This is a genomic window from Clostridium ragsdalei P11, assembly GCF_001675165.1.
Taxonomy (GTDB): domain Bacteria; phylum Bacillota; class Clostridia; order Clostridiales; family Clostridiaceae; genus Clostridium_B; species Clostridium_B ragsdalei.
The window spans coordinates 1-57,565 of the sequence record NZ_LROS01000020.1; the positions used below are offsets into that span (position 1 = coordinate 1).

The 57,565-nt window shown below is 32.4% G+C and carries 56 protein-coding genes, 7 tRNA genes, 3 rRNA genes, 1 other RNA gene and 3 other annotated features; of the genes, 16 read left to right on the plus strand and 51 right to left on the minus strand.

Annotated features, from left to right (window positions below; translation table 11 throughout):
- From CLRAG_RS09650 to CLRAG_RS09735, 18 genes are all read right to left on the minus strand, one after another.
- A 16S ribosomal RNA gene (locus CLRAG_RS09650) occupies positions 1 to 120 on the minus strand; the annotation flags it as partial.
- A 438-nt stretch (positions 121 to 558) separates the two neighbouring features.
- Positions 559 to 1,503 (minus strand): GNAT family N-acetyltransferase, encoded by a 945-nt coding sequence (locus CLRAG_RS09655; protein ID WP_065078254.1) that lies wholly within the window; start codon positions 1,501 to 1,503, stop codon positions 559 to 561.
- A 509-nt stretch (positions 1,504 to 2,012) separates the two neighbouring features.
- The gene (locus CLRAG_RS09660) at positions 2,013 to 3,263 is read right to left on the minus strand and encodes a DUF1015 domain-containing protein (RefSeq protein WP_065078255.1); all 1,251 of its coding nucleotides are present in this window, start codon (positions 3,261 to 3,263) and stop codon (positions 2,013 to 2,015) included.
- A gap of 11 nt (positions 3,264 to 3,274) precedes the next feature.
- Entirely contained in the window at positions 3,275 to 4,201 is a 927-nt protein-coding gene (locus CLRAG_RS09665; RefSeq protein ID WP_065078256.1) for a D-2-hydroxyacid dehydrogenase, read from the minus strand.
- Positions 4,202 to 4,221: 20 nt separating this feature from the next.
- Positions 4,222 to 5,292, minus strand: a complete 1,071-nt coding sequence (locus tag CLRAG_RS09670) for a pyridoxal-phosphate-dependent aminotransferase family protein (RefSeq protein ID WP_065078257.1) — start codon at positions 5,290 to 5,292, stop codon at positions 4,222 to 4,224.
- Between the two features lie 111 nt (positions 5,293 to 5,403).
- Positions 5,404 to 5,599, minus strand: a binding site (T-box leader).
- Positions 5,600 to 5,677: 78 nt separating this feature from the next.
- Positions 5,678 to 5,876: a binding site (T-box leader), on the minus strand.
- A 100-nt stretch (positions 5,877 to 5,976) separates the two neighbouring features.
- A complete protein-coding gene (locus CLRAG_RS09675) occupies positions 5,977 to 6,165 on the minus strand; it encodes a hypothetical protein (RefSeq protein WP_065078258.1) in 189 nt (62 codons plus the stop codon).
- 27 nt (positions 6,166 to 6,192) lie between these two features.
- Positions 6,193 to 6,378, minus strand: a complete 186-nt coding sequence (locus tag CLRAG_RS09680) for a hypothetical protein (RefSeq protein ID WP_013236796.1) — start codon at positions 6,376 to 6,378, stop codon at positions 6,193 to 6,195.
- Between the two features lie 119 nt (positions 6,379 to 6,497).
- A complete protein-coding gene (locus CLRAG_RS09685) occupies positions 6,498 to 7,280 on the minus strand; it encodes an EFR1 family ferrodoxin (protein WP_065078259.1) in 783 nt (260 codons plus the stop codon).
- A gap of 75 nt (positions 7,281 to 7,355) precedes the next feature.
- The gene (locus CLRAG_RS09690; RefSeq protein ID WP_065078260.1) at positions 7,356 to 8,039 is read right to left on the minus strand and encodes a beta/alpha barrel domain-containing protein; all 684 of its coding nucleotides are present in this window, start codon (positions 8,037 to 8,039) and stop codon (positions 7,356 to 7,358) included.
- A gap of 19 nt (positions 8,040 to 8,058) precedes the next feature.
- Entirely contained in the window at positions 8,059 to 8,607 is a 549-nt protein-coding gene (locus tag CLRAG_RS09695) for an NAD(+) diphosphatase (RefSeq protein ID WP_065078261.1), read from the minus strand.
- Positions 8,608 to 8,740: 133 nt separating this feature from the next.
- Entirely contained in the window at positions 8,741 to 9,433 is a 693-nt protein-coding gene (gene sfsA / locus CLRAG_RS09700; RefSeq protein WP_065078262.1) for a DNA/RNA nuclease SfsA, read from the minus strand.
- Between the two features lie 87 nt (positions 9,434 to 9,520).
- Complete coding sequence (locus tag CLRAG_RS09705; RefSeq protein WP_065078303.1) at positions 9,521 to 9,778, minus strand: pro-sigmaK processing inhibitor BofA family protein; 258 nt, start codon at positions 9,776 to 9,778, stop codon at positions 9,521 to 9,523.
- A 142-nt stretch (positions 9,779 to 9,920) separates the two neighbouring features.
- Positions 9,921 to 10,208 (minus strand): DUF2508 family protein, encoded by a 288-nt coding sequence (locus tag CLRAG_RS09710; RefSeq protein WP_065078263.1) that lies wholly within the window; start codon positions 10,206 to 10,208, stop codon positions 9,921 to 9,923.
- Between the two features lie 104 nt (positions 10,209 to 10,312).
- Positions 10,313 to 10,909: a recombination mediator RecR gene (gene recR, locus CLRAG_RS09715; RefSeq protein ID WP_013236789.1), complete on the minus strand. Its 597-nt coding sequence runs from the start codon at positions 10,907 to 10,909 to the stop codon at positions 10,313 to 10,315.
- 48 nt (positions 10,910 to 10,957) lie between these two features.
- Entirely contained in the window at positions 10,958 to 11,302 is a 345-nt protein-coding gene (locus CLRAG_RS09720; protein ID WP_013236788.1) for a YbaB/EbfC family nucleoid-associated protein, read from the minus strand.
- Positions 11,303 to 11,383: 81 nt separating this feature from the next.
- Positions 11,384 to 13,045, minus strand: coding sequence for a DNA polymerase III subunit gamma/tau (dnaX, locus tag CLRAG_RS09725; RefSeq protein WP_065078264.1), 1,662 nt, complete (start codon positions 13,043 to 13,045; stop codon positions 11,384 to 11,386).
- A gap of 94 nt (positions 13,046 to 13,139) precedes the next feature.
- Positions 13,140 to 13,405: signal recognition particle sRNA large type (ffs, locus tag CLRAG_RS09730), an RNA gene on the minus strand.
- A gap of 11 nt (positions 13,406 to 13,416) precedes the next feature.
- Positions 13,417 to 13,506: transfer RNA gene (locus tag CLRAG_RS09735), tRNA-Ser, on the minus strand.
- 281 nt (positions 13,507 to 13,787) lie between these two features.
- Here CLRAG_RS09735 and CLRAG_RS09740 point away from each other — a divergent pair.
- The 6 genes from CLRAG_RS09740 to CLRAG_RS09765 all read left to right on the plus strand — a co-directional run bounded on the left by CLRAG_RS09740 (position 13,788) and on the right by CLRAG_RS09765 (position 18,147).
- Positions 13,788 to 13,976, plus strand: coding sequence for a helix-turn-helix domain-containing protein (locus CLRAG_RS09740; protein WP_065078265.1), 189 nt, complete (start codon positions 13,788 to 13,790; stop codon positions 13,974 to 13,976).
- Positions 13,969 to 14,670, plus strand: a complete 702-nt coding sequence (locus CLRAG_RS09745; RefSeq protein WP_065078266.1) for a response regulator transcription factor — start codon at positions 13,969 to 13,971, stop codon at positions 14,668 to 14,670. The genes CLRAG_RS09740 and CLRAG_RS09745 overlap by 8 nt, the downstream gene beginning before the upstream one ends.
- Before the next feature lies 1 nt (position 14,671).
- A complete protein-coding gene (locus tag CLRAG_RS09750) occupies positions 14,672 to 15,595 on the plus strand; it encodes a sensor histidine kinase (RefSeq protein ID WP_065078267.1) in 924 nt (307 codons plus the stop codon).
- A 147-nt stretch (positions 15,596 to 15,742) separates the two neighbouring features.
- Entirely contained in the window at positions 15,743 to 16,666 is a 924-nt protein-coding gene (locus tag CLRAG_RS09755) for an ABC transporter ATP-binding protein (RefSeq protein ID WP_065078268.1), read from the plus strand.
- Positions 16,653 to 17,396 carry an ABC transporter permease gene (locus CLRAG_RS09760; protein WP_476695875.1) on the plus strand — a complete coding sequence of 248 codons (744 nt, stop codon included), beginning with the start codon at positions 16,653 to 16,655 and terminating at the stop codon, positions 17,394 to 17,396. The genes CLRAG_RS09755 and CLRAG_RS09760 overlap by 14 nt, the downstream gene beginning before the upstream one ends.
- 10 nt (positions 17,397 to 17,406) lie before the next feature.
- Positions 17,407 to 18,147 (plus strand): ABC transporter permease, encoded by a 741-nt coding sequence (locus CLRAG_RS09765; protein ID WP_065078270.1) that lies wholly within the window; start codon positions 17,407 to 17,409, stop codon positions 18,145 to 18,147.
- Positions 18,148 to 18,268: 121 nt separating this feature from the next.
- Here the strand turns inward: CLRAG_RS09765 and CLRAG_RS09770 are convergent.
- The 3 genes from CLRAG_RS09770 to CLRAG_RS09780 form a co-directional block, all read right to left on the minus strand.
- Positions 18,269 to 18,361, minus strand: a tRNA-Ser gene (locus tag CLRAG_RS09770).
- A gap of 3 nt (positions 18,362 to 18,364) precedes the next feature.
- The gene (locus CLRAG_RS09775; RefSeq protein WP_065078271.1) at positions 18,365 to 18,802 is read right to left on the minus strand and encodes a nucleoside deaminase; all 438 of its coding nucleotides are present in this window, start codon (positions 18,800 to 18,802) and stop codon (positions 18,365 to 18,367) included.
- A gap of 150 nt (positions 18,803 to 18,952) precedes the next feature.
- Positions 18,953 to 19,029, minus strand: a tRNA-Arg gene (locus tag CLRAG_RS09780).
- A gap of 120 nt (positions 19,030 to 19,149) precedes the next feature.
- Here CLRAG_RS09780 and CLRAG_RS09785 point away from each other — a divergent pair.
- Both CLRAG_RS09785 and CLRAG_RS09790 read left to right on the plus strand, forming a co-directional pair.
- Complete coding sequence (locus tag CLRAG_RS09785) at positions 19,150 to 19,452, plus strand: phasin family protein (protein ID WP_063601844.1); 303 nt, start codon at positions 19,150 to 19,152, stop codon at positions 19,450 to 19,452.
- A 34-nt stretch (positions 19,453 to 19,486) separates the two neighbouring features.
- A complete protein-coding gene (locus CLRAG_RS09790) occupies positions 19,487 to 21,088 on the plus strand; it encodes an ABC1 kinase family protein (RefSeq protein WP_065078272.1) in 1,602 nt (533 codons plus the stop codon).
- 8 nt (positions 21,089 to 21,096) lie between these two features.
- On the opposite strand, the gene CLRAG_RS09795 is transcribed toward CLRAG_RS09790, so the two are convergent.
- On the minus strand, positions 21,097 to 21,675 hold the full coding sequence (locus tag CLRAG_RS09795; protein ID WP_065078273.1) for a TetR/AcrR family transcriptional regulator: 579 nt from the start codon (positions 21,673 to 21,675) through the stop codon (positions 21,097 to 21,099).
- A gap of 187 nt (positions 21,676 to 21,862) precedes the next feature.
- Between CLRAG_RS09795 and CLRAG_RS09800 the strand changes: the two genes are divergently transcribed.
- From CLRAG_RS09800 to CLRAG_RS09830, 7 genes are all read left to right on the plus strand, one after another.
- Positions 21,863 to 22,756 (plus strand): phosphatidylserine decarboxylase, encoded by an 894-nt coding sequence (locus CLRAG_RS09800; protein ID WP_065078274.1) that lies wholly within the window; start codon positions 21,863 to 21,865, stop codon positions 22,754 to 22,756.
- A 143-nt stretch (positions 22,757 to 22,899) separates the two neighbouring features.
- On the plus strand, positions 22,900 to 23,757 hold the full coding sequence (locus tag CLRAG_RS09805; protein ID WP_023162512.1) for a MurR/RpiR family transcriptional regulator: 858 nt from the start codon (positions 22,900 to 22,902) through the stop codon (positions 23,755 to 23,757).
- 311 nt (positions 23,758 to 24,068) lie between these two features.
- Complete coding sequence (gene garR / locus CLRAG_RS09810; protein WP_065078275.1) at positions 24,069 to 24,962, plus strand: 2-hydroxy-3-oxopropionate reductase; 894 nt, start codon at positions 24,069 to 24,071, stop codon at positions 24,960 to 24,962.
- A gap of 4 nt (positions 24,963 to 24,966) precedes the next feature.
- A complete protein-coding gene (locus tag CLRAG_RS09815) occupies positions 24,967 to 26,400 on the plus strand; it encodes a four-carbon acid sugar kinase family protein (RefSeq protein ID WP_065078276.1) in 1,434 nt (477 codons plus the stop codon).
- Positions 26,401 to 26,425: 25 nt separating this feature from the next.
- Positions 26,426 to 27,262 carry a class II fructose-bisphosphate aldolase gene (locus CLRAG_RS09820; protein ID WP_065078277.1) on the plus strand — a complete coding sequence of 279 codons (837 nt, stop codon included), beginning with the start codon at positions 26,426 to 26,428 and terminating at the stop codon, positions 27,260 to 27,262.
- A 123-nt stretch (positions 27,263 to 27,385) separates the two neighbouring features.
- Positions 27,386 to 28,705 (plus strand): gluconate:H+ symporter, encoded by a 1,320-nt coding sequence (locus CLRAG_RS09825; protein WP_065078278.1) that lies wholly within the window; start codon positions 27,386 to 27,388, stop codon positions 28,703 to 28,705.
- 148 nt (positions 28,706 to 28,853) lie between these two features.
- Positions 28,854 to 29,678 carry a Cof-type HAD-IIB family hydrolase gene (locus CLRAG_RS09830; RefSeq protein WP_065078279.1) on the plus strand — a complete coding sequence of 275 codons (825 nt, stop codon included), beginning with the start codon at positions 28,854 to 28,856 and terminating at the stop codon, positions 29,676 to 29,678.
- Between the two features lie 106 nt (positions 29,679 to 29,784).
- On the opposite strand, the gene CLRAG_RS09835 is transcribed toward CLRAG_RS09830, so the two are convergent.
- The 5 genes from CLRAG_RS09835 to CLRAG_RS09855 all read right to left on the minus strand — a co-directional run bounded on the left by CLRAG_RS09835 (position 29,785) and on the right by CLRAG_RS09855 (position 36,037).
- Positions 29,785 to 30,669, minus strand: a complete 885-nt coding sequence (locus CLRAG_RS09835) for an AraC family transcriptional regulator (RefSeq protein ID WP_065078280.1) — start codon at positions 30,667 to 30,669, stop codon at positions 29,785 to 29,787.
- A gap of 219 nt (positions 30,670 to 30,888) precedes the next feature.
- Entirely contained in the window at positions 30,889 to 31,491 is a 603-nt protein-coding gene (locus CLRAG_RS09840) for a cupin domain-containing protein (protein ID WP_065078281.1), read from the minus strand.
- Positions 31,492 to 31,691: 200 nt separating this feature from the next.
- Complete coding sequence (locus CLRAG_RS09845; RefSeq protein ID WP_065078282.1) at positions 31,692 to 33,041, minus strand: GntP family permease; 1,350 nt, start codon at positions 33,039 to 33,041, stop codon at positions 31,692 to 31,694.
- 46 nt (positions 33,042 to 33,087) lie between these two features.
- The gene (locus CLRAG_RS09850) at positions 33,088 to 35,061 is read right to left on the minus strand and encodes a YjhG/YagF family D-xylonate dehydratase (protein ID WP_065078283.1); all 1,974 of its coding nucleotides are present in this window, start codon (positions 35,059 to 35,061) and stop codon (positions 33,088 to 33,090) included.
- 70 nt (positions 35,062 to 35,131) lie between these two features.
- Positions 35,132 to 36,037, minus strand: a complete 906-nt coding sequence (locus tag CLRAG_RS09855) for a dihydrodipicolinate synthase family protein (protein WP_065078284.1) — start codon at positions 36,035 to 36,037, stop codon at positions 35,132 to 35,134.
- Between the two features lie 455 nt (positions 36,038 to 36,492).
- Here CLRAG_RS09855 and CLRAG_RS09860 point away from each other — a divergent pair, with 455 nt between their 5' ends.
- Positions 36,493 to 37,242, plus strand: coding sequence for an IclR family transcriptional regulator (locus tag CLRAG_RS09860; protein WP_065078285.1), 750 nt, complete (start codon positions 36,493 to 36,495; stop codon positions 37,240 to 37,242).
- On the opposite strand, the gene CLRAG_RS20170 is transcribed toward CLRAG_RS09860, so the two are convergent.
- The 24 genes from CLRAG_RS20170 to CLRAG_RS09980 all read right to left on the minus strand — a co-directional run.
- Complete coding sequence (locus CLRAG_RS20170; RefSeq protein WP_083985658.1) at positions 37,239 to 37,604, minus strand: methyltransferase family protein; 366 nt, start codon at positions 37,602 to 37,604, stop codon at positions 37,239 to 37,241. The two genes, CLRAG_RS09860 and CLRAG_RS20170, sit on opposite strands and share 4 nt — an antisense overlap.
- Positions 37,605 to 37,660: 56 nt before the next feature.
- Positions 37,661 to 37,954, minus strand: coding sequence for a spore coat protein (locus tag CLRAG_RS09870; RefSeq protein WP_065078286.1), 294 nt, complete (start codon positions 37,952 to 37,954; stop codon positions 37,661 to 37,663).
- A gap of 15 nt (positions 37,955 to 37,969) precedes the next feature.
- Positions 37,970 to 38,176 (minus strand): YvdQ family spore coat protein, encoded by a 207-nt coding sequence (locus tag CLRAG_RS09875; RefSeq protein WP_065078287.1) that lies wholly within the window; start codon positions 38,174 to 38,176, stop codon positions 37,970 to 37,972.
- A 119-nt stretch (positions 38,177 to 38,295) separates the two neighbouring features.
- Complete coding sequence (locus CLRAG_RS09880) at positions 38,296 to 40,884, minus strand: ABC transporter permease (RefSeq protein ID WP_065078288.1); 2,589 nt, start codon at positions 40,882 to 40,884, stop codon at positions 38,296 to 38,298.
- Positions 40,881 to 41,564: an ABC transporter ATP-binding protein gene (locus CLRAG_RS09885; protein ID WP_065078289.1), complete on the minus strand. Its 684-nt coding sequence runs from the start codon at positions 41,562 to 41,564 to the stop codon at positions 40,881 to 40,883. The genes CLRAG_RS09880 and CLRAG_RS09885 overlap by 4 nt, the downstream gene beginning before the upstream one ends.
- A gap of 82 nt (positions 41,565 to 41,646) precedes the next feature.
- Positions 41,647 to 42,636, minus strand: a complete 990-nt coding sequence (locus CLRAG_RS09890) for a sensor histidine kinase (protein ID WP_065078290.1) — start codon at positions 42,634 to 42,636, stop codon at positions 41,647 to 41,649.
- Positions 42,623 to 43,309, minus strand: coding sequence for a response regulator transcription factor (locus CLRAG_RS09895; RefSeq protein WP_065078291.1), 687 nt, complete (start codon positions 43,307 to 43,309; stop codon positions 42,623 to 42,625). Before CLRAG_RS09895 ends, CLRAG_RS09890 begins: the two co-directional genes overlap by 14 nt.
- On the minus strand, positions 43,306 to 43,500 hold the full coding sequence (locus CLRAG_RS09900; protein WP_065078292.1) for a helix-turn-helix domain-containing protein: 195 nt from the start codon (positions 43,498 to 43,500) through the stop codon (positions 43,306 to 43,308). Before CLRAG_RS09900 ends, CLRAG_RS09895 begins: the two co-directional genes overlap by 4 nt.
- A gap of 101 nt (positions 43,501 to 43,601) precedes the next feature.
- Complete coding sequence (locus CLRAG_RS09905; RefSeq protein WP_065078293.1) at positions 43,602 to 44,336, minus strand: hypothetical protein; 735 nt, start codon at positions 44,334 to 44,336, stop codon at positions 43,602 to 43,604.
- Complete coding sequence (locus CLRAG_RS09910; RefSeq protein WP_065078294.1) at positions 44,327 to 46,579, minus strand: gluzincin family metallopeptidase; 2,253 nt, start codon at positions 46,577 to 46,579, stop codon at positions 44,327 to 44,329. The genes CLRAG_RS09905 and CLRAG_RS09910 overlap by 10 nt, the downstream gene beginning before the upstream one ends.
- Positions 46,580 to 47,458: an ATP-binding cassette domain-containing protein gene (locus CLRAG_RS09915; protein ID WP_065078295.1), complete on the minus strand. Its 879-nt coding sequence runs from the start codon at positions 47,456 to 47,458 to the stop codon at positions 46,580 to 46,582.
- Positions 47,459 to 47,634: 176 nt separating this feature from the next.
- On the minus strand, positions 47,635 to 48,618 hold the full coding sequence (locus CLRAG_RS09920) for a YdcF family protein (protein WP_065078296.1): 984 nt from the start codon (positions 48,616 to 48,618) through the stop codon (positions 47,635 to 47,637).
- A gap of 382 nt (positions 48,619 to 49,000) precedes the next feature.
- Positions 49,001 to 49,077: transfer RNA gene (locus CLRAG_RS09925), tRNA-Arg, on the minus strand.
- A 163-nt stretch (positions 49,078 to 49,240) separates the two neighbouring features.
- Positions 49,241 to 49,331 (minus strand) — tRNA-Ser (locus CLRAG_RS09930).
- Positions 49,332 to 49,360: 29 nt separating this feature from the next.
- Positions 49,361 to 49,451: transfer RNA gene (locus CLRAG_RS09935), tRNA-Ser, on the minus strand.
- A 257-nt stretch (positions 49,452 to 49,708) separates the two neighbouring features.
- The gene (gene serS / locus CLRAG_RS09940; protein ID WP_065078297.1) at positions 49,709 to 50,989 is read right to left on the minus strand and encodes a serine--tRNA ligase; all 1,281 of its coding nucleotides are present in this window, start codon (positions 50,987 to 50,989) and stop codon (positions 49,709 to 49,711) included.
- Between the two features lie 66 nt (positions 50,990 to 51,055).
- Positions 51,056 to 51,253 (minus strand) — a binding site (T-box leader).
- A 68-nt stretch (positions 51,254 to 51,321) separates the two neighbouring features.
- Positions 51,322 to 51,672, minus strand: a complete 351-nt coding sequence (locus CLRAG_RS09945; RefSeq protein ID WP_065078298.1) for a DUF1667 domain-containing protein — start codon at positions 51,670 to 51,672, stop codon at positions 51,322 to 51,324.
- Positions 51,673 to 51,687: 15 nt separating this feature from the next.
- A complete protein-coding gene (locus tag CLRAG_RS09950) occupies positions 51,688 to 53,079 on the minus strand; it encodes an NAD(P)/FAD-dependent oxidoreductase (protein WP_065078299.1) in 1,392 nt (463 codons plus the stop codon).
- Positions 53,080 to 53,155: 76 nt separating this feature from the next.
- Entirely contained in the window at positions 53,156 to 55,873 is a 2,718-nt protein-coding gene (locus CLRAG_RS09955; protein ID WP_065078300.1) for a UPF0182 family protein, read from the minus strand.
- Positions 55,874 to 55,918: 45 nt separating this feature from the next.
- Positions 55,919 to 56,434 carry a transcription repressor NadR gene (locus CLRAG_RS09960; RefSeq protein WP_065078301.1) on the minus strand — a complete coding sequence of 172 codons (516 nt, stop codon included), beginning with the start codon at positions 56,432 to 56,434 and terminating at the stop codon, positions 55,919 to 55,921.
- Positions 56,435 to 56,545: 111 nt separating this feature from the next.
- Positions 56,546 to 57,049, minus strand: coding sequence for an HDIG domain-containing metalloprotein (locus CLRAG_RS09965; protein ID WP_065078302.1), 504 nt, complete (start codon positions 57,047 to 57,049; stop codon positions 56,546 to 56,548).
- 92 nt (positions 57,050 to 57,141) lie between these two features.
- A tRNA-Ile gene (locus tag CLRAG_RS09970) sits at positions 57,142 to 57,218 on the minus strand.
- Between the two features lie 5 nt (positions 57,219 to 57,223).
- Positions 57,224 to 57,340: ribosomal RNA gene (rrf, locus tag CLRAG_RS09975) — 5S ribosomal RNA — on the minus strand.
- Between the two features lie 112 nt (positions 57,341 to 57,452).
- A 23S ribosomal RNA gene (locus tag CLRAG_RS09980) occupies positions 57,453 to 57,565 on the minus strand; the annotation flags it as partial.

The window sequence follows — 57,565 nt, forward strand, 5'->3', positions numbered from 1 at the left end:
CCCACGTGTTACTCACCCGTCCGCCGCTAATCCACTCCCGAAGGAGCTTCATCGCTCGACTTGCATGTGTTAAGCACGCCGCCAGCGTTCGTCCTGAGCCAGGATCAAACTCTTAATTTAAAAGTTTGTATTGACTCTTCTTATTACGAAATTACTTTTTTAGCTGCTCTCGCAGCTCAAAAGAATTGCTGGTTTATTCTAAATAAGTTGTACTTATATCTTCCTCTGTTTAATTTTCAAGGATCATTTTGCCGCCTCACTTCGACAGCTTTTATAGTATATCATCTGAGTTTTAATCTGTCAACATATTTTTTTATTTCTTATAAAATATATAAAACATATTGGCTTAAATCTTTTTTCTCAAGACAACGAAGATTATTATACCACAGGTTAAAGTTCTATAATCCATAATAACTTAAAAATTTTAAGTTTATGTCACTAATACTTCTATATTCTATTTATTTCTACATTTTTTATATAAAGATACACATGGATATGTTTATGTAATTTATACTTACAAACTCCTGCTTTTAAAGACCAAACCTTACTTTTTTATTATTATCCTCTTGGATTAATCTTATTAAAAGTTAAATGATCTTGCCACTTTCCATTTATAAATATGTACTTTTCATTCAATCCAATTTCCTTAAACCCACAACTTAAAAGAACTTTCTGAGATCTTATATTATCTACTAATGTAGAAGCTTCTATTCTATGAAGGTCCATTTCATTAAAGGCATACTCAAGAGTTAATTTTAACGCCTCCTTCATATATCCCTTCCCCTGCTCATCTTCATCTATAGAATATCCTACAAATGCGCTTTTAAACACTCCCATAACTATATTAGATATCTGTATCTTTCCTATAAACGTTTTATCTTTATATATTCCAAGATTCACACTTTTGCCACTCAAAAATTCCCTGTAACTTTCAATTAAAATCCTCTTTTGAATATCTAAAGTATAAAAATTTTTTTCACGGTCAGGCTCAAATTTACTCAGATAATCTTTATTCTTTATATAATAATTTAGTACACTTTCTGCATTTTCTGGCGTTAGTACTGAAATATTTATCTTACTACCTTTTATATGTAATCCCCTATTAATGCTTATGTTTTTAAATTTATCTAGTTGTAATCCAAATAATATTTCATTCTTATATCCAGAATCAGACTTAATACTATTTGCTATTATACCTTCAAGTTCAAATCCTAGATCTGTAAATGCAGCTATATTTATATCTTCATCTGCTAATATATTTATTTTATTTAAATTAGCATTTTTAAAAAGTATTTCTATAAATATACTAAGTGAATTTTTAAGCAACCTGTAACTAGACTCCCCCCACTTATAAAATTTTATTCTAAGTATACAGCATTTATTTTTAGAGGAAATTTCAATTATGAATACCCGTCCTAAAGTTATGCCACAGTTATCCCTTATTATATATTCACTATTACTCCCACTAACTAAACTAATAGTTACAAGTTGTTCTTTAAGCATTTCTATCTCTCCCAATTAAATCAATACTATAGAAATTCCAATTTAAAAATTAATTCTTATATTTTTGTATATACTAATTTAAAATTAAACTTTCTTAATTAATTATAACATAAAAAATGGCTATTATTTTATCAGCAAAAATGCTTTTTCTTCCTTAATACTAGTTGTAATAATCTTTCCATTAAATAAAAGCTCCAACCTAACAGGCTGAAGCTTTATTTAATATTATCCTAATATTATAAAGTTAACTGGTCTATAGTGATTCTAATTGAAATTTTAACTTATACATAAAATATACTAACAAAATTCAAATGACACTTAAAAACCTTTTTTATAAATCTTAGTAAGGTATTTTAGAAAATCTTAGAAGCTTATATATGTCTGAGGTACGAGCTTATATAAACTTCTTTAGATTTTCTAAATATCGAACTTTAGATTTATAAAAAGTTTTTAGTGTGGTGAAATTTGTTAGTATAAGTAAATTTTCTACTTAAAACCATATATGATATTTACTTTAATTCATGAATGAATAAACCACTTCTAAGTTTAGGTTCAAACCAGGTGGACTTAGGAGGCATTACTTTTCCCGCATCAGCAATTCCCATTAAGTCATCTAATGTAGTTGGATACATGGAAAAAGCAACTCCTTCTCTCTCCTTGTCTACCCTTTTTTCCAATTCATTAAGTCCCCTTATCCCTCCTACAAAATCAATTCTAGGATTTGTACGCGGATCATCTATTCCAAGAATTGGGTTCAGCAAGTTATTTTGAAGGACAGAAGCATCTAGTTTTTCAACAACATCACAAGCATCATAAGTACCCTCTTTTGCTTCAATCTCATACCACTTTCCATTTAAATACATACCATACGTATGTTTCTTAGAAGGTCTATAAGGATCTTTACCTTCATATTCTTCCACATTAAACTTTTCTGAGATCTTATTCATATATTCATCACGGGTAAGGCCATTTAAATCTTTTACAACTCTGTTATAATCCATGATACTTAACTCTGAATCTGGGAAAAGTACAGACAGGAAGAAATTAAATTCTTCATCTCCCTTGTAATCTGGATTTTCCTTTCTTCTTTTAATACCAACTTTAACTGCAGAAGCTGTCCTGTGATGACCATCTGCTATATAAAGACTGTCTATATTATTAAACAACTGACAAATAGTATCTATTACCTTGTCATCATCTATAACCCATACAGTATTTGTAACGCCGTCCTCAGCTACAAAATCATAAACTGGTTTTTTTTCATTAGTCCACTTATCTACTATATTATTAATTTTTTCATTATATCTATATGTTAAAAAAATTGGTCCTGTATTTGCATCACAAGTATCAACATGATTTATTCTATCCTGTTCCTTGTCTTTTCTTGTAAATTCATGCTTTTTTATTTTATTATCAATATAATCATCTATGGAAGTACATCCTACTATACCTGTCTGCGCCTTCCCATTTCTAATCAGTCTATATATATATAGATTTTTCTTATTATCTTTTATAAGCAAGTTATTATTTATCATATTTTGCAAATTTTCATTTGCCTTTTCATATACTTTTTTATCATAAGGATCTATATTTGTATCTAAATCAATTTCAGCTTTATCTATATGCAAAAAAGAATATGCATTGTCTTTTGCCATTTCTCTTGCCTCTTCACTATTCATAACATCATAGGGAAGTGCAGCTATTTTACAAGCTACATCTTTCCTTGGTCTTATGGCTTTGAAGGCTTTTAAAGTTGCCATTTTAGTCCTCCTTATGCATTAACCAAATTTTTATCTAAACATTTTTCAACTATATCTACAATTTCCATTCCAATTCTCTTTTGAGCCTCACCTGTTGAACCACCTATATGAGGTGTTACTGATACTCTATCATTATTTAAGAGTTCTTCACATGGTTTAGGCTCATTTTCAAATACATCTAGTGCAGCTCCTGCTACCTTTCCTGTATTTAATGCCTTTGCTAGAACTTTTTCATCTATAACTCCGCCTCTTGCACAGTTTATTACGAAAACTCCATCTTTCATAATGTTGAATTCTTTTTCTCCTATTACAGCTCCCTGCTCTTTATTGAAAGGTATATGAACCGATATATAATCTGCCTTCTTTAACAAATCGTTGAGTTCACAGAATTCATAATTATTATATCCCTTTGCCATACCAAGAATGTCTGTATATATTATCCTCATTCCCATAGCAGCTGCTCTCTTTGCAACCTCTTTTGCAATTCTTCCAAATCCTATAAGCCCCAATGTTTTTCCATACAATTCTACGCCTTTATATTTCTTTTTCTCCCATTTTCCATCTCTCATAGTTACATTGGCTATATTAATATATCTTGATACTGCAAATATGTGGCCCATAGTAAGCTCTGCTACTGACACAGTACTAGCATTTGGAGTATTTCTAACTGTTATTCCGTTTTGAGTAGCATATTTTACATCTATATTATCTACTCCAACCCCACCTCTTATTATAAGTCTTAAATTACCTTTTTTAGCTTCATCTATAAGTGGTTTTCTTATTTTAGTAGCAGATCTAACTACTATTACATCAAATTCTTTTATTTTTTCTTTTAATTCATCTTCTTCAAAATGTTTGTCTACAACTTCATACCCATCTTCTATTAATTTATTTAAAGCTTCTTTTTCCATTCCATCACTAACTAATACTTTTATCATTTCCCTAGCCCCCTTAAAACTTATAATCCTAATATGTCATTAATATTTTCCAAAAGTTCTTTTATATCATCAAGAGTGCAATCAGCCATATGAGCTATTCTAAATGCTTTCCCTTTTAACTTTCCGTATCCATTTGATATCTGGAATCCTCTTTCACCCAACTTTTTATTAAGTTCTGCTACATCTATATCTCTAGTATTCTTTATATTAGTAAGAGTATTTGAAAGATATCTTTCATCTGCAAATAATTCAAAATATTTTTTAGCCCATTCTCTCACATATTTAGCCATTTCCAAATGTCTATTATATCTATTTTCAAGCCCCTCTTCTAAGATTCTATCCAATTGATAATCCATTGCAAACATATGTGAAAGGGATGGAGTAGATGGATATTGATAATCTTTCTTTTGTATATAATTATATATTGAAAGTAAATCCAAATAATATCCTCTAAACTTTACATTTTTTGCTCTTTCTACTGCTTTTTTTGAAAAAGAGCATATAGCCATTCCTGGAGGAAGTCCTAAAGCTTTCTGGCTCGATGTCAAACATATATCAATGCCAAGCTTATCTACTTCTATTTTAGTACCTCCCATGGAGCTAACTGTATCTACACACCATACTATATCTGGATATTTTTTTACTACTTCTGCTATTTCTTCTATTGGATTCATAACTCCTGTAGAAGTTTCATTATGAGTTATGCAAAGTGAATCATATTTACCTGTAGCTAAAGCTTTGTCTATTTCATTGACATCTGCTGCATTACCCCATTCTACTTCGTATAAATCTGCTGGTACGTTATTACATTCTGCGATTTGATGCCATCTTTTTCCGAAAGCTCCTATTGAAAAAACTGCTGCCCTCTTAGCTGTACTACATCTTATAGCACCTTCCAAAAGTCCTGTTCCAGATGATGTTGAAAGTAAAATTTCTTCCTTTGTATGAAATACTTTTCTCATTTTGTCACTAATGTCTCTTTGAAGCTTGGAAGCTTCTTTACTCCTATGTCCTATCATAGGTGTAGCCATTTTCTCTAATACATCTTCTCTAACTTCTACTGGTCCAGGAATAAATAATTTCTTATGCATGTTTTTACCTCCAAATAATTTTATTTAATTAATAATCTAATGTTATTTAACAGTTTAAAGTTCTACACTGATAAAGCGCGTGTTGTAAAAAATAAAAGCCAACCAGATCCCTTTAGGGACGATTGCCTCGCGTTGCCACCCTTGTTGGTTATAATAATATAACCCTCTCATTAAAATAACGGTTTTTCCGTATTATTCATCATAATAATTCTCCAAGGTGGATTCACAAAAGCATCGGTATCAGTTTACACCTTCCACTGACTCTCTACTACCTAACTTACGCTACTATTCTCTTCATAGAATAATATTAAATTTGAAATACTATTAGCAAAATATTTAACATATGAGAATTTATTATAAATAAAAAAGAACCAATCAAATCCCACATAGGGACGATTGGTTCGCGTTGCCACCCTTATTAGTTATATATATAATACAACTCTCTCATTAAAGTAACGGTTTTTCCGTATTATTCATCATAATAATTCTCCAAGGTGGATTCACAAAAGCATCGGTATCAGTTTACACCTTCCACTGACTCTCTATTACCTAACTTATGTTACTATTCTCTTCATAGAACAATATCAAATTTGCTAACGTTTGTCTTTCATTGGTATTATTATATAGTTTATATTTTTATATGTCAATACATATTTTTAAAATTAAAAAATAATTTTTTAATAACTATGTTTGATCTAAACTGGTTAAGACTTTGTCATAAAGATCTTTAATACATATACCATTTTGCAGGTTTCTGCAATTAGTACAGCTTTTGGTGTCAGAATTTCCTATGCCAGAATTAAATGAAATATCTTTTCTTTCATATCCCGGACAAGAATTAGCAATACCTACCATTTGCCCTATACTTCCCATTTTAGCTGCCCCCTTTCACTGTTAAATTTAATTCATACTTATCACTTGTTCAATTTTGTAAAGCAAATCTTTACTGCATTTGTTATTTACAAAATTCACACAATTACTGCAACTTCCTGAGATATAGCTTACCTGTAATCCCAGAATACTATTTTTAGATTCATATTCTTTACAATTTTCTGCAACAATTCTTTTATCTTGGGCTGAAATCATAAAACTCACTCCTGAAAAATATTGTATCTTTATTATTCCCAAGCTAAAAAATTTAATTCTAAAATAGCCTCCAACATTAGAATTGTTAGAAGCTATTTGTGTAATTCAGGATCAAAAGTTTATTTATTCAGATCTAATACCTGTATAATATCTTTTTGAGTTTGATCTATTTTCTTACCTCTATATCTTATTGCATTTATTGGACATATATGTATACATCTCAAACATAAAATACATTTGCTATGAAAAACTGCATGTCCATTTTCAAATGTTATATTACCTTGAGGACAATTTCTAAGGCATAATCCACATTTAACACAATCTTTAGTTGATGATATATTTCTAGATAATTTAGGTACCCTACCTTTGAACACGTTATTCAGTACTTTACTAAATTGAAGCCTTATTAAAGAATTAGATTCTTTTACAATCCTCCCCTTTATAAAACTTTCTACTATATTTGTAATCTTTTTATCAACAGAAACAAGCAAATTTTCTATTTCACTTTCATTATATTTTTTACCTATAAAGAAGTAAAAATTATTAGGCATTTTTATGCTAATCTGTATAGATGGTACATATCCTTTCTTCTTTAAACATCCTGCAACAAAACAAGAAGCTGAAGATGATGAAGCACCTTGTGTAGAATATACTATAACCCTTGTATTTTCTTTTGTATTATTCAGTCTATTTAAAAAATTTGTTACAATTTTAGGTGGTAATTTCCAATGGACAGGAAAGCCAATGATTATGAAATCATATTTTTTTATTTTCCTCTCTTCTAGAGATTGAATATATGCTAAGTCTATATCTACATTATAAAGCTGAAATTTTTCCTTAAACCTATCCGCCACCCACTTGGTATTTCCAGTACCGCTAAAATAATATAAAATACCTTTCATACTAATCTAATCCTTTATTTTTAAATAATTAAAATAAAAGTAGTTACTCCTCTCCCTATAATATACTGTAAATATTTATTCTGGTCTTCTATTTTTATATTTTTTCCTATGTTCATTCATAATTTGTCTTAAAATTTCAGCCGAAGTAGGAGGCGTAAAAGCTATAGCATTAGCTCCTGCAAGTATAGTTTCTCTTATATTTTCCTCTGTAGGTCCTCCTGTAGCTATTATTGGGAAATTAGGATATTGACTTCTAACTTTTTTAACTATTTTAGCAGTTTCCTCAGCTCCAGATACATTTATTATAGTAGCTCCTGCTTCTATTCTCTTTTGCACATCCTCGTATTCAGATACTATGGTTACTATTATTGGTATATCTATGCTATCTCTCATTTGTTCTATAACTTCATTAGATGTAGGACTATTTACAACAACTCCCATGGCACCTTTAAATTCTGCATCTAATGCTAAATTTAAAATTCTTTTGGCTGTTGAAATTCCGCTTCCAACCCCGCAAAAAACAGGTATATCTGCGGACAAAATAATTGCGTGTGTTATAAGAGGCTGCGGTGTAAACGGATATACAGCAATAACTGCATCTGCATCAGTATTTTTTATAATAGCTACATCCGTAGTAAATAAAAAAGACTTTAGCCTTTTTCCAAATATTCTTATTCCACTTGCTTCTCTAATAACTTCAGGTACTCTAATCATATGCTTTCTTTCAATTCCATCTACTTGTGGTATATATTTAGCCATGTTTTCCCCCTCCTTGTATTTAACTATCTGTTTGACAATTATTATCACATCTATAAGCTTTTTCTCCAATATAACCTAATTCCTTTAAAACCTTTCTAACTATTCTCTTTCCAATTTCATCCTCTTTCATTTCACATAGTGCATCTTCTATGTATCCCCAATTTACCCATTCCACTTCTGCAGATTTTTTTATATTTCCACCATCATACTTGGCCATAAAAGTAAGCATTATTATTTCCTTATTGTTATTTTTTACATATTCGCTTCCTAAATATTTCAAATCCTTTACCTTAAGTCCTGCTTCTTCAAATACTTCTCTATGCACAGTTTCTTCTACTGTTTCTCCATTTGTAACATATCCGGACAATAAAACCTTAGAATCTTTAAATATATAACTTTGTTTTAATAACAATATTTTATTTTCCTTTATTACAGCCACTATTACACAAGGTCTTGGAGTATCAAAATACATTATATCATCTTTAGGACAATAAGGTACTCCACCTTCATCCCAGCTGTATTTTTCTTCTAACTCTCCTCCACACATGGGACAATATTTAAATTTCATATACACACTGCTTCATAAAGCAGCTACACCTCCTTAACCTGAACAAATAAAATTTTCCAAAATTTATATATTAATTATACTATAAAATTAGCAAGTACATTATAAAATATATATTAAAATAATATTTTTTTATTTATAGGCATACTTTTATTTCATCTTTTAATATTATAAAATTTTCACCTAAAAAACAATCATAGGCAAGAATTTTTACCCCTTCTTTATCAGCATACCTAAGGTGCTCTCCAAACTTTTTATCAATTTCATCGTAAGGCTTGAAACACTTAATGCCTTCCATTTGAATTAAAAATAAAACTGCAGCCCCCATATTAGATTTTTTCACTTGGACTAATTCCAATAAATGTTTTCTTCCTCTTTCTGTAGGTGCGTCCGGAAACCTGGCAACTCCATTTTCTTCAAAAGTAACTCCTTTTACTTCAAGATAATATTCCTTATTATCTTTATCCAATAACTTAAAATCAAACCTGCTGTTTCCGAAAGTTTTTTCCCGCTCTATGTTTTTGCAATCTCTAAAATAACTTATTTTGTTCATTTTTAGCGCTTCATCTACAATTCTATTTGGAATTTGAGAATCTATATTTATTAATCTTGTTCCTTTGTAGGCAGCTATTAAATCATATTTTGTCTTTCTATTTGGGTTATTTTCCTCTCTTAAAATTACTGTAGCTCCAGGTATAAGAATTTCCCTACACCTTCCTGTATTAGGTACATGAATCATTAATTGCACACCATCTATATTTACATAGGCTTGAAATCTATTAGGTCTGCTAATAAATCTAGCCTTTACTATTTGTTTGTTAAATATCAATATACCATCTCCAATAAAGCCAAGTTTATGTTAATCAAAATAAAACCACCCTTTTAAAAAATAAAAAGTGGTTTATTAATAAGAATTTTAGAGAAATAGTTTAAATATTATAAGAAATATCACTCCTGGTATTCCAAAAAATCCTGCAATAAGTGCTGTAATTGCATTAATACCTATACTAAACGAAAAGTATTGTCCTATTAAATTAACTATAACTAGCAGTACTACACCAAGTACAGCATTTATAATAAGTTTAAATAAAATTTTTAAAGGCCATGAAAATACTTTTACTAACACATAAAGTCCTAATATGGCAATTAAAAAATATCCTATATACTGAAACATATCGCTTGTTAACATATTGCTTATTCCTCCTCATTTTTCTTATAGTAAAACATTTAAATAAAAAACTTAATATAAATACTATATAATTTATATTCTAACAATTAAAAAATATTAATAAAAGGAATAAGCTAAAAATTTTTGTTTAAGATGATTTTTTATTTTCCTTTAAATTAGGAAACATACTATTGTAATTCAAATCTATTCCATTTTTCTTTACTTCATTTAATAAATACATATATTTTGATTTTGCTGCCTCTTCCATATATATAGCGTAATCAACCAAATGTGGATCTTTCACGGTATCAAAGTATATATCACATCTTTCCAACTCTTCCCTAGCTTCATTTATATCATTTAATAATCTTTTTTGATTTTTTGTGTATTTCGAATTTTTTGCCAACAAATATTTGATTATATTATACTTGTTCATAAAATCAGAATCCTCCTAAATTATATGTTATCTTAATAATTGACATAAACTGGCGTCAATATACATTATTAAAGAATCCTGATTTAAACGCATTATAATTTACTTTATATCTCCACTCTACCTTCTAGTGCTTTTGACAGAGTGATTTCATCTGCATATTCTAAATTTCCACCAACAGGAATACCATGGGCTATTCTAGTTACCTTCACTCCAAGGTGTTTCAATATTTTAGATATATACATAGCTGTAGCTTCTCCTTCTACATTTGGGTTAGTTGCAACTATGACTTCTTTTACATTCCCATTAATTCTTGTTATAAGTTCCTTAAGCTTTATATCATTAGGCCCTCTTCCTGCCATAGGTGATATATTGCCGTGCAACACATGATAAACACCATTGTACTCTTTAATTCTTTCCATAGCCATTATATCCTTAGGCTGTTCTACTACACATATTACGCTCTTATCTCTATTTGGATTTGAACATATAGCACAGGGATCTGAATCTGTAAAATTTCCACAAACAGAGCAGTATCTTATAGTACCTCTTGCATTAACTAAAGCTTTTGCAAACTCCTTTACTTCATCACCCGGTAAATTCAATATATAAAGGGTAAGTCTTTGAGCTGTTTTATAGCCTATTCCCGGTAACTTCGCAAACTCTTCTATTAATTTTTCAATAGCTGCAGGATAAAAATCCATAGTATCACCTCAATTTAAAACCCCATCAATAAGATGGGGTCCATAATCTTAAAACATTCCTGGTATATTAAGTCCACCAGTTACTTTTTGCATTTCAGAAGCAGTCTCCTTTTCTGCATTCTTAAGTGCCTCATTACATGCAGCTAAAATTAAATCTTGAAGCATTTCTACATCTTCTGGATCTACAACTTCTGGTTTAATTTTTATATCTACTATTTCTTTTTTACCATTTACTGATACAGTAACTGCTCCACCGCCAGCAGTAGCAGAAAACTCTTTATTTTGAAGTTCTGATTGCATAGTCTCCATTTGTTTTTGAAGTTTCTGGGCTTGCTTCATTAAATTATTCATATTTCCGCCGCCACCAAAATTAGGTATTCCGCCTCTTGCCATAGTATATTTCCTCCTCAATTAACTAATTTATATTTAATTATACCATATTTTTATCAAATTTTATCTAAGGTTATTTTACATTTATTCATCAAATATTTCTACTATATCCTCCCCAAAGGTATCCCTTAATAATTTCTCCTTGGATACAGATACATCCTCCACTTCGTCTTCTATAATGTATCTAATCATAACTTTTTCCTTCAACACTTCTGAAAAAACCTGTTCAACTATTTTTCTATTTTCATTCTTTTCCAGCCTCTGTTTATGGAAAGCATATTCTTTACCATACTCTATAGTTATTATACCTTTTTCACATTTAACTACTTTTCCTGTGGTAAGTGCTGCAAATAAAACCATTTGATGCTTACTTTTAAGTGATTCAAGTATATCTTTCCAGCTTTTTTTAACTATATCTAGTGTTATCTTTGAATATATATTTTCTTTATTTGCTGTCTGTGCTTCGTCATTTGATGAATTATTTTTTATCTTATGTTCTTCAGTACTACTTTCTCTATAGGTATCTACTATTTTTTTAGGTACAGTTTCTTTTTCCACCTTGGCATTAATCTTTTCATTTGATACTTTAATTTTTCCTTGCCTGAAGGCTTCTTCCAATCTATTTAATCTTGCAAGTATTACTTCCTTTGACGTATCATACTCTATTTTACACATCTTTATAGCTGAAAGTTCTAAATAAATTCTGCTTTGTTTAGTCCATTTAGATTGTTCCTGGGCATCTTGAAGTATTCTTATATCTCTCATTATTTCTTCTACACGTATTTTCTGTGCTTGATCTTTTAAAAGATTTATATTTTCTTCTGACATATCAAGTACATCTTCTGGATTATTAGACACCTTTACCATTAAAAGATTTCTTAGATGAATTATCATATCCTTAATAAAGTTAAATATATCTTTTCCACTTAGAACTATATCATCAATTACTCTCATCGAAGATTCTACGTTCTTTTCTATTATGCTGTCTGTAAGTCTTAATAAATTCTCATTAGTAACTAGACCTAACATGTTAACTACATCATCATATTCAACTTTACCATTTCCCATAGATATTGCCTGATCCAATATACTAAGTGCGTCCCTCATGGCTCCATCGCATATTCTGGCTATTAAATTTAGACTTCTGTCATCTGCAAAAATTCCCTGTTCACTAACTATGCATCTTAATCTATTAAATATCTCTGAACTTTTTATTCTTCTGAAATCAAACTTTTGACATCTGGAAAGTATAGTAACAGGCAATTTCTGAGGATCAGTAGTAGCAAGAATAAATATTACGTTTAGAGGTGGCTCTTCTAAAGTCTTTAAAAATGCGTTTACTGCTTCTTGAGTAAGCATATGAACTTCGTCCATTATATAAACTTTGTATTTACCCTCCTGAGGAGGATATTTTACATTTTCTATTACATCTTTAATGTCTTCCAATCTTCTTTTGGAAGCAGCATCCATTTCAATTACATCTATTGAAATACCTGCATTTATTTTTTTGCACATCTCACATTCATTACAAGGTTCTCCATCTTGAAGGTTCAAACAATTTACCGCTTTTGCCAGTATCTTCGCCGTAGAAGTCTTTCCAGTACCCCTTGTTCCAGAAAATAAGTATGCATGGGCTATTCTATGGTTTAATATTTGATTTTTCAATGTAACTGTTATATGATCTTGACCTACAACATCTGAAAAAGTTTTAGGTCTCCATTCTCTATATAATGCAGTATAAGGCATATTATCACCTTCCCTCATATATTATAACCTATCTTTAATCGTATAACAAAAAAGATACCTTATGGTATCTTTTAATTTTCAGTCATTATTAAAGTCGTGCACCTTGCTTCGTCTAGTAAACTATAAGCGTTACCCATGCAGTTAACTCAAACCAGGTTTATCCACGGCACACGAAAATATTCACTTACCGCTGCTTCCTTCCGGACCTGACGGGGTTCATGAGTTTCCGTTGCGTGGGATCCAGTTCTCAACGCCACTTTTATGGGCCAGACCTCACATTTTACAGCCTAAGCTAGGAATTCAACCCTGCTATAGCGGATTGCAGGTTACAGGGCACCGCTAACTCCCCATCTAGCACGACAAAGTTAAAATGGCGGAGAGAGGGGGATTCGAACCCCCGGTAGAGTTTCCCCTACACACGCTTTCCAGGCGTGCTCCTTCAACCACTCGGACATCTCTCCACAGGTTTACTCATGAAATAAATTTATATTAAGTTTTGTGGTTCAGAAACTACCACAACAATCAGTATTATACTATGAATATAATAATATTTCAACACTTTTTATAAAAAAATTTATATGTAAATATCTGCCTATGGTTTGATTGGGAACAAACTGAAAAAGTATGATATTACACATATCATTTAATTAACAAGAATAAATCATATTTATCGTATCTGCATATTGGTATCATTCGGCTGTCCGTATATAATATTATTATGAACCAGAAAGGACGGATGATTATGGATTATATTTCTACCCCAGAGGCGGCTAAAAAATGGGACATTTCAGAGCGGAGAGTACAAAAACTTTGTGAGGAAAACCGCATACCAGGCGTTTCAAAACTTGGCTATATGTGGCTGATACCAAAAGACGCAGAAAAGCCAATTGACGGCAGAACAGAGAGGGGAAAAGAGCTCCAATATGAATAATGTTTTGATTATAGACGATGACAAAGAGCTTTGCGCTCTTATGAAAAAGTGTGTAGAACAAGAGAATTTATCTGCTATTATTGCACATGGCGGTGTAGAGGGACTACGTCTAGCTGACGAAAATAAAAATAGCTGCTCCCTTGTAATATTGGACGTAATGATGCCGGATATAGACGGTTTTCAAGTTCTCAAAAAAATTAGGGAAACAAGTAATATGCCGGTGCTTATGCTCACTGCTAAAAGTGATGAGGATGATAAGGTTTCCGGGCTACGGCTAGGTGCTGACGACTACCTAACAAAACCGTTCAGCATTAACGAACTAATGGCTCGTGTAAATTCCCTTATTCGCCGCTACACTACCTTGAACTCGACTTTTATAACTGACACTGATTATATAATGTTAAAGGGCATGGTGATTGATAAAGCAAATCGCATGGTTTCTGTTAATGACATTCCAGTTGAGCTTACAAGCAAAGAATTTGATTTACTTTCATTTCTGGCTTCCAATAAGGGACGGGTGTTTACCAAAAAACAGATTTATATGCAGGTATGGGAAGAAGAATATGCTTACGATGATAATAACATTATGTCTTTTATCAGTAAATTGCGAAAAAAGATTGAGCCGGACCCAGAGCATCTATTTTACATTTTGACCGTCCGGGGTGTGGGCTATCGTTTTAATAAGGAGGCTTGACATGAATATAAGTGTTTATCTGCTTTTTGCGTTGGTTTTTACCCTGCTTATTATAGCATACCTTGTTTCTATCTTATGGCGAGTTCGAACACAGCTTACACTTATAAAAGACGCTTTAGAAGATATAAAAAATGGAAACCTTAATCGACGTGTTTTAGCAAGAGAAAGCGATATGACAATGCAAATTTGTTATGGCATTAACGAAATTGCACTAAGTAGCCAAGCACGTCTTATTCAGCAAAAACAATCAGAGCAGGCATACAAACGCCTAATGACAAGTCTTTCCCATGATGTGAAAACGCCACTTGCTTCTTTGGTTGGTTATTTGGAAGCAATCGAAAGTAAAATTGTTGTAGGAGAAGAAAAGGATGAATATATCCATGTTGCGTCTGATAAAGCCCATCATTTAAAACATTTTGTAGAAAATCTGTTTGAATGGGTTAAATTAGATTCTGGTGAACAGGTTTTTCATTTTGAGACTTTTGATTTGAATGAATTGTCCCGCAATATTATAGCTGATTGGTTTCTTATTTTAGAAAACAGCCATTTTGAATATGAATTTGATATACCTGAAACAGAGTATTTCATGTCCATAGATGCAAACGCATATACCCGTATTCTCAATAATCTATTACAAAATGTTATTACCCACAGCGAGGGTGATAAAATGACGCTGCGTATTGTTGAAAATAAACAACAAGCAAAAATTGTAATAATAGATAACGGGAAAGGTATATCTTCTGATAATCTCCCTCATATTTTTGAAAGAATGTACCAATGCGACCATTCACGTACTGCAAAAGGAAATGGTTTAGGCTTGGCCATCACAAAGGAACTTATCAGCCTTCACAAAGGAACTATTACCGCCGACAGCACTCCAGGTATAGGAACCGTATTTACAATATTACTTCCTAAAGCCCTATAAAAATGTGGGGCTTTCTTGCTGCTAAAACAAGATAAAAGCAAGGTTACGGCAAGGTTAATGTTTTATACTTTTAATTGTGATTGCTTCTGACATTATATTGGTTATTACATTGTAAAAGCAAAGTTATTGAAAGTGAGGAAATTTTATATGAATGATTTTGTTATTGAAACAAAACAACTGACAAAAATTTATGGAAAGCAGACAGCAGTTAGCACAGTCAATCTTCATGTAAAAAGAGGCCAGATTTACGGTCTGTTAGGGCGCAACGGAGCTGGAAAAACCACTATTATGAAAATGATTTTAGGGTTGACTCCAATCACTTCTGGCGAGGTAAATGTATTCGGACAGAATATCAAAGGTCGGGGAAAACGAGTATATCCTCGTATCGGTGCTATTATCGAAACACCAGGGTTTTATCCAAATTTGACAGGAACGGAAAACTTGGAGATTTTTGCGAAACTGCGTGGCACAGCATCCCCACATGCAGTTGAAAATACATTGAAAGTAGTAGGATTACCTTATAAAGACAAAAAGCTGTTTAGTAAGTATTCCCTTGGAATGAAGCAGCGTCTTGGTATTACCAATGCTATTTTGCATGACCCGGAACTGCTGATTTTGGACGAGCCTACAAACGGTCTTGACCCTATCGGCATTGCAGAAGTAAGAGATTTTATTAAAAATTTGAGCGTTGAGCGTGGAAAGACAATTCTTATTTCCAGCCATATTCTCTCGGAAATCTCATTGCTTGCGGATGATATTGGAATTATCGACCACGGTGTTCTATTGGAAGAAAGTAGCATGGAGGAACTTAAACGAAAAAGCGGTAAGTATATTATACTTCAAGTTTCTGATGTTTCTAAAGCGACCTTAATTTTGGAACGTCAATTGGGCTTGAAAGAATATTCTGTGCAAGATGATCATACGTTGAAACTCTATGATACCTCTCTGGATATGGCGTGTGTCAATAAGGCACTTATGTTGAAGGAGGTGTCGGTTATCAGTTCAGGGCTTTGCAATGATACTTTAGAGGACTATTTCAGAAAAATTACAGGAGGAGATGGCATTGCTTAAACTTATTCAAATAGAATTTCTTAAACTACGATGTAGAAAATTTGTGTGGATTATGATGTTGTCAGCTCTCATAATGCCATTTCTAGCATTCTTATTATCCAAATATGTATGGAAAACAGGTGTTGAACCAATACAGTTTTATAAATGGTCCGCATTCGGTTATACGTCTTTTATTATCTTGCCTGTTGTTTTGGGAATGCTTTGCACCATACTTATGCGTGAAGAAAATCAGTATGATATGCTCAAACAACTTTGGATTGTGACTGTCAGCAAAATGGGATACTTATTCAGTAAATTTTTTGTGGTTTTGATTTACTCCATTTGTTTCATGCTGATTACAGCCGTCACTTCCGTTGTATTCAGTGTAGTTCCCGGATATGTAGCATTTGAATGGGGAAGCGTTTTATATTTGCTGGAAAAATGCTTGGAGTATGGTGTTCTTACTGCGTTTGTAATGCTGCCGATTTTAGCAATCGCTGCGGCACAAAAAGGATATATTCTTCCGGTTTGTATCACATTGGTGTATGCCTTTTCCGGTTTTATCTTAATGACGGTAAATATGTATTTACACCCCTTATCCAGCATGGAAGTTATCATCATGCGAAATGGAGATATTCCGGGTGTTGCATTTACACAAGCAATCAACATTCCTTTAGCATTTCTTTGTATTTGCGTTTGGGATATTATTTCAGTATTACTTGCAAATATTACATTGGGAAGAAGAAGGTGAGGTGTGAATCATGAAAAAATTACTTTGGGCGGAATGTCAAAAGCTTCGCCGTTCAAAGATTGTTGGGATTACAGTTTTTGCTACGGTTATGATAGCGGTTATGGTCTTTTTAGGAGGACAGGATATGTATGATGGCTCTCAGAATATAGACAATGCAGGCTGGTATATGGGTATAGCTCAACCACTGGCAACAATTTTTGTTCTTCCAGCGGTCATTGCCCTTTTGGGCAGTTATATGATTTGTCGTGAAGAACAGGAGGACACTATAAAATCTCTGCGGCTTATTCCCGTAAATGAAGTGAACTTAACCGCTGCAAAAATGATTGTTACTTTTGCGTTCAGCATACTCCTTTACTTGCTGCTCTTTGCTATAACATTTTCGGTTGAGGCCATCTTACATTTTTCTGATTTATCAACAGGAATGGTTCTAAATTTTCTGAAAGCATATTTTCTGGACGGCTTAGGTATATTCCTTGCTATCTCACCCATTATTGCTTTTGTATCGCGTATGAAAAAGGGATATTGGCTTGCACTGTTATTTGCTGAAATTTATTCTTTTGCCGGAACATTTATGAGTATGTCAAATACCCTAAAAGCTTTGTATCCTATTACGGCTGTATTTGCCATTTCTGGCTACTATGACGCATCGACATGTCAAATACTACTTAGTTGCATTAGCCTACTGCTTTGCGGGGGACTTGCCACATTAATACTTGTTGATCTGAACAAAACAACGGCAAAAATGAAATAACTTTTCAGATCTGCCAAGCGGCGGTGAATACTACGAAACCAATTTATTTATACCAAAGCTCGACACATGAAAAAAGCATAAAGAAACTCGCGTAAGTCCTTGATTTACACGAGTTTCTTGTTGGCGGAGAGAGGGGGATTCGAACCCCCGGTGCGGTTTTACACCGCACAATTGATTTCGAGTCAATCACCTTCGACCTCTCGGACATCTCTCCATATTACCTTTTACTTCTAAAAAATTTTTCTAACATTTCACTACACTGTTCATTATACATCCACTGAATATCTACCCAACGATTTAAACGTCTATTTTGTAATATATTAACCACAGAGCCACAAGCCCCCATAGTAGGATCAAAAGTGCCTATATACAGTTTATTTATTCTGCACTGTAATATAGCCCCTGCACACATAGGACACGGCTCTAAAGTAACATACATACTACAGCCAGTTAATCTCCAATTACTTAATATCTCTGATGCATTTTGAATGGCAAGCATTTCTGCATGGGCAGTAACAATTCCAACTGTCTCTTTTAAATTATGACAGCTTGATATTATTTCATTATCTTTTACTATAACAGCTCCTACTGGAACTTCACCTAATTTCAACCCTATTTTTGCCTGCCTTATGGCTTCCAGCATAAAGTCCTTCATAAAATACCCCAAAAGTTTAAGTATTTATTGCATTATGACACATATAAATTGAATAAATATAATATAAATATAAAATAAGGATATACTATAAAAAACAATGAAAATCCTCATAAAATAAACGCCCTGCAAATATAATATTTACAAGACTTATGGTGCGCCCGAGAGGAGTCGAACCTCCGGCACGCGGTTTAGGAAACCGCTGCTCTATCCTACTGAGCTACGAGCGCATATATAATCGCTACTTAACTATTTTATTATAGTTTATAATAATTGTCAATTTTTTTTAGTTAATAATTGAAAATTTAAATATATTAGTGATTATAACCTAATTATAAGGGAGGAAAAATATGATTAATGAATTAAAGAGTTTATTCTTAGCTGGAGTAGGTTCAGCTGCATATACTTATGAAAAAGCAGTAAATCTAATTTCTGAAATGGTAGAAAAAGGGAAAATAACAGTAGATGAGGGAAAACAATTATCCGAAGAATTAAAGAAAAATGCTTTAGCTAAAAAAGATCAAATAAAGCCATTAACCAAAAATGAAGTTATATCTATATTAAATAACATGAACTTTGCTTCCAAAGAAGATATCGCATCAATAAATGATAGATTAACTAAACTTGAAAATAAAATAAACAATAATGACTAAAGCCATTTTAGGCTTTAGTCATTTGAGATAACTTATGAGAAAAATATATTCACAAAGATTTAAGGAAATAGTGAAGGTACTAGCTAAGTATGGTTTTAAATTCTTAAGAGAAACTAAAACCTCCAATAAGAATAAATCTCCTGAAAATCTAAGAAAAGCTTTTGAAGAACTTGGACCTACCTTTATAAAAATAGGCCAAATACTTAGTTCAAGGCCAGACATATTGCCTTCATCCTACATTAAAGAACTTTCAAAGCTCCAAGATGATGTACTTCCAGAGAAGTATGAAGATATAGATATAGTATTTTTCAATGAATTTAATAAAAATATAAATGAATGCTTTTTATATTTTGAAAGAAATCCTATAGCCTCTGGATCAATTGCACAAGTACATAATGCAACTTTAAAAAATGGGAAAAAAGTCATTGTAAAAGTGCAGAGACCTGATATAAAACAAAAAATGGAAACAGATATATCCATATTGTATAAAATCATGAAACTTACTAAAAACAAATTTAAAGATGCACTAATAGATCCAGAAGAAGCTTTAAAAGAACTGCTCTCTTCCACTAGAAAAGAGCTGGATTTCAACCTCGAAGCAGACAACATGATAAGATTTAAAGAACTAAACAAAAACGTAAAATTTTGTTATGTTCCCTATATAATAAAAGATTTATGTGGAAGCAAAGTACTTACCATGGAAAAAATCTATGGATTTAAAATAAATAATATAGAAAAACTAGAAAAAGAGGAGTACTCCTTACAGGACTTAGGCAAAAAATTAGCCTTATGTTTTTTTAAACAAGTTTTCACAGACGGGTTCTTTCATGCAGATCCTCATCCAGGTAATTTATTGATACAAGACAACAAAATATGTTTTATTGATTTTGGAATAATGGGTTCCATTTCTCCTAGATTAAAATTACTTTTAAACGATGCAATTATGTCCATTGCCTATAAAGACACAGATAAGCTTGTATCTGTAATTATGTCCATAGGTATAAAAAAGGAATTAACTGATAGAAATAAATTGTATGAAGATGTAGAATTGTTTCTGTCAAATTATCTGTTCACTTCTCTCAAAAACATAAAAATTTCTGTACTTATAACAGAAATTTTTAAATGTGCAAAAAACAACAATATCACTTTACCTAGGGATTTAATATTATTAGTAAAAAGCTTAATTATAGTAGAAGGCTTAGTAGCTGAAATAGCTCCTGACATAGAAATTTTAGATATAGCAGTACCCTTTGTGAAAAACAATAATGAATTTTATTTTTTAAAAAATTTTGATTTAGAAAATATACTTATAGATTCTGGTAACTTCACAAAAAATTTTTTCAAACTTCCTATGAAAACTGTAGAATTAATAGACAGCATATTAAATGGAAGAGCTAAAATTCAACTAAAATTTAATAAAATAGATGATTCATTAAATCAATTAAATAAAATGGTAAATAGACTTTCTATCTCACTTATATTATGTTCTATGATTATAAGTTCTTCCTTAATTTTAAATTCAAATACAGGTCCAAAAATACATGCTGTACCTTTACTGCATGTTATAAATTTTTTATTTTTTATAATAATCGGCATTACTCTAATAATTTCAATAATTAAATCTGGAAAACTTTAAAGAGAGATTCAACTTAGGATCTCTCCTTTTATTCCATTTAAAATTCTGTACATAAGATTATCTATCATTTCATTTAAATCTTTGTTTTTTTCATTTATCAATTCATAAACAGCAACAGAACAAATTGTCCCGAATAAATCATATGCTAAAAATGAGGAATTACATGTTTTTATGTATCCCTTCTCCATAGCATCATCTAAGTAGGATTGTATATATACTATGTATTTTCTTATATATTCCCTTAATTCCAATTGTCTTACTTCTTGGCCCCAAAGTTGGCTCATAACTACCTTAAAGAAATCCCTATTTTCATAAACTAATCCCCACTGAACTTTACATACAATTTTTATTCTGTTTAAAGGATTTGTTTCATTTTGGGATTCATCTTCTATGCTTTTTCTTATTACATTCATGCCCTCTTCTATAATATATTTAAATATCTCTTCTTTACTTTTAAAATGATAGTATAATGTTCCCTTTGCTACTCCTGCATCTGCTGCTATAGCATCCATAGTAGCACCACTGTATCCATTCTTGGAAAAGACTTTTATAGCAGATTCAAAAATGGTTCTTTTAGTATTACTCATTAATACCACTCCAGATTTTTATTATATAACTGCTGACTGGTCAGTACAATTATATTTATTTACATTATACTTTTGTTATTAAAATAACTCAATAGTTTTTAATACATTAATTTTACAAAAATTATTTCTATATTAACATTATAGTGTTAAAATAAGCTGTAAATAAAATGTTTTAAGGTAGGAAAAAATGATTAAATATTTTAATAGGAAAAGTAAAAAATATGAAATAGAAAAAGTAGCAGGAGGAACTTATTTAAATTGGACTTATTCTTCCCCTTGTGGAATGAAATTATTAGAACTCATAATTAAGAAAAAAGTTTTTTCCAAATTATATGGAAACTTTTGCAATAGTAAATACAGCAAAAAGAAAATTAGTCAATTTATAAAAGACTTTAATATAGATATAAATGAATTTAGAGAAAACTATAAGAATTTTAGATGTTTTAATGACTTTTTTTCAAGATCTCTCAAAGATACTGCAAGACCTATTGATAGTAACAAAAATATATTAATATCTCCCGGGGATGGAAGATTAATGGTATATGAAAATATAGATTTAAACAAAATCGTTCAGATTAAGGGATATACATATAGTCTTTTTGATTTAATAGATGATCCCAAAATAGCTGTAAAGTTTAAAAATGGTACCTGTTTAATATTAAGACTTTGTCCTACAGATTACCATAGATTTCATTTTATAGATTCTGGTATATGTGAATCTACACATAAAATTAAAGGTAATTACTATTCTGTAAATCCAATTGCCTTAAAAAATATTGCTAATCTTTTTTGTAAAAACAAAAGAGAGTGGAGCATATTTCATTCAGACAACTTCAGTGATATACTATATGTAGAAGTAGGTGCTACCTGTGTAGGTTCTATAATTCAAACCTATTTACCTGAAGGAACTATTAAAAAAGGTGATGAAAAAGGTTACTTTAAGTTCGGTGGCTCTACAGTTATATTATTTTTTGAGCAGAACAAAGTAACTATAGATAAAGATTTGCTAAAACAATCAAATCTAGGGTATGAAACCAAAATACTTATGGGAGAGACTATAGGAACCAAATTTACTTACTAAGGATTATTTTATTTGTAGGCCTTTAATTTACAATACTTCCTAATTTTATAATGGACATTATAAAATTAGGAAGTATTGTATTATATTAAAATTTGAGTTACTATAGCAAATGTGAATAAAATACTATTTAACAAGAGAGTGAGGTGATTATAATAGAAAAAGATGTTTTTTCTTTAATAAGAACTAATTATAATAATTTATCTCCTACTCAAAAAAATATTGCGGATTATATCCTTTCAAATCCTGAAAAGGTTATTTTATATTCAATAAGCGATCTTGCAAGTGAGTGCAATACTAGTGAGCCAACTATATTTAGATTTTTAAAAAAAATCGGCTACGAATCATATCAGGTTTTTAGAATTAAAGTAGCTCAGCAAATTTCAGATAATTCAACAAAATCTATATATGGAGAAATACAACCGGATGATGATATAAATACAGTCAAGAGAAAAGTCATAGATTTAACAACTGATTCCATAAATGATTTAAATAACATCGTGGATAAACAGCAGGTTAATTTATTTATTGATACCATCATTAAGGCTAAAGAAATTATTTTTTTTGGTGTAGGGGCCTCAAATATGATTGCTGGAGATGCATATCATAAATTTCTCCAACTTGGTTTTAACGTGAAATTTTGTAACGACCCACATATTATGAATATGATAGCTTCTCACTGCCATAAAGAAGACTTAATAGTTGCTATATCACATTCTGGAGAAAGCCGTGAAATAAAAGATGCTGTTGATTTTGCTAAAGAAAATAATGCTACAATTGCTTCTATAACTAGTTATCCGCATTCAGCTTTAGCTAAAAAATCAGACATACTATTATTGAGCTCTTCTCGTGAAACAGAGTATCGTTCAGATGCTATGATATCTAGAATAAATCAGCTTGTAATAATTGATATTTTATACGTATCAGCAGTTTTACGTGTTGGTCAAAAATGTATAGATAGTATAAATAAATCAAGAGTTGCTGTGGCAAAAAACAAAACTTAAACAAAAAACTTATTTTATGATAATTACCTTTAATTATTGTAAAATAAGTTTTTTTATTGCTAAATTCGGCCCTAAAATTTGATAAAAATTTAACTATTATTGACATAAAAATTTTGAGGTAGTATATTAATCATAGTAGTAAAATTACTACTATGATTAATATACTAGTAGGAAAAATACTATCACATTTATAAATTTAATTGTTTTTACCATTAAATTTATAAGCTATATTTCTTAGTTTTAAGTAAACGTTTCATTAAAAACAAAATATATTTGTAAATCACTTATTATTCAAATTGGAGGGGAAAAATATGAAAAAAAATGTTGGATTTATAGGACTTGGAATAATGGGAAGACCTATGGTATTAAATCTTATGAAGTCAGGACATAAAGTAACTGTATACGATATAAACGAAAGTGCTGTTGAGAAGTTAGTGCATGAAGGCGCAGTCGCTGCCAAATCTCCAAAAGAAACATCAGAAAATAAAGATATAATCTTTACAATGCTTCCAAATTCAAAGCATGTAGAAGAAGTTGTTTTAGGTGCAAATGGTGTAATTGAAAGTACAAAAAAAGGTTCAGTTATAGTTGATATGAGTTCAATTTCACCAGTAGTTTCAAAAAAAATTGCAGATGAAGTTAACAAAAAAGGTGTTGAGATGTTAGATGCTCCAGTAAGTGGAGGAGAAACAGGAGCTATAGATGGTACCCTTGCAATAATGGTAGGTGGAAAAGAAGAAGTTTTTGACAAAGTTAAAGATGTACTTCATGATATGGGAAAAACAATTACACTAGTTGGCGACAATGGCTGTGGTTGTACTGCAAAATTAGCTAATCAAATTATGGTAAACTTAAACATTGCTGCAATGAGTGAAGCACTAGTTTTTGCTGCAAAAGCAGGTATTGATATCGAAAAAATGTATAACGCTATACGAGGTGGACTTGCCGGAAGTGCTGTATTAGATCAAAAAGTTCCAAGAATACTTGATAGGAACTTCGTACCCGGTGGAAAAATTTCTATCAATCTTAAAGATATAACTAATGTCATGGAAACTGCCCATGATATAGATGTTCCACTTCCTTTAACAGGTGAATTATTAGAAATATTCCATGCTCTTAAAGCAGACGGAAAACAAAATGATGATCACGGCGGTATAGTTCAGTTTTATGAAAAAATCGCAAATGTTCAAGTTAAAAGGAGCTGAGATTATGAGTAATAATAAAATATTAGCTAAAGAAGCTTTTAATAATATACCTGAAGTAAATACAGAAGTTGTAGATAAAATGCTTAATAAAGAATTGAAAGATTTAAATAAAAAAATAGTAGTACTTGATGATGATCCAACAGGTGTGCAAACTGTTCATGATATTTCAGTTTACACTGATTGGTCATTGGACAGCATTGAAAATGGTTTTAAAGAAGAAAATTCAATGTTTTTTATCTTAACAAATTCAAGAGGTTTTACTGCAGCTGAAACGGAAAAAGCACATAAGGAAATATCTTTAAATATTTCAAAAGTAGCTAAAAAACTTAATAAAGATTTTATTATAATTAGCAGATCAGATTCAACCCTTAGAGGACACTATCCTCTTGAAACAGAAATTTTAAAACAAACTGTAGAAGCAAATTCTGATGTTAAATTTGATGGAGAAGTATTAATGCCATTTTTCAAAGAAGGTGGTAGGTTTACCATTAATAACATTCACTATGTTCAAGATGGTGAATACTTAGTACCAGCTGGTGAAACTGAATTTGCAAAAGACAGAACTTTTGGATATACAAAATCTCATTTAGGCGAATATATTGAAGAAAAAACAAAGGGAACTTTTAAAACAAAAGATACAACTTACATATCACTTGAGGATATTAGATCTTTAAATATAGAAGGTATTACAAAACAATTGCTTGATGTGAAGAATTTCAATAAGGTGGTAGTCAATGCTGTAGATTATATAGATGTTAAAATATTTGTCACAGCTTTAGTAAAATCAATAAAATCAGGTAAAAACTTCATGTACAGAAGTGCAGCTGCTTTAACCAAAGTACTAGGTGGCGTAAGTGACAAAAACTTACTAACTAGAGATGAACTTATTAAAGTAGATTCTAAAAATGGAGGATTAATAATAGTTGGTTCTCATGTTAAAAAAACTACTGAACAGTTAGAAGAATTAAAGAAATGCCCATTCATAGAATTTATTGAATTTAACTGTCATCTTGTTTTAGATTCTGAAAAGTTTGAGGCAGAAGTACAAAGAATTATTGAAAAAACAGAAAAACTTATTGCATCTGGTAAAACTGTAGCAGTTTACACTTCAAGAAAGAGAATAGACCTTGGTGAAAATAAAAAAGAAGAAGAGTTAAAACTTTCTGTTAAAATTTCAGATGCAGTAACAAGTATTATAGAAAAATTAAATGTAAGGCCTAATTATATTGTCGCTAAAGGTGGAATTACATCAAGCGACGTAGGAACGAAAGGTCTTAAAGTAAAAAGAGCAACTGTAGCCGGACAGATAAAACCAGGAATACCTGTTTGGACTACAGGAGCTGAAAGTAAATTTCCTGGAATATCATATGTTATATTTCCAGGGAACGTAGGAACTAAGACAACTTTAAGAGAAGCAGTTGAAATTTTAAATAAATAATTTAAAGAGGATTAGGAGAGAAAATATGTTAGTTAATATGAAGCCGCTCCTTGAAGATGCAAGGTTAAAAAAGTATGCTGTTGGTTCATTTAATGTGTATAACTATGAAACTATAAAAGGTGTAATCCAAGCTATAAAAAATCAAAAAATACCTGCTGTAATTGCTTTCGGTGAGAAATATTTAAAAAATATGGATGTTGATTCTGTATATAACCTAGTAAACACTTTATCAAAAAATATTGATGTACCTTTTGCCTTACATTTGGATCACTGTAAAAGTTTAGAAAACATATATAGAGCTATAAGGGCAGGATTTACTTCAGTAATGTATGATGGTTCAGCACTACCCTATGAAGAAAATATTGCAAATACTTTAAAAGTAGTTGAAGTAGCTCATGCATGTAATGTATCCGTAGAGGCTGAGTTAGGTTCTTTAGCATCAGGATTAAATTCTCACGAAGGAAAACTAGATGATGAGGAAATTTATACAAGCCCTGCTAAATCACAGGATTTTGTAAGAAGAACGGAAATTGATGCACTTGCAGTATCCATAGGAACAGTACATGGAATGTATAAAGGTATCCCAAATATAAGGGTAGATATCTTAAAAAAAATAAAAGAAAAAGTAAACATTCCATTTGTACTTCATGGAGGTTCAGATACACCTGAAGAAAAATTAAGAGATTGTATAGCAAACGGAATATGTAAGGTAAATGTTAATACTGAAATATCAATGTATACTGTAGAAAAAATAAGACAAGCATTAAATGACGGTAACAACTATCATTTATCTGACATATCTTTGATGGAGATAAATTTCGTTGAAGATATTGTAAGTAGGTATATTAAAATTTTTAGTTAATATTTTAATATATCATATAGCTTAATAAATTAATATATGGAATGACTCATGCCATTCCATATGTTATATTACGCATTATGTAAACGATGCAACAAATATTATCAATAGTATGGAGGTAAAGATATGCCAATAATAATAGTAGGTATAGGTGTTTTATTATTACTTTTATTGATGGTAATTTTAAAGATAAATAGTTTTATTTCTTTAATTATAGTTTCTGTTTTGGTTGGTATTATGGAAGGAATGCCTTTAGTTAAAGTAGCAACTTCTGTTAAAAGCGGTTTAGGGGGAACCTTAGGCTCATTAGCACTTGTTCTTGGCTTTGGAGCCATGCTTGGAAAACTTATGGCAGATTGTGGTGCAGCCCAAAGAATAGCTGTTACTCTCATAGCTAAGTTTGGTAAAAAAAGAGTTCAGCTTGCAGCAGTTCTAACTGGTTTTGTAGTTGGGATAACATTATTTTATGAAACTGGATTTATAATATTAATACCACTCGTGTTTACTATTGCTGCAGAAGCCGATGTGCCAGTGTTATATGTTGGTTTACCACTAGTTTCTGCGCTCATAACTGCTCACGGATTTCTACCACCTCACCCGGGTCCAACAGCAATAGCCGGAATATTTAAAGCTAATTTGGGTAAAACATTGCTATATGGACTACCTCTTGCATTTCTATCAGTTATTGTAGGAGGACTCTTATTTACAAAGACATTTAAAAAAGAGTATTTGAATTGTGATATTCCTAAGGCACTTTTTAATCCAAAACACTTTACAGAAGAAGAAATGCCAGGGTTTAAGATAAGTTTATTTACAGCAATTATTCCAGTTATATTAATGTCATTTCAAGCTATTATTGAAATTTTTGCACCAAAGTCTTTTATTGTATCTTATGCTTCATTCTTTGGAGATCCATCTATAGCCCTTTTAATAACTGTCATAGTAGCTATGTTTACTTTTGGAATTAATAGGAGAAGAAAAATTGATGATGTTATGAAATCAATTGCAGACTCTGTATCTTCAATAGCAATGATACTTCTTATCATAGGTGGAGGTGGCGCTTTTAAACAAGTACTTGTAGATAGTGGGGTTGATAAATATATTGCTCATATTATGCAAGGAACTTCTCTTTCGCCATTACTATTAACATGGCTTATAGCAGCTGTTTTGAGAGTAGTTCTTGGATCTGCAACAGTTGCAGGTATGACAGCAGCAGGTATATCCGCACCACTTATAGCAATAACTAATGTGAGTCCAGAACTTATGGTCATTGCAACTGGAGCAGGAAGTTTAATATTTTCACATGTTAATGATGCAGGATTCTGGATATTTAAGGAATATTTTAATCTTTCTATAGGTAAAACCGTCAGGACTTGGTCGGTTATGGTTACTATAGTTTCAGTTTTAGGATTAATAGGTGTACTTGTTTTAAATATGATTGTATAATTAAAATGGATACATAAAAGGTGTATGTAAGTTATTTATATGCACCTTTTGTTTGTTAAATATATGGAATTGGGGAACAAATAATAATGTTTTTTAGTGATGAACAAATATGATTTAAAAAATGAAAATATGTAAGGAGAACCTAATTATGCTTAAATATAAATGGTGCATATGTGATATGGATGGAACACTTCTCAATTCCAAGGAAGTTATATCAGAAGAAAATGAAGCCGCATTAAAAAAACTTCAACAAAATGGAGTAGAAGTGATTATTGCTTCTGGAAGAATAGATCTTTTAATGAAGCCCTTTATAAAGCAATTAAATTTAGAAGGAAATATAATATGTTGTAATGGAGGACTCATTAAGAATATAACGACTGAAAAAATTGTTTATTCAAAAACAATAGATAAAAATATAGTAAAAGAAATAATATTATATTGTTTAAAAAATAATATTGGTTTTCTAGTTTATACTAATAATATGGTATATTCCAGTAAGAAAAATTATAAGGTAGAGAACTATGAAAATATAAATAAATCTGCACCTCCTAGCTTGCAGATACCAATAGAATACATAGATAATTCTACAGTTGAATATCTAGAAAAAGTGGACGTGTTTAAAGTTTTATTGATTTCTGATACTGAAGGCGTAAAATTATTAAAAGGTTATTTTTCGAAATATAAAAGCCTTACTGCCGTTAGTTCGCTTGATGGCCTGCTAGATGTAATGGCATCGAATATTTGTAAAGGTAGTGCATTAAAGATTTTATCTAAAAAATTCGGAATGGATTTAGACAAGGTTATTGTATTTGGTGATAACTATAATGACATTGAGATGTTTGAATGTGCTGGAATGCCTATAGCTATGGGAAATGCTGTAGAAAGTATTAAAATGAAGGCAAAATATGTAACTAAATCCAATAATGAATCTGGAATAGCCTATGCTATCAATAATTTTATACTAAACAAATAGTTTTATACAAAGCGGATAGTTAAATTTATCCGCTTTTGTATGCTACAAATTTAGGAAATTCAACTCTCTTATAAAAAAATTCTAGAAGTTTTTATATAAAAGAAGTTTATGAATTAATACATTTTCTTTTTACAGGAATCCATACTTCACACTTATATTCCCCCTGCTTTTTATCATTCCAAAAATTCTTTTCAATACATGGACCTTCCACTTGTTCAAATCCAGAAGAAGGAAACCATTCAGAATATATACGTCTCCATATATCCTGTATAATCAAGTTATCTGGCATAGTTCCATGACCTTCAAATACTGCCCATGTAAGTTTAGGTATCTCAAGTATGGTAAATTCATCTGATATCTCAGTTTTAGGCATTTCATGTCCCATCATATATTTTCTTGTACCGTCTTCTTTAAAGTCATAATGAAATCCATCCAATAAGGTACCTTTAGGATTACCTAATATTTCATTAATTCTGTCATGTGTTCCATCTTCAAAAATCTTACTGATGAATTTCGGTATTTCTCTATAAGCAGCATCATTAACTTTAGTTGTCATAAAACCTATTCCAAAAGCTTTAAAAGCTTCCTTTTCTACTATTCTATAAATCATTTCGCATTCTCCTTTTATTGATATTTGAAATGAGATTTTTGGAAAGGCTTTAATTTTTCCATTAAACTTTTTTAAAGCTGATGGCGATATTCCATGAAGCCTTTGAAATGCTTTAGTAAACGCTTCTGGGCTCTCATAACCATATTTTAATGCCACATCAATAACTTTTTTATCTGTTGAAGCTAATTCTTCTGCAGCAAGAGTTAGCCTCCGATTTCTTATATATTGGCTTACAGTGACCCCTGTTAATGCATAAAACATACGTTGAAAGTGATATCGTGATGAACATGCAACCTTTGATATATCTTCTATATTAAGTTCCATATCTAGATTGTTTTCAATATATTCAAGTGTATTATTTAGCAGCTTAATTGTATCCAAAGATCTCATCTCCTTTTAAAATCATTATATAAGAATTAGGGAATATACTCCTGTGTTTTTGTGCTTTACTTTGTCTTATGACATAAAACATACTTTTGCTTATTCATCCTTTATACCATATTCAAGGATATATTTAAAATTCAAACATAAAAAACACTGTAAAATTCTTTTGAATAATACAGTGTTAAAATAATTGTTTACTTTTTTACGTAATTAGTACTAATCTTTTTCAGCAGCTTCTGCATCTGCTTTAGTGACATGAACTGTATTTCGTGGATGCTGAGGAGGTGCATAAATAGCATATACTTTAAGGGCTTTATCCCCTGTGTTGATAACATTATGCCATGTACCTGCAGGTATCATTATTGCAAAGTCATCATATACTTTTTTCTGAAAGTTTAAATTATATTTACTTTTTCCCATTTTAACAAGTCCCTGGCCTTCTTCAATGCGTATGAATTGGTCAACATTTGGATGAATTTCTAAACCAATATCATCACCAACATTGATGCTCATTAATGTAACTTGTAGATGCTTTCCTGTCCATAAAACAGTACGAAAAGTATTATTTTGTTTAGCTGCTTTATTAATGTTAACTACAAAGGGTTGTGATCCATAATCTTTCAATTGAATTGATCCATTACTCCTTGATAATTGTGAAGCTTCAAGTCTTGAATCATCCTCAATTTCATCATCAAAAGGAATATAAGGATCATTAAATTGTCTCAAATAATTTGGGTCATACAAAGGACATGGATAAGCATTATACATTTGTGTATTAATGCAGTCACTGCATGGATACTTTCTATAATTATTATACATATTGTTCCTTTCTTTCATAGTCTTACGAAATTATAATATGTTTTAGTCCTTCAAAATGTGATTAAATACAAAAATCCCTTGGAATCAAGAATTTAGACTTCAAGGGTTTTGTATTATTAGTATTCAGTTTTATTAAATATTATTAAATTAATAACATTAGACATTACTAAACAAAATAGTTATTCAGATCCTACTTAATATCAAACAAACATATTCAATATCAAAATACATATTAATCCTGTTACTGATAAAATAGTTGATAACAAAGTCCAGGTTGAAAATGTTTCCTTCATACTGAAACCAAAGTATTCTTTAACCATCCAGAATCCTGCATCGTTTACATGAGAGGCTATCGCACTTCCACATCCGGTTGCAAGTGTTACTAAAGCCAAATTAACATGGCCACAACTAGCAAGCATTGGAATAACTAGACCTGATGTTGATAAAGCCGCTACAGTTGCAGACCCTAAAGAAATACGTAATATTGCTGCAACTATCCATGCAAGTAGTATAGGCGATATAGAACTTCCACTGAATAACGTAGCTATATATTTACCAACACCTCCATCAATAAGTACTTGTTTAAAAGCACCACCGCCGCCAATAATTAAAATCATCATTCCAATTGATGCAGCTGCAGCCGAGCAGGAAACTCCCACTTGCTTAATTGGAATTTTCCTTCCTATTCCCATTGTATATACTGCAACTATTAAAGATATAAGCATTGCAGTGTCTGGATTACCAATAAAGCTAACAATAGTAAAAAACGAATTTTCTTTAATTCCTGCTGTTTTTTGTACCATTGAAATTATTGTGGAAATCATCATCAAAATAACAGGAAACATTGCTGTTAATAAACTAATTCCAAAACCAGGTGTTTCTTCTATTTTAAATGTTTTTTGTTCGCCTAAAGATTCAATATTCCCAGTTTTTTCAAAAGCACTTGGTATAATTTTTTTAGCAACTTTAGTAAATACTGGTCCTGCCATAATAACACACGGTATTGCTACAATAATACCATATAATAAAACCGTTCCAATGTCTGCTCCATATGCTCCAGCTATTACTGTTGGTCCTGGATGCGGAGGTAGAAAGCTGTGTGTTACTAATAAAGCTGCAAGCATAGGAATTCCTAAATATATTGGAGGAATTTTTAATTCTCTTGCAATAGAAAATACAATTGGAATTAATAAAACTAATCCTACTTCAAAAAACATTGCTATACCAACAACAAATGAAGCAACTACAACAGCCCACTGAATTCGTTTTACACCAAACTTGTTAATTAAAGTCATGGCAATGCGATGTGCTCCGCCTGAATCAGCAACTAATCTACCAAGCATGGCACCAAGACCAAATATTAAAGCTATATGGCCAAGCGTTCCACCCATACCATTTTCGATGCTTGCAACAATTTTCCCAAGAGGTATGCCCAACCCCAAAGCTACAGCAAATGAAACAATCAGCAGTGAAAGAAATGTGTTTAATTTAAATTTTGAAATTAATATTATTAAGAATAATACACCTATTCCTACCATTAATAATGGCATAATATATTCCCCCTAACATCTTTAGTTTTTAAACATAAAACAGTGATTATTTTTTAGTTAACGCTTTCTTACCAGCTTCAAGAACTTCAATAATTTTATCTACATCATATACGCTTCCTCTCCAAGTTCCACCACTGACAGATTGAAGTGCTGCCCACAATCTTGTATCATCTGGAAGATCTGCATCAGGCTTAAGATCTGGATGAAGCTTGCGTGATTCTAATACTTTAGCTGCTTCTTCATAAGAAAGTTTGTTATCTTCAGTTCCAATGAAATTAATTGATCCCTCAAGTTTGTTAGTGTCAACTATTATTTCAATAACATCTTCATCTCTTAATTTTCCGATAGGACCTCCTGCTAATGCTTCAGGACCTACATGTCCAAAACAAGCCCCTGTAGAAACACCAGAAAAACGTGCATCCGTAATTAGAGAAACATGTTTACCAAAAGATAAATGTTTTAAAGCAGAAGTTAACTGATATGTTTCTTCCATCCCAGTTCCCATTGGGCCTCCGCCCATCACAATCATTATGTCACCAGCCTTGATTTTTCCCACATCTTTAAGTGCTTTAATAGCTGCCTTTTCAGATGTGAAAACTTTAACTTTTCCAGTATGTCTAAATATTCCATCATCACCTATAACTGATGGATCAATAGCCGTTGATTTTACTACTGAGCCTTCAGGTGCAATATTTCCTACAGGAAAAGTTACTGTTGATGTTAATCCTCTTTCTTTTGCCTGACTTGGGTTCATGATAATTTCATCAGGATTAATTTTATCCACTTCAAGCAGACGTTTTCTACACTCAACACGTCTTTCGGATTTTTCCCACCAATCAAGGTTATTTCCAAGTGTTTCTCCTGTAACAGTAAGAACATCTTCATGCAGCAAACCAAGTTTTCTTAAATGAAGCATAACTTCAGGAACTCCACCTGCTAAGAATGCACTTACTGTTGGATAATTAACTGGTCCCATAGGAAGAACACTCACTAAACGAGGCACTTTCTTATTAATTCTTGCCCAATCTTCCACAGTAGGAATTTTACAGTTAGCAGCATGTGCAATTGCTGGGAGATGAAGAAGCAAGTTTGTTGATCCTCCAAAAGCAGCATGAACTACCATGGCATTTTCGATTGCTTTATCTGTAATAATATCCTTTGTTGTTATTCCATTATCTGCCATATCTAAAACTGCTTTAGCTGATTGTCTAGCAATTTCTTTCCATATTTGCTGACCAGAAGGTGCTAAAGCAGAGTGAGGCAACGCTATTCCAAGTGCTTCAGCAATAACTTGAGAAGTACCGGCTGTACCTAAGAATTGACATCCTCCACCAGCAGAAGCACAAGCATTACATCCACGTCGGCAAGCATCTTCTAATGAAAGTTCATTATTTGCAAATCTGACTCCAATAGTCTGAATAGTTCCTGCATCCTCCCCGTCTATAGCTTTAAGTGTTGCACCACCAGGAACAATAATAGTTGGCAAATCATGCATAGATGCTAGTGCCATCATCATGGAAGGCAGTCCTTTGTCACATGAAGCTACTCCCATTACTGCACGGCGTGTTGGCAGTGAACGAATTAAACGGCGACATACTATTGCTGCATCATTACGATAAGGAAGAGAGTCAAACATTCCAGTTGTACCCTGACTACGGCCATCACATGGATCTGTTACATATGCAGCGTAAGGAACGCCTCCAAGTTTCTTTATTTCTTCAGCTGCTGCTCTCATTTGTAATCCTAATTCAAAGTGACCTGTATGTAACCCTACAGCAATTGGAGTACCATCATTATCACGAATTCCTCCTTGATTGCTAAGTATTAACACGTCGCCACCCAGGAGTTTAGATGGTTCCCATCCCATACCAGCATTTAAAGTCATTCCAAATATATTTCCGCTAGGTGAATCTTTTAGCAATTCCGGGGTAAGTGGAAGTGAACCTTTGGGTCCTTCTGCATGAGTTTGAATCTCATATAAAGACTTATCTTCTCCACCATAAATTGATTTTAACGACATAATAATCCTTCCTCTCTATGATTTAAAAATCTTTTATTTTATATAGTAACTTTTAATAAATTGCAGCAGATTATTTTGAAATTATATTATCAATTTCTTCCATAAGCTTTTTAATTGAATTGGTTTGTTTTTCGTCAGCTTGCAGAAGAGGAGTTTTGCAGTAGTCTTTAATATCCAAACCTTTGAACATCATGGCTTTTTTTACAATTGGAATAAAGCATTTACTAATTTCATATAGTGCTGCTAACTTATCAACACAATTTTGAATTTCAGCTGTTTTATCCATGTTTTTCTCATTAACTGCTTTTACCCAATCTACAAAAATCTCTGGATAAAGATTGGAAAGTGCGCTAATACATCCGCTGCCACCAGAAAGAATATTACGAACAAAGTTTTCATCAAATCCTGAGAATACCTCAAAGTCAGGGAACTCATTCTGTACGGTTTGGATTAATTTTCTAGTATGTCCCATTTCGGATACTGTATCTTTATAACCAACAATGTTGCTGTGTTTTCTCAATAAATTAAGTGTTAATTCTGGTGATAAATCATGTCCTGTTCTGTCAGGGTAATTATATAAATAAATATTACCTTTTACAGATTCTGCTACTTTCCCATAGTAAAATTCCAAACTTTCATCCGTTAGACTAAAATAATATGGACTGATAATTATAATATCATCTGCTCCAGCATCAATGGCATAATTAGAAAGTTCAATTGTATCTTCTATTGTCATGCAACCTGTTCCAATAATAAGTTTTGTCCTTTTATTTACATAGGAAACAGCAAGATCAATTAATTCCTTCCTTTGTTCAGTAGACATAGCATAGAACTCACCTGAACTGCCCATAATAAGCAGGCCGTCTATTCCTGCGCTTATGAGATAGTCATAAATATTTTTATTTGCCTGGATATCTAAGTTTCCATTAGTATCAAATGCAGTAACAACTGGTGTTATAAATCTAGCTTTTTTCATATATGTTTTCCCCCTTAGTAACAATTAGACTAAATACAAAGCCTAATTTGTAATTGTTTACATGTATTTTAAATAGTTAACTTAACTATTTAATAATTCATAAAAATAGTTAAAGCTTTTATCTATACTTAAGTAATAATTTAAAATTTTTAGTGATACCTTAATAACTTATGGGATTATTCCTCCTTCCATGTTTACGTATATACAAATCTTATTTGTTTATACGAATACTATAGTTAAATAATATCACAATTTTTTGTCATGTCAAGGTAATATTTGGGCATTATTGTAGAATTAAAAAAATAGAGACATTTTTCTTGATATTTTAATTGAAGTGCTTTTATAGAAATATTTATTTTTATATGTATAAATGGAGATTGAATATTACTAATAAGGCATTTATAATTGTTATTGTATAACAAAGTTTTATAAAAATTTGAATGGTGGTTGTAAATATGGCACATAAACCAACGGAAAGAGTGTTAAATATATTAAATCTTTTGTCAGTCAAACCTAAAGGCTTAACATTAACAGAGATTTCTGAAGCAATTGATGTACCAAAAAGCACTCTTTATCCTATTATCCAGACAATGTTAGAACGTAATTTTCTTTCTCTTGAAAAAAACTCTCTAAAATATTCAATAGGAATTTCCACTTTTTGTATTGGAGCATCCTATTCACGAAATAAAAATATGTTAGATTTTATACAAAAAATAATGAAGAACATTGTCAGTAATATCAATGAAACCTGTCAAATGGGTATTCTTGATGGAAACAATGTACTTTATATATTAAAAGAAGATCCTATAAAAGATATTGATATTCGACTTATTTCATATGTAGGGAAACGAATACCCGCTTATTGTACAGCATTAGGAAAAGCCCTATTAAGCGAATACAGTATTGAAGAAATAAAAACACTTTATCCTGATGGCTTAAAACCCATTACAAAAAATACTATAACAAATTTTTCTGTTTTAGAAGTGGAATTAAAAAAGATTAGAGAAACTCATGTTGCAACAGAAGTTGAGGAAGTAACAGAATTTTTACGCTGCTACGCTGTTCCCCTGACATCAAAAGGAAAAACAACCGCAGCTATCAGCATAAGTATTCCAACTTTCCGAGCTACTGAGGAGAAAAACAAGCTTGCAATTGAATTATTATTAAATGCAAAAGAACAAATTGATGCTGTTAATTTGAATTAAGTCTTATCAGCACTAATAATGCTATTTAACGGAATCAACCGATAAGGTGTCTTTAAACAATAGTCTTTATACCCTGGAAGATCTCTTAAAAGCACTTCTTCCTCATTCTTTATCCTTAATATATTCATTGGCACAGAGAGAAGGAAAGGTAGTACTGCCCAATAAGAACCAAGTGCAAGAGGAGTAAATAATAACATTAATATCATCCCTAAATACATTGGATGGCGAACTATGGAGTATGGGCCTGTTGTTATAACATGCTGTTCTTTTTCGACATGTATAATAGTAGATGCATAGCTGTTTTGATTATGGTTTCCACTAGCAAGCCCACAGTGGACTTGCACCACCAAGTTGCCGCCCATGCTAGGCTCACAAAAAAAATAAAGGGTCATTTTTATTGACTCTTTATTTTTTATATCTATTCAACTGTTGTTTCAGCCTTATTTACAACATCTGAAAGTTGTTGAGTAGGTGAATCATAAGGATTATTCCAGCCTCTGTTTATAACCAACTCGGTAAGTGCTGAATGACCACCAACTACTTGATTAAGACTAGATGCATAAAGTGCTCTTAATTCTGGTGTTGTACTTGTCATCGTTGCATTTAAATAAGCATCTGCTGCACCTTTAGCAGAAGAAAGCATACTTCCTGATATAACTTCATCATTTATATCAGTAGTATTTTTAACTATGTTGTTTAAAATACTTGCCATATAATTTTACCTCCTTTATCTTCTTGTAATATCATTCTCATTAATAAATTGTTCCAATCCTTTAATTCTACCTTCAGCCGCCAATATACCTGATTTTGCTTGCTTTTTTAATTCATCATCTTTTATAAGCGATTGCATTGCTCGTGAAACTGCTAACCCATCACTCTCAAACTTCAATAGTCCTGTTAATGAAAGTATTTCTCCTTCAGCAAGTTTTCTCATTTTGAAACCTCCATTCTATAGTTAATACATTGATTTCTCCATTAGTATGTGTAATTTATATAATACTAAACATAGAACTAAGATTTATAGTTTTTTATCAAGTCAATATCGGCTTTGAATCAATCCATATCATCCCGGAGTGCGTCAATAATATTTTCCTTTTTTATTTTTCTAATAGAATACAGCATTGTAATGAACACTATAAAGAACACGCCAAGCACACTGATTCCGATACTGGCCCACGGCATCACAAAACTTCCACTTTCGCTGCCATTCATTTCTTTGTGCATGAACCATGAGAATATGATTGCCAGGGGAAGCCCGAAGAGCAGTGCCTTCATGCCATAAAAGATACACTCGAAATTCATCATCTTTTGGAAATCGTGGTCGGACATTCCCACAGAGCGAAGCATTGCAAGCTCACGTCTGCGCATCTTGATGTTCGTGGAAATTGTGTTGAACACATTGGCAACTGCAATCAGTGAAATCATAATTATAAAAGCATAGGAAAACACATCGGCAATGAATATCATATTGCGGCTCTGATCAAGCGCTCCAGACATATTCAAAAGGATGTACGGGCTTGTAATTCCCATATCCTGAACTATCTCTTTCATTTTATCCGATGACTTCGATGGGTTCTTTGACTGAAATGTCATGCCCTTAGTTATAATATCTGCAGGAGTACCAGTGGCATTAAACTTTTCTTTGAGTGAATATGGGGCAGTCACATAAATCCCACCTGATTTTTGTTTTATGTCTGTTAAGATAGGAGGTGTATCAAGCGGCACAAAATTGTTCATAAATGTAATACTTGCATTATATCCCTGTTTCATCTCCGGCTTGCCATTTGTTTTGGGAAAAATGGTAAAATTACTGGCAGAACTCTTGAACACATTTTGAATTTGGCTGGCCGTTTTCTGATTGTCGTGGCTGTCCACTTTGGCAACGCCGATTAATTTCGCATTTTGTCCGGTATATTTATCTGTAGGCAAACCTAAACTTTTGACAATCTTCAGATAGGTACTGTCATCTAAAAATTGGATTTGCACTGGCAGATTCACCGTTTCGTTTGGCGAATGTGGACCTAAAGATTTCTTGTAGGCGTCTGAAAGATCACTGCCCTTGGCAGCACAGAAATAATTCATAACAACTTGATACGAACTTTCGTCAACACCATCGACGTTTTTTAGTTTGCTATAAAGCTGCAGCATTTCGCTGTCTTTCATATCATGTGTGCCAAAACCGACATCACTATTAGTAACCTCTTTTGCACCTGCCGACGCCTGTTTCAAATCTATTACAAGGGAACTGGTCGATATAAACAGCACTACGCTTAAAACAAGTGACAGCACAATGCTGCTGTAGCGCTTTTTGTTCCTCTTAAAGTTCTTTAATGCAAGAGTTCCCTCCAAGCCGTAAATACGCTCCGCAAGTTTTGACGTTTTCACAGCTTTGGATTCGATTTTGATATCGTTCGTCTGACGAATACACTCCATAACTGGCATATTGGCAGCTTTGCGAGCTGGAATATCTGCCGAAATCAGGATTGTGATCATGCTGGTCACTACTGCTGCAATGATTGCGGGAGCGGACACTGTCAATGTCAAAGGTACATTGGCGAAAAGAACGTTTGCGAAGTTTTTGGCGACGATACTAATCGCAAGTTTGATGCTGGCTATACCAATGATAACACCAATCGGGATACCAATAGCACCAATACAAAGTCCTTCAAACAGCACTGAATGGCGCAGTTGCTTTGGGGTAGCTCCCACCGATGAGAGAATCCCGAATTGGTGTGTGCGCTCGTTCAAGGAGATGTTGAATGAATTATAAATCAGAAAAATAGAACCAATCATAATTATGATGAGTACAATGGCACCGGCTGAGTACAAAAATGCATTGAACACCTTATCGCTTGGATCGTTTGAAAGAGCAATGAAACGCAGCACATCACTATTAAAGATGTAAGCATGACCTTCAGCTGCATTTTTTGCATAAGTATGAGCCTTAAACGGTTTTTTTAGCGTGACAAACAAGGTGAGATTATTTGGTGTGTCTGCTGCATCTGCAGTTGTAATTGCGGTATATCCAGGCACAGAATATTCATCAAAGTGAGGCGTTTCGCAGAAACCGACCACTGTATAAGTTTTCTCTGTTTTTGGCACAAGAGTTTCTTTCCCGGAAATGTAAGGGTCATGTTGACCAAGACTTTTGTTTCCACTCATGCGGCTTCCAATAGCAAGGGTAAGTGTGTCACCCACACGTAACTTAACGCCATCTTTTATTACAACTCTCTCAGGAACAACAATCTCTCTGTTGTTTTTTGGCAACCTGCCGGCACACAATGTGATGGGGAGAGCATTGAATGTTTTCTTGCTGAATCCGGCGATAAAAAAATACGGTTTGCTAAGAATTTTTCCACCATTAAGTTTTGCGTAGCCAATATTTTTAAATGATGTGGTGTTTGCAACTTTGTTGTTACTTGCCTGCTTCGCTGCGAAAGAAGAATCCACATCCTCAAATTTGATGTGCCAGCCGCCGTATTTGTGAGCCTCACCGTTTGACATATAGTTCAGCAGTGAAACGCCAAAAGTGACGACTGCCGTAATCAAGGCAGCAGACAGTACAACTCCGATAATCGTTACAATTGTTCGTGTGCGGCTCTTTTTCATGCCTTGCAAGGCAACTTTGTTGAAAATGTTCATGGTCTCACCTTCTCGTCTCGCACTACTTTGCCGTCCGATATACCGATAATACGATCTGCTTGCAAAGCGATGTTTTCATCATGTGTAACAACGATAAGTGTCTGATTGTATTTTTTATTGCTTTCTTTAAGAAGCTTTATAATTTCATGTCCATTTCGGCTGTCCAAACTACCCGTTGGCTCGTCGCCAAGCATGACCGCCGGGGCGTTCATTAAAGCACGTCCTATTGAAACACGCTGCTGCTGACCGCCCGAAAGCTGATTAGGTAAATGTGTTTCTCGGCCCTTTAGCCCAAGCAACTCCAGCAATTCATTCAGCCTCTTCTTATTAACATTCCGTTTGTCCATCAGTATAGGCAATGTGATGTTTTCCACCACATTCAGAGTGGGAATGAGGTTGTGAAACTGGTAAATCAGTCCAACCTGACGCCTGCGGAAGATGGCAAGTTTTTCATTGTTCTGGTCATATACATCCTGACCCTCCAAATATATCTTTCCGCTTGTTGGCACATCCACACCAGCTATAGCATGCAGCAGAGTGGACTTGCCAGAGCCAGAGGAACCGATAATTGAAGTAAATCCTCCTTTTTCTATTGTAAGCGAAACATGGTCAAGCGCAGTAACCTGATTCTCACCAGTGCCGTAGACCTTGCATAAATTTTCAATTTTTAAAAACTCCATTATGTGAGCCTCCCTTTTCATGTTTTACCTATATAATAGAACTTTCAACTTACATCTCTGTGACTTTAAGGTGAGAGATTCGTCACTTTGGGAAACGAAGGTCAAACATGGCGCCGCCCTGTGGGTGATTTTTGGCGGTAATCGTCCCGCTCTGACGTGTTATAATCATCTTGCAGAGAGCGAGTCCAATCCCGTATCCTGTGGCACTTGAGTTTTTCCCACGATAGAATCTGTCAAACAGGCAGGGTAAATCTCCTTTTTCAAAGCCTGCACCGCTGTCGTGGATGGTAATCTCGGTAAACAATGGGTTGTCCGTGCAGACAATCTCAATCTTCCCGTCATCGCCTGCACTTTCCATACAATTTTTGATGATGTTTTGAATTGCTTCCGAAAGCCAACCAAAATCGCCCTGAATTATTATCCCTTTCGGCACGTCTATTTGCAAATCAATATCGTGCAGTTCCATTTGGATCAAAAGCGGGTGAATCGCAGCACTTATCAAAGTATTCACATCTACCTGTTCACATTTAAAAACCACAATGCCTGCATCCAGGCGGGATAATTTGAGAAGGGAAGTAAGCAGCCAATCCATCTGCACAAACAATTCCTTTGTTTCCCGTATCAATGCTTTCCGTTCATTTTCGTCAGGGTTATTCTCTAATAATGATAAAATGAGGTTTACGGATGTGAGAGGGGTGCGGAGTTGATGAGCTATGTCGGCCAGCGAATCAGCAAGATGTTCTTTTTCTTTTTTCAGTGCATCATTTTGCTCTCGAATACGCAGCGTCATTTTTGTTATCTCGCTTTGCAGAATGGAAAGTTCGCCCTCATCTAATTCACAAATATACAGATGATCAGCATTATGAAGCACAATATCGATTTGATCTGAAATTTGGGCAATGCTTTTATATCGGGCTTTGGTAAATGCAAAAAACGCTATTCCAAAGGCTGAAGCAGAAGCAATGGCAAGAATTCCAGCTGCCACATTAATTGCAAATCCCAACGTAACAGCGGCTGCGGCTATTAAGAAGAACAAAATAGCAAACTTTCTAAATTCTCTATTCCGAAACATACCCATCCCCCAATCTATATCCAGTCCCACGAACTGTCAGAATTATTTGCGGGCTTGCTGGGTTGTTCTCTATCTTCTCACGCAGACGTTTAATGTACACGGTCAATGTATTGTCATTGACAAACTCGCCCGCAGCGTCCCACAATTCGTCAAGCAGCTTGCTTCTCGTGATAATACTTTTGGGGTTATTAATAAACACCAGAAGTAAGCGATATTCTAAAGCTGAAAGAAAAACTTCGCTACCGTCCTTTTTTACAACACCGCTTGCCATATCGACATGAAGCCCATGGATTTCAAAAGCTGATGGAGAACATCCGCTTTTTCGCAGGGCGGTTCTAATTCGTGCTATCAGTTCGCGCGGACGAAAAGGCTTGGTAATATAGTCGTCTGCGCCCATGTTAAGCCCAGTAACAACACTCGCCTCATCGCCGGAAGCCGTCAGGAAGATAACGGGAACATCCTGCACTTCTTTGATTTCCGTGCAAACTGTAAAGCCATTTCCGTCAGGCAAAGAAATATCTACAAGTGCTAGGTCAAATTTATTCCCAGCAAGCATGGCAATGGCATCACTATGCGTAGGGGCGTGAGTGACTGTAAACCCTTCTGAGCGAAGCAAAAGCACAAGGTTTCTGGCAATTGTATTATCGTCCTCAACCAAAAATATCCGTTTCATTTATTTTCGCCACCCTTTACTTTACTATTCCTATATCGTCCGTCAGCCGGTTTTTCAGCGTGAGCAGGAAGAAGCCATGTATTTCCCATTTTTTCAGCTCCTTTAATCCGTCCAGCAGAGCAATAATACACTACCATTCTGTCTGTAATTTTCCAATTTTTAGATGCTTCTTTTGTTGTTATATAATCCACGCATAGCACCTCCATAATTTTATTATATTTCCTTTAAAAGAAATATACAAGCTGAGTATAAATAACATTAAAACTATTTTGGCTGCATACATACTGACTTTTTAAGGTTTTCCAGAAAGCTTCTTAAATGAAAGCACATATAAAACCATTCCTACTAGAATAAATGTAAGTCTACTCATTATAAAATCTAAAGACAATCTAAAAACAGGTTCACCGAGACTATCAACTGGTAGAACTGTAGGCATATAAGTCACATACCCTTTGGCGAAAATATCAATAAAAGGTGTGCTATTAAAACTCATAAGTGACAAAATCAAAACAATTGGAATCCAAGAATAAAGCAAAGTTTGCCTTTTGCTGCCTAAAAACATACTTGTTCCAAAAACAAACACAAAAGTAGGAAGTAGTATTATTAAGATCGGTAATAAAAAGTTTTGAAAATCTGTAAAATTAAAAGTTATCTTGTAAAACACCAAACTTATCAAAATACAGCATACCGCAATAATTAAGTAAGAAATAAACAGGGCAAAACTTTTTATAGCCAGATACTTTTTCTGTGGTAAAGATGTACATGAAGTAATTTCTCTTACTCTTTGTTCATTTCTAGAAAAAAGTCCTGTACACGAAAGCATTAAAATTAATAACATAATCGTATTTATGCCACACAAAAACTTACAATAACTCCATTTAGAAAAAGGTGCCGTACCAGAAACACCTTGTATTATTTCTGTATAAAGGTCAATCACTGAAAAGAAAAGTGCAATTATGAAAGTTATCACAAATATCTTTGAAAAAATTATTCTTTTCAGTTCGTATTTAAGAATTTTTACATCCATTGACGGCTGCCTCCTTGTGTAATACCACTAATATTTAAAAAATCAGAAAAAGACAGTTTTTTATCCTTTTTGCCATAATATTCTTTGTAAATAACTTTCATAGAATTAAAATAATTGTCTTCACCTATGTGCTTATAAACATTGTAAACTGTGAGTGGTCCCAAGCCATAAATTTCACCACCTCTTAAAAATAATGAAACATAATACTTTGGAATCATTGATAACTTGTTCATGTATTCAGGATTTCTTCGATAAAAGTTTCGATTTAATTCATTTGTTGATTCTTCCCATTTTTTCAACAACAAATTTTCTGCATAGGCTTTTCCAAATTTGTTTTTCAAGAATAAATAAGTACTAAAATCCGCAAAAGCTTCATCTGACCATTCATCGTGATTTTTATCTATTTGATTATGGCTGTTTGCATTAGATACATTTATTCCAGTTCCCCACCATTGATGAGCAATTTCATGCGTGAGCAAAGCAAAAGTGTCAGAAGAAGATGCTATCGATGAATCCACATTGGATTTTTTCTTTAAACAATCTTCTGAAACATAAGAGATATTTCCGTTTTGAAATCCACCTTTGCCCTGTACTCCTGATGTTACAACTACTTTGAGACTATCTTTGCCTAGTGGTCCAAATTTTTCCGAAAAGAATGAGAATATATCAAGCGTATCATTTCCTCTGGATTCAAATTCTTTTCTTGCAGCCAATGGATAGAAAAACTCCACATTTGTGCCCCTTACATTTCTTTCAAATATTCCATATCGTCCGGCTGTCAAAGATAGGTCACTTAATTTATCCCAAGAAAAACTCCAAGTAGTAAAACCATCCTGCTCAGAAATCTTGCGATTTTTTTCTCCCTGAGTTATGACTGTAAACTTTGAGTCCATTTTTATTGTTCCTTCAATAATCCTATCATTTTGTTCAATACAAACAACAGGAGCAACGCCCGTGGTGCCATTTAACCTTACATAATTTTTGCTAATTCCTTGGGAAAAATCTTTAGCTGTACTTTTGGCTTTCGGTATACCTGAATACCTTATGCTTAATTTAGTTTTAGTGTTTCTTGGAATGCTTATTTCAAAAACGTTGTTAAGTTTTGCACTGCTCAAAATCTTGGGCGAAACCTGTGTACAGCTTATGTCCTTGTTGCCTAACTTGATTTCACTAATATGGTAACCGTCTGCTAATTCAAAATATACATTTTGAGGCTTATCAGTGCCGTTTTGCAGTTCCTGACAATAAGCTCCGCTAGCACAATTTTTATCTTTTTCTATCTTAAGATCTACAAACATATTTGAAGTTCCTATGACACTTACGTTTACAGGCGTTTCTTTTTTACCATTAATCAATACTGACACCACATCCGTAAGCGAAATTGGTTTGAAAATCGGTTCATTTTGAAAAACAAAAAATACTCCAAAAAGAGAAACCAAAAAGCAAATTGGTATGAGCTTATATTTTTTACAGTTTTTTAAGATAGATTTAAATAATCCTTTTTCATAACATCTATCGCTTAGCATTCCGAATAAAAATATGGACATAGATACTGATAACCCAAAGAGCCTATTCCAGAGCATTCCCAAAACGATATTCCCGCTTCCGAAATTTTCGGAAAGTCCACTAGCACCTGTCTGAACCCACATATATTGATAATTGATATTTCCTGTTAAAAAACTAAAAAGTACCGCTAAAAGCATAATAATGCAGGTTATATTGACATTCCTAAATATAAGATAAAATCCTGCGGTCATAAGAATTGTTAGCACAATCGAGCCAAAAATTATTAAGGTATAACTGAGCAGAAAATAACTAAAATTGGTTAGACTGCCCACGTTAAATATATAGTGAGGAATCATAATTATCATTGAACCCACTGTTGAAATAAGACCGGCACACATTAAGCCTGTAATTTTGGTTAAATGTATCTTTATAGAACTTGATATTGGTTCAATTATATAATTAACTCTAAACCTAAGTATTTTGTCAAACTCAAAAACTGTTAGTGTCGTAAAAGCAAGAGTTGAAAGTACTGCTCCTGCCTTTGCGGGGAAAAGTATCGTTTGAGATAAAAGAGTAGAGCTATTTATTCCAAATATCATACTGCTAATATCTTCGCTAATGTAGGTTGAGAGTAGTGCACCAATCAAAGGAAAAACTGACACAAGTAAGATTATTATTTGAGTAAACCTGGACTTCAGAATCCGCTTTGTTTCATAATCAAAAAATACATTTCTCATTTAATGGACACCCCCATTGTGTATGACATATGTGTATGCATCTTCCAAGGTAGGCTCTATAAGTGCAATAGAGCTTTCTATTTCTTTGCCGATAACACGACAGGAGATGCCATTACCAGTAAACAACTTAGATGTGATTTTGTACTTACCTCCAATTCTTTTTTCTAAAGTCTCGTTATCTTTTTCCTCAACAAAACCAACATGTCCGTGTACAGCTTTTATTAAATCCGGCGAAGTTCCATCAAATAAAATCGTACCGTTATTAATGATTATAATTCTATTGCAAATGGCTTGTATATCATCGATGATGTGAGTAGAAAGTAACACTATCTTGTCATTTGCAGTCTGTGAAAATACATTTCTGAAATTAATTCTTTCTTCTGGATCAAGTCCAACTGTAGGTTCATCTAAAATTATAAGTTCAGGATTTCCAAGTAATACTTGTGCTATACCAACACGCTGCCTCTGACCCCCTGAAAGAGTTTTAATTTTGAAATTTCTTTTTTCTTGCAAATCAGTCCTTTCAATAGCTTGCCGAATAATACCTTTCACGTTGTTTTTAATTTCTTTTAATGCACACATGTAATCCAAAAACTCATAAACTGTTAATTCGTCATATAAACCAAAGCTTTGCGGCAAATACCCGAGCTGCTTTCTGAGTTCTTTTTCGTACTTTTGGATTGGCTTACCATCAACAATTATTTCGCCGGCCGTCGGTATTATCTTCGATATCAATAGTTTCATAAAGGTACTTTTTCCAGCACCATTGGGACCCAAAAGTCCTATAAAATTTGGGCTGTTCACTTCTAAATTCATATTGGTTAGTGCCTTTTTTCCTGTTTTGTATGTCATACTCACGTTTTTAATACTGATTTTCATAGATGCTGTTACACTCCTTTTTCATCTTTTACCTATATAATAGAGCCTTCAACTTACATCTCTGTGACTTTCAGGTGAGAGATTCGTCACTTTGGGAAACAAATGGAAAAGACCTTCAAGTATTTTGAAGCTCTTACAGAAGTGACTGAATATTTACATCTATTGTTCAATTATCATCAAGAATAAATTTTGGCAACTGCTATCCCCCACAACAGTACAATCGCTTCAAATATCCATTTATACCTGAACATAATGGCTATATATTCGCGTATAAAGGCGCTTGGCCAGTAATATGTTGCCGTTCCACATCCAACACCGCTTGCCTTTATCTTCAGCTGTTTTGCATAGAGACTTGTTCGAAAAACATGATAATTGTTCGTCACAAATATATAGCGGTGCTTCACACCATTCACATCCAGCATATCTCTGACATTTTTGAGATTTTCAAAGGTAGTCTTAGACTGTTTCTCTAGAATAATATCCTCTTCTGGAAATCCAGTTTCTACAAGATAATTTTTCATTGCTGCCGCTTCCGATATCTTCTCATCGGCGCCCTTACCGCCTGATACAACAATCTTAGTATGCTGCCTGCATTTATGGTAAATACGAACCGCTTTGTCAACTCTGCCCTTCAGCAGCGGAGATACTCTTTCTCCGCCTATGAGACCACATCCATGAACAATAATATAATCACAATTCAGTCTTTTAGGTAAGCATGTATAAATTAGCGAATAGATCAACAGTGAAACAAACGTAAAAGCAATATAGAACTCCAAAATCAACACCAGTGAGAATATCGTTCTCATAACAGAAGCATCCTGAAGAAAATATATTCCAGCAATGGTTACCATACTTCCCACGATCATGACTATTCCCGTCAATAAAGATAGAACATTCTGCAAACGCCTTCCCTCTTTTTTCATCATCTCCAAACCATTCACAATGAAAAAGATTGCAGTAACAAGAAAAATCAATGGTATAAGCAGCAGCATCAAAATTCCAAGAATCATTCCCCGGATTCCCGGTGCAGAGCCAAATCCAAGAAGAAAAATACCAATTGCCATCATCAGCAGCAGTGCATTCCAGAAACTTCTTGGTTCATACAGCATACTTATAACAAGGATGAGCATTAAAATACAACCAGGCATCATTAAAGACATTCAGACCACCTCTTCTCAATATAAGTTGCGTTCAAATTGCCATTAGGATAATTTGAATTCAGATGTTTTTTGAATTTTTTGTATTAAATTAATATCAGTTTTGATTTACATGTCATCCCGAAGCGCGTCAATAATATTTTATTTTTCATTGCTTTAGGCATATACATACTGCCCTTGCCATATACATTACATAGATTTTCAACTTTTAAAAATTCTATTATTTAAGGTTCCTTTCTTGTGGCTTACCTATATAATAGAACCTTCAACTTACATCTGTGTGACTTTTAGATGACATATTTGTCACTTTTAGGGGAAAATAGATTAAAAACTATAATTTTAGATAAAATAAAAAACACTGAAAATCAGTGTTTGGAATGGATTATGGTGCGTCAGAGAGGAGTCGAACCCCCGGCACGCTGGTTCGTAGCCAACTGCTCTATCCAACTGAGCTACTGACGCAAATTAACAGTGTTATATTAACACAAATACCAATTAAAATCAAGTCTATTTACTATATCAAGTTAAAATTTATATACCTATCTTAGTAAATAAAAAAAGAAGTAACCATTTTACTGGATAACTTCCTTGAGTAACTATATTTAAGCCATTACTAAAAGTATAATGGCGGAGAAAGAGGGATTTGAACCCTCGCACCGGTTACCCGATCTACGCCCTTAGCAGGGGCGCCTCTTCAGCCACTTGAGTATTTCTCCATGCCCTACGTTTAAATATAATTATTATATGGCGGAAAGAAAGGGATTCGAACCCTTGGTACGGTCACCCGTACGCCGGTTTTCAAGACCGGTGCCTTAAACCAACTCGACCATCTTTCCTAGACCAACATGACAAGTATTATTATAACAACAGTCTATATATATGTCAACATTTTTTTATCTTTTATATTGAATTTTTATATAAAAAATTCAATATAACTACTTTTTATCTAAAATAAGCCTGACAATTCATGTAATTTTCTCTGTATTTAGTATACTAAAGGAGATATAATGAATTACTTCATTATATCTCTCAATATGCCCAAAATACTCTCACAATATCTTATTTTAAAGATATTGTATTTTATAAGATAATTTTATTTTATTACTTCTTTTCCACCCATATATGGTCTTAATATTTCAGGAATTATAACACTTCCATCTTCTTGCTGATAATTTTCTAAGATAGCTGCAACTGTTCTACCTATAGCAACTCCTGATCCATTTAAAGTATGTACATACCTTGGTTTGTCTTTTGGAGTTTCCTTATATTTTATATTAGCACGTCTTGCTTGGAAATCCTCAAAATTACTACAGCTTGATATTTCTACATATCTATTGTAACTTGGCATCCAAACCTCTATATCATACTTAAGTGCTGCAGTAAAGCCCAGGTCTCCCTTACATATTCTAACTACTCTATATGGAATTTTCAGTCCTTTAAGTACATCTTCCGCATCATTAGTAAGTTTTTCAAGCTCATCATAAGATTCTTCAGGTCTTGTGAATTTAACCATCTCAACTTTGTTAAATTGATGTTGTCTTATTATTCCTCTTGTATCTCTTCCTGCTGATCCTGCTTCTGCTCTAAAACATGCACTATATGCGACATATTTCAATGGCAAATCTTCTCCCTTTAAAACCTCATCTCTATGAAAATTAGTTACTGGTACTTCTGCAGTTGGAATTAAAAAGTAATCATTATTTGATATTCTAAAAGCATCCTCTTCAAATTTAGGAAGCTGACCTGTACCAGTCATACTAGTCCTATTTACCATATAAGGAGGTAATATTTCTGTATATCCATGCTTTTCTGTATGAAAATCCAAATAATAAGTTATTATAGCTCTTTCAAGTTTAGCTCCTAACCCCTTGTAAAATGTAAATCTAGAGCCTGACACCTTTCCACCTCTTTCAAAGTCAAGTATATCAAGATCTGTACCTATATCCCAATGAGCTTTAGGTTTAAAATCAAACTTAGTAGGCTCTGACCATTTTCTAATTTCTACATTATCTTCGTCTGATTTTCCTTCTGGAACTGCAGGATTAGGGATATTAGGTATCCTAAGCATTATGTACTCTATCTTCCCATTTAATTCTGATAATTCAGTATCATACTGTTTTATGTTATCTGATACATGTTTCATTTCAGCAACTAAATCATCTGCATTTTCACCATTTCTTTTCATTTTAGCTATCTGAGCTGAATCTTGATTTCTTTTATTCTTTAAAGCTTCTACTTCAACTAGAATTTTTCTTCTCTTCTCATCCAAAGCTATTACTTCATCGATAGTTGCTGGATCAAAATCTTCTCCTCTATTTGAAAGTTGTTTTTTTACTTCCTCTGGATTGTTTCTTATTCTTTTTAAATCTAACATATTTTATAAATCCTCCCTAATCATCTATATAGTTTCCTATAATATAAAAAGAGCCTTTACGTACCCCAAAGGGACGAAAGACTCCGTGTTGCCACCCTATTTAATTAACAAATTAATGCTAATTCTCTCTAATTTATAACGGTATTACCGAACTGTTTTATCAGTACTTCCAAGGTGGATTCACAATATTATGATATCAGCTTACACCAAGACACTGACTCTCTTAAATCACTTTAAAGCTACTAACCTCTTCATCAGTTAATTTTTAATTAAATATATATCCACTACTTATTATAACCAAGATATTAAAAATAATAAAGGTAAATTTGAAATTATTTTGTAATTTTATTAACATTTTTAGTACAAATTATGTCCACCTTCGTATTTAGTATATTTTTGCAAATTATATCTCCAATTTTTATAGGTGCCCCAACATGTATTCTAGCTAAAACTTTTGAGCATTCAAGCCACAAGCTTTTATCTAGTGGCTTAGAGCTCTTTACTGATACTACGTTGCAATTACACCCTTTTATTCTAACTATAGTAGTAAATATATCACACTTATTATCTTCTTTTAATTTCAAATTTTCTTCTCCGCTATATAAACTTTCATCAATATCCTCTCTATCTTTACTAGCTATACATTGCCTATCCAATTTAGTACCTGTTCTCTCCTTTATCAATTCTAACTCCCCCAATTACATTTTATCAAACTCCTTTATTCTACCTACCATGATATTGGAATTTTTAGAATCTTTAACTACATCAGTCATTTTTTTATTAGTCTCCCTTGCAAGAATTGACGCCACTTCATAAAGGCACCTTGTTCCTCTACAATCTCCAAAAGTTGCACCTGTCCTTCTCTTTATACCTTCTATAGTACGTGCCCCTAATGGTCTACTTATGGCATCTATTATTTCACCCTCTGTTACCTTATTACAATAACATATCACCTTACCATATTTCCTATTTAGCTTTATTATTTTTTTTCTTTCCTCATTAGAAAGTTCTCTAAATTTGTAAAATTCCCTCCTCTTATCCACAAAATCCTTTTTCAAGCGGCAATTTAGTTTGTTTACTACTGTCTTGCACACTATATTTGCAATTGCAGGTGTCATTGTAACCTGCCCATAATGTTTTCCTATTATTTTAATATAATCTTCATCAATTAAACTATCGTCTATAATTAAAAAATCATCATAAAAATGTGAATTATAAAAATCATTAATATTTTCCTGTGATAAATCTTTTATAAAACCACTTATTTTTTGTAGTCCCTCTTCACAATTTATTTTTTCACTATTCTTTAATCCTACTAACAATTTATTTTCTTTTCCAGGGATAATACATGTTTTATTATCCCCCTCCCCTATTGTAGAAATTATATTATTATAGGGTTTGCTTAATTTTTTTTCTACGGAAAAATATTCTAAATATTTTACATTTTGATTTACCTTATTTTCTCTATCTATACTATAATTTTTACCTGGGGTCGTATTTAGTACCATATTACACGTAAATTTATTTTTATTGGTCACTACCTTAAAACCTTTGGATATACTTTCTATATCCAAAACTTCTTCCCCTAACTTAAAATTGACCCCATTGTCACAAGCAATTTCACCATAAGAAATAGCTAAATCATAAGGTGATATAATCCCCGTATTTTTAGAATAAATAGCTTTTTTTATATTTTTCCCCAAATTTGGTTCTATCATCTGTACTTCTTCTCCATCTAACAGCTGTATGTTTTCCATGCCCCTATTCAAAGCTTTATTATACATACAAATTAGCTTTTTCTCACCTTCTTTAGTATCTGCTAACAGTAAGTATCCCTTCTTCTCAAAGAAAATATTAAACTTAGATGCCAAATCAGACATAATCTTACTGCCAGCAAATTCAAGTTTTGATAATGATATATCTTCACATTCCAATCCATCATACACTATAGAATAATCTATAGGTGCTACATCATTAGCAATATCATAATCTTTTTCAATCAATGCTATATTTAAATTATACTTTGAAAGTTCATAGGAAACTGCACATCCTATTATTCCCCCTCCTAATATAAGCACATCATAATCCATGTTAATCTCCCCTTCAAAGAAATCTTTATTTTAATAATCTAAAAATAGCCCTGTTTCTACTACTTTGTATTAAATTCTATTTACTTAGTGAATTCAATATATCTCCAAGTTTTTTAATATTATCTCCATATCCTGACCAATCACCATTTTTTTGTGCATTTAATGCATTCTCATACAAACTCTTAGCCTGCTTTATCTTTTCCTGATTGTCGTTATTAGTAGGCACCAGCTGACTTTGAGCAGCACTATTTCCTTGTGATTGATTATTTTGCTTATAGTTAAATATCTGCTGCAAAGCATCATCTATGCTTTCAGCTAATATTATTTTATCACCATAAGATACTACGACTCTTTTCATCTCTGGTATACTATCTTTGCCACTAGCTCTAAGATACATAGGTTCTATATAAACCAAAGAATTATTTATAGGAACTATCATGGTATCACCAAATTGAACCTTAGACCCATCTTTATTCCAAAGTGACAGTTGAGTAGATATAGTCGTATCCTGATTTAATTTTTGTTTAAATAAGTATGGACTATATATCGTCTTCTCTGGAGGGAATTTATATAGAATCATCTTTCCATAGTTTTTTCCATCCATCCTAGCTCCAAATAAAGCTACCATATTGTCCTTATCTCTCATATTAAAATATTGCAGCAATATCATTTCTTCCTTATTAGCACCTGGAAGTTTCATAACAACATAAGGAGACTCCATTAGATTCTTTTCGCCACTAACCTGTTTTTGGTTCTTAGCTACTTCCCATAAATCTTCTCCACTATAAAATACTCCTGGATCTGTTACATGATATTTCCCAAGTACACTACATTGAATATTAAACAAATCTTTTGGATATTTAAAATGCTTAACTATATCAGGTGATAGTTGATTCATATTTTTAAATAAGTTAGGAAATATTTTTGCATAGCTTTTTATTATAGGATCAGTTTTATCCACTATATAAAAATTTACGTCTCCATTTAAAGCATCTATAGTAACCTTCACAGAATTTCTCATATAATTTACATCGTTCTGAGGTTGTGAAAAAGGATATCTATTTGAAACAGTGTATCCATCTAATATCCAATATAACTTTCCTCCACTTGCAACTATATAGGGATCTGAGTCATAGTTTAAAAAAGGTGCTATTTTATTGACTCTATCAACTATATTCCTATTTATCAATATCTTACTTTCTTTTGATATATCCCTGGATAATAAGAAATTTAAATCCTTCTGATTTATTGCAAATAATAATCTATTTAGAAATCCTAATTTTATTCCATCTGTTCCATTATAAATATTAGTTGCATTATTACTTCCTTTAGGATAATCAAATTCACCTATTTTAGTATTAACTACTGCATAGTTATCCGTTTTTTCACCAAAATATATTCTTGGATTTTGAATTTTTATATCAGTGGAATTGTTAGGTGGCATATCCTTTATGACAAAGTTAGGCTGTCCTTCTGAAGTTACCGAATTAACTTTATTCATAACTATTCCATAACCATGGGTATATATAAGATGTCTATTTTGCCATGTATTTGGATCTATTGCCTTGCTGTTTATTTCTCTCGCACCTACAAAAACTTGATTAAATTTTCCATTTATATTGTATCTGTCTATATCAATATTATTAAAGTTATAATAATATCTTATAATTTGGACTTGATTATAAAATTCAAGTGTAGGATCAAAAGAATTTATCCTTATATTATTTATCGTATCCATATTATTTTCTATATCCTTTGAAGTTAAATCATCCTTGACTTGAAAAGACCTAGTATCCACATTATCAATATTAAATGCACTACGGGTATAATCTATATTATATTTTATATATGGACTTTCTAAAGTTTTTTGATTGGATTTAACCACAAAATTTTGAACCACAAAAGCCATTAGATTTCCACTTATAATTAAAACTATTATTACAACTATAGATGCCACTATAGGTTTAATTTTAACTCTAATTATACTAATAAATATAACTATAGCAGCAATAAAAGATGCTACTGCAATAATTTTATAGAACAACAAACTTACATGAGCATCTGTATAACTTGCGCCAAATGCTACTCCATTTTGGCTATAAACAAGGTTAATACACTTTAAAATATACCCTATTGATATACACAATATTATAAGAGCAGCTAAAACTGCCAATTGTTTTCCTGCAAATCTAGTAAGCCCACTATCTAATATATTTATTTTACCAAAATTTTTCTTAAAATTTCGTGATACAAATCTATCCTTCATACTTAATATAAAGTATGTAAAAAGAGTTATCAATCCTAATAAAATAAATAGGCTTACAAGTGCACTATATATAGATTGTATAAGCGGTAATTTAAATATATAAAAAGAAATATCTAAATTTAAAATTGGGTCTTTTTTATTGAAAGATACTGAATTTGTGAATTGTAAAATTCTATACCAATAAGCTGATGCAAATACATAAGAAGCTAAAAAAGACACAATCAAATCAATAAAAAAAACTATTTTTCTCTCAATTTTAACTTTACTACTTTTTACCTCAACAACTTTTCTATACTTTATAATGCTTATCCTTAGACTTTTATAATATAACCATATTCCTACAAAGCTTATAATAAATAAAGGTATCATAAGCTTACATACCGCTACAAGTTTAGTAAAATAAACAGATAAGTATCCTACTTGTTTATACCACTGTATATTTATTACGAAATTTACGATATTATTTAAAAATGAAATACACAATACTAAAACTAAAATAAAAATACCTATTGCCATTTTCCTCTTCATAATACAACCACCTCTTTTATAAATATAAAAAATTTTAGCTATGGATCAATCAGAAATCATATACTTTTTCTCTTTCAATTCCCTTTTTATATTCTTAATTATGTCATCGTTTTCTGCAACTATAGTATGTAAATGCACACCTCCTGTTAATATTAATAGTGGTTCTGCTTTATACTGTTCTATTTTATTTATAAAATTTTCAACATCATATAAATTTTTTATCATAAGCATACTTTTTATTTCACCATAAAGGGGATGTTCTACTATTACATCCTGTACTTTACCCCCAAATTTAACTATAGTTTTAAGTTCATCCTCTATTTCACTTGTTTCGTGTGAAACTGCTATTACAGCCTTAATTAAATTTTTTTCTGCTTTTGGAATCAGATAACCATCTGGGGTTGCTATTATATCTTTACCTTCTGCCCTTAAAATTGCTATATCTTTAACTATTATTTGTCTAGTAACCCCTAACTTTTCTGCCAAAATATGACCCTTTTGAGGTTCGTCATTTTTTTCAAGAATTTCTTTAATATATATTCTTCTTTTTTTTGAATCCATCTTAACCTCCACTAATACACTTATACATTAATTATATCATAAAAATTGGAATAAATTTATACACATAAAATACTAAAATACTTATAAATTAAAAAAATTTAACTTATAATTTTAATTTCTTTTATCGCAATACTTTAATATCTTTAACTCCAAATTATTATTATGAGTATCGTTATTATGATGATTTTCTATCAAATAAAATAATTTTTCATTATACTCTATCTTTTTTAATAGCTCTACTCCTATTTTACTATGATTGTAATATACATTTATCTTTGGCTTTTGAGAAAATTTTCTTAATTTCCCTTTTGAAATCCTATCCATTGATACTATAAATGATTTGTCTATTAGATTTAGCTTTCTATCTATCTTACCTATATCATGTAAAAGAGCAGCCTTTAGAAGCAATTTCTCATCTACTGTACCTGGCTTACTATTACAAATACGCTCTACATCATATGCTACTTTTACGCAATGCTTTTGTTCATTTATGGACAGTTTATTAAATAATTTTAATTCTTCTATACTTAAAATATTTTTTATAAACCTACTATCCTGTTCATTAATTCTAGAAGTTAATGCCCAATAAAATTGCTTTATTCTATAAAATATCAATATAAATCTCCTCCAACTAATACACTATTTAAAGTGTACCATAATACGGGCAAAAAATAAAAGAACTACATAAAACTATGTAGTTCTTTTCATGGTGGACCTTCAGGGACTCGAACCCCGGACCCACCGGTTATGAGCCGGTTGCTCTAACCAACTGAGCTAAAGATCCTTATTACCTGGCAGCGACCTATTCTCCCACAGGGCCTCCCCTGCAGTACCATCGGCACTGTGAAGCTTAACCTTCCTGTTCGGTATGGAAAGGGGTGTTACCTTCACGTCATTACCACCAGATTATTATCGAAAATTGCTATTTCTATCAATTTTCTTTTCTATTATCTTTTAAGAGTTCAAATTACTCTGTCCTCTCAAAATTGCACAGTAAATTTTTTTCTTTCGTTTTTATTTGGTCAAGCCCTCGACCTATTAGTATCAGTCAGCTTAACAAGTTGCCCTGCTTACACCTCTGACCTATCTCCTCGTGTTCTTCGAGGGGTCTTACTAGCTTACGCTATGGGA

What these genes read in the sequence shown, in the direction of transcription:
- CLRAG_RS09710 (WP_065078263.1), bottom strand. Translation starts at nt 10,208, where the DNA reads ATGAACAAGTATAATATAATCAAATATTTGTTGGCAAAAAATTCGAAA.
- recR (WP_013236789.1), bottom strand. Translation starts at nt 10,909, where the DNA reads ATGGATTTTTATCCTGCAGCTATTGAAAAATTAATAGAAGAGTTTGCG.
- CLRAG_RS09950 (WP_065078299.1), bottom strand. Translation starts at nt 53,079, where the DNA reads ATGGATTATGATGTGCTTATATTAGGAGGGGGAATAATAGGATGTGCA.
- garR (WP_065078275.1), top strand. Translation starts at nt 24,069, where the DNA reads ATGAAAAAAAATGTTGGATTTATAGGACTTGGAATAATGGGAAGACCT.
- CLRAG_RS09895 (WP_065078291.1), bottom strand. Translation starts at nt 43,309, where the DNA reads ATGAAACGGATATTTTTGGTTGAGGACGATAATACAATTGCCAGAAAC.
- CLRAG_RS09665 (WP_065078256.1), bottom strand. Translation starts at nt 4,201, where the DNA reads ATGATAAAAGTATTAGTTAGTGATGGAATGGAAAAAGAAGCTTTAAAT.
- CLRAG_RS09705 (WP_065078303.1), bottom strand. Translation starts at nt 9,778, where the DNA reads ATGTTTCAGTATATAGGATATTTTTTAATTGCCATATTAGGACTTTAT.
- CLRAG_RS09695 (WP_065078261.1), bottom strand. Translation starts at nt 8,607, where the DNA reads ATGAAATTTAAATATTGTCCCATGTGTGGAGGAGAGTTAGAAGAAAAA.
- CLRAG_RS09855 (WP_065078284.1), bottom strand. Translation starts at nt 36,037, where the DNA reads ATGAAAAAAGCTAGATTTATAACACCAGTTGTTACTGCATTTGATACT.
- CLRAG_RS09960 (WP_065078301.1), bottom strand. Translation starts at nt 56,434, where the DNA reads ATGGATTCAAAAAAAAGAAGAATATATATTAAAGAAATTCTTGAAAAA.
- CLRAG_RS09820 (WP_065078277.1), top strand. Translation starts at nt 26,426, where the DNA reads ATGTTAGTTAATATGAAGCCGCTCCTTGAAGATGCAAGGTTAAAAAAG.
- CLRAG_RS09685 (WP_065078259.1), bottom strand. Translation starts at nt 7,280, where the DNA reads ATGAAAGGTATTTTATATTATTTTAGCGGTACTGGAAATACCAAGTGG.
- CLRAG_RS09825 (WP_065078278.1), top strand. Translation starts at nt 27,386, where the DNA reads ATGCCAATAATAATAGTAGGTATAGGTGTTTTATTATTACTTTTATTG.
- CLRAG_RS09830 (WP_065078279.1), top strand. Translation starts at nt 28,854, where the DNA reads ATGCTTAAATATAAATGGTGCATATGTGATATGGATGGAACACTTCTC.
- CLRAG_RS09760 (WP_476695875.1), top strand. Translation starts at nt 16,653, where the DNA reads ATGGCATTGCTTAAACTTATTCAAATAGAATTTCTTAAACTACGATGT.
- CLRAG_RS09885 (WP_065078289.1), bottom strand. Translation starts at nt 41,564, where the DNA reads ATGGAGTTTTTAAAAATTGAAAATTTATGCAAGGTCTACGGCACTGGT.
- serS (WP_065078297.1), bottom strand. Translation starts at nt 50,989, where the DNA reads ATGTTAGATTTAAAAAGAATAAGAAACAATCCAGAGGAAGTAAAAAAA.
- CLRAG_RS09815 (WP_065078276.1), top strand. Translation starts at nt 24,967, where the DNA reads ATGAGTAATAATAAAATATTAGCTAAAGAAGCTTTTAATAATATACCT.
- CLRAG_RS09840 (WP_065078281.1), bottom strand. Translation starts at nt 31,491, where the DNA reads ATGTATAATAATTATAGAAAGTATCCATGCAGTGACTGCATTAATACA.
- CLRAG_RS20170 (WP_083985658.1), bottom strand. Translation starts at nt 37,604, where the DNA reads ATGGGCGGCAACTTGGTGGTGCAAGTCCACTGTGGGCTTGCTAGTGGA.
- CLRAG_RS09920 (WP_065078296.1), bottom strand. Translation starts at nt 48,618, where the DNA reads ATGTCTTTAATGATGCCTGGTTGTATTTTAATGCTCATCCTTGTTATA.
- CLRAG_RS09655 (WP_065078254.1), bottom strand. Translation starts at nt 1,503, where the DNA reads ATGCTTAAAGAACAACTTGTAACTATTAGTTTAGTTAGTGGGAGTAAT.
- CLRAG_RS09670 (WP_065078257.1), bottom strand. Translation starts at nt 5,292, where the DNA reads ATGCATAAGAAATTATTTATTCCTGGACCAGTAGAAGTTAGAGAAGAT.
- CLRAG_RS09955 (WP_065078300.1), bottom strand. Translation starts at nt 55,873, where the DNA reads ATGAAGAGGAAAATGGCAATAGGTATTTTTATTTTAGTTTTAGTATTG.
- CLRAG_RS09660 (WP_065078255.1), bottom strand. Translation starts at nt 3,263, where the DNA reads ATGGCAACTTTAAAAGCCTTCAAAGCCATAAGACCAAGGAAAGATGTA.
- CLRAG_RS09750 (WP_065078267.1), top strand. Translation starts at nt 14,672, where the DNA reads ATGAATATAAGTGTTTATCTGCTTTTTGCGTTGGTTTTTACCCTGCTT.
- CLRAG_RS09860 (WP_065078285.1), top strand. Translation starts at nt 36,493, where the DNA reads ATGGCACATAAACCAACGGAAAGAGTGTTAAATATATTAAATCTTTTG.
- CLRAG_RS09905 (WP_065078293.1), bottom strand. Translation starts at nt 44,336, where the DNA reads ATGGATGTAAAAATTCTTAAATACGAACTGAAAAGAATAATTTTTTCA.
- CLRAG_RS09890 (WP_065078290.1), bottom strand. Translation starts at nt 42,636, where the DNA reads ATGTTTCGGAATAGAGAATTTAGAAAGTTTGCTATTTTGTTCTTCTTA.
- CLRAG_RS09800 (WP_065078274.1), top strand. Translation starts at nt 21,863, where the DNA reads ATGATTAAATATTTTAATAGGAAAAGTAAAAAATATGAAATAGAAAAA.
- CLRAG_RS09785 (WP_063601844.1), top strand. Translation starts at nt 19,150, where the DNA reads ATGATTAATGAATTAAAGAGTTTATTCTTAGCTGGAGTAGGTTCAGCT.
- CLRAG_RS09915 (WP_065078295.1), bottom strand. Translation starts at nt 47,458, where the DNA reads ATGAAAATCAGTATTAAAAACGTGAGTATGACATACAAAACAGGAAAA.
- CLRAG_RS09755 (WP_065078268.1), top strand. Translation starts at nt 15,743, where the DNA reads ATGAATGATTTTGTTATTGAAACAAAACAACTGACAAAAATTTATGGA.
- CLRAG_RS09845 (WP_065078282.1), bottom strand. Translation starts at nt 33,041, where the DNA reads ATGCCATTATTAATGGTAGGAATAGGTGTATTATTCTTAATAATATTA.
- CLRAG_RS09675 (WP_065078258.1), bottom strand. Translation starts at nt 6,165, where the DNA reads ATGGGAAGTATAGGGCAAATGGTAGGTATTGCTAATTCTTGTCCGGGA.
- CLRAG_RS09910 (WP_065078294.1), bottom strand. Translation starts at nt 46,579, where the DNA reads ATGAGAAATGTATTTTTTGATTATGAAACAAAGCGGATTCTGAAGTCC.
- CLRAG_RS09775 (WP_065078271.1), bottom strand. Translation starts at nt 18,802, where the DNA reads ATGAAGGACTTTATGCTGGAAGCCATAAGGCAGGCAAAAATAGGGTTG.
- dnaX (WP_065078264.1), bottom strand. Translation starts at nt 13,045, where the DNA reads ATGCCTTATACTGCATTATATAGAGAATGGAGACCTAAAACTTTTTCA.
- CLRAG_RS09875 (WP_065078287.1), bottom strand. Translation starts at nt 38,176, where the DNA reads ATGAGAAAACTTGCTGAAGGAGAAATACTTTCATTAACAGGACTATTG.
- CLRAG_RS09790 (WP_065078272.1), top strand. Translation starts at nt 19,487, where the DNA reads ATGAGAAAAATATATTCACAAAGATTTAAGGAAATAGTGAAGGTACTA.
- CLRAG_RS09765 (WP_065078270.1), top strand. Translation starts at nt 17,407, where the DNA reads ATGAAAAAATTACTTTGGGCGGAATGTCAAAAGCTTCGCCGTTCAAAG.
- CLRAG_RS09745 (WP_065078266.1), top strand. Translation starts at nt 13,969, where the DNA reads ATGAATAATGTTTTGATTATAGACGATGACAAAGAGCTTTGCGCTCTT.
- CLRAG_RS09680 (WP_013236796.1), bottom strand. Translation starts at nt 6,378, where the DNA reads ATGATTTCAGCCCAAGATAAAAGAATTGTTGCAGAAAATTGTAAAGAA.
- CLRAG_RS09690 (WP_065078260.1), bottom strand. Translation starts at nt 8,039, where the DNA reads ATGGCTAAATATATACCACAAGTAGATGGAATTGAAAGAAAGCATATG.
- CLRAG_RS09880 (WP_065078288.1), bottom strand. Translation starts at nt 40,884, where the DNA reads ATGAACATTTTCAACAAAGTTGCCTTGCAAGGCATGAAAAAGAGCCGC.
- CLRAG_RS09720 (WP_013236788.1), bottom strand. Translation starts at nt 11,302, where the DNA reads ATGGCAAGAGGCGGAATACCTAATTTTGGTGGCGGCGGAAATATGAAT.
- CLRAG_RS09795 (WP_065078273.1), bottom strand. Translation starts at nt 21,675, where the DNA reads ATGAGTAATACTAAAAGAACCATTTTTGAATCTGCTATAAAAGTCTTT.
- CLRAG_RS09870 (WP_065078286.1), bottom strand. Translation starts at nt 37,954, where the DNA reads ATGGCAAGTATTTTAAACAACATAGTTAAAAATACTACTGATATAAAT.
- CLRAG_RS09740 (WP_065078265.1), top strand. Translation starts at nt 13,788, where the DNA reads ATGGATTATATTTCTACCCCAGAGGCGGCTAAAAAATGGGACATTTCA.
- CLRAG_RS09850 (WP_065078283.1), bottom strand. Translation starts at nt 35,061, where the DNA reads ATGTCGTTAAAATCAATTTATGGTGGAGAAGATAAGTCTTTATATGAG.